Origin of the sequence: Nocardia sp. NPDC019395 (assembly GCF_040632335.1) — a bacterium.
Classification (GTDB): domain Bacteria; phylum Actinomycetota; class Actinomycetes; order Mycobacteriales; family Mycobacteriaceae; genus Nocardia.
This window is the reverse complement of the sequence record NZ_JBEYBT010000023.1, coordinates 1-57671: the sequence shown is the minus strand read 5'-3', so window position 1 is coordinate 57671 and position 57671 is coordinate 1. Positions and strand designations below refer to the sequence as shown.

Genomic DNA, 57671 nt, shown 5'->3' with positions numbered 1-57671 from the left:
GCCCAGCGCGCCCAGCAGCGGACCTGACGCCGACTCGACAACAGTCACCATTACCCCGGCCGCGCGGGCCGCCGCCGTGATCTCCAACCCGATCCACCCCGCTCCGATGACCAGCAGGCGGTGCGCGGTGCCGAACAGTTCGAGCAGCGCGTCGGACTCCTCGACAGTGCGCAGGGTGTACACCCCCGGCGCATCGGCCCCGGGAACGGGTAGCGGCCGGGAGGCGGCACCGGTGGCAAGGGCGAGCCTGTCGTAGGCCAGTGTCGATCCATCCGGCAGGCCGACCGTGCGGGCGCCCCGGTCCACGGCGGTGACCTCGGTACCGAGCAGCAACTCCACATTGTGGTCCCGGTACCAGGCAGCGTTGGCCACGGTGAACTCGTCGAGTGTTTTCTTCCCGGACAGGTACTCCTTGGACAGCGGCGGACGTTCGTAGGGGAGCCGGTCCTCCGCGCCGATCAGGGTGATGTGACCGTCGAAATCGTTGCCGCGCAACTCCTGTGCCAGTTTCGCACCGGCCAGTCCGGCCCCGACGATCACGAAATGCTGTGCAGATGTCATGGATGCCACTCCCTTGTCGTGAGTTGTTCCAGCGACGATCCGAACTCTGCCGCCAGCCTACTGATCGAGTTCCGGGCGATCGGGAACGAAAACACCGCCGCCGGGGTTGCTCGGTACAGCGCTCGTCTACGACCTAGGGAGAGGAACCACTCGTGACCCAACCGGCCGAGAAAAAAGACCTTGCCGAATTCTGGTTCGACCCGCTGTGCCCGTGGTGCTGGATCACCTCCCGCTGGATCCTCGAGGTCACGAAGGTGCGCGATATCGACGCCCGTTTCCACGTGATGAGCCTGGCGGTGCTCAACGAGGGACGTGATCTACCGGACGGATATCAGGAGCTGATGGCGAACGCCTGGGGTCCGGTGCGGGTCGCGATCGCGGCCGCGCAGAAGCACGGCGACGAGATCCTGCCGGCGCTGTACACCGCGATGGGCACCCGGTTCCACGACCGCCGGGCCGAGTACGAGCAGGACGGGGACACACGGGCGACCTTCACCGCGATCGTCGCCGACGCGCTCGCCGAAGTCGGGTTGCCGGCCGAACTGGCCGCCGCGGCGGATAACGGCGACTACGACGAGGCGCTGCGAGTCAGCCACCACGCCGGAATGGACAAGGTCGGACCCGACGTCGGTACGCCCACCATCCACGTCAACGGCATCGCGTTCTTCGGGCCGGTGCTGTCGCGGATCCCGCGCGGCGAGGAGGCGGGCAAACTGTGGGACGCCGTGGTGACGCTCGCCGCGTACCCGCATTTCTTCGAGCTCAAGCGCACCCGCGACGAGAACCCGCAGTTCGACTGACTGTCGCGGTCACGATTCCGGCCGGCCGGAATCGTGACCGCTGGATCAGAGCGGAGTTTTCGACAGGGTGACCGAATTCCCGCCGGGAGCTCCGGGAGGCGGCGGTGGCGGGGCGAACCGCGGTGGTCCGGGACTGGGCCGCCAGAACAGCCGGCCGTGACTGCTGCGGTCGCGTAGTGCCCACATCCGCCAGGTCAGGACGGGATGTGAGGCCACGGCGTTCACGATCCAGACGAAGAAGCCGCGTTCCTGAGCCGCCCGGTCGGCCATCTCGTCGAATCCCACGAGGGTGTTCAGATATTTGCCGGCCGCCAGCGTGCCCATCGCGGCGGGGGCGCCCTGCGGGCGGTGGCAGTAGCCGTGATTATCGGCCGTGTACTCCTGCGAGCGGATCAGGGAATTACCGAGGATGGGCAGGAACGGCACCAGGAACATGCCCAGCTGCCGCCAATACGATGCGTGCCCGGCCGCGATATGGCCGACCTCGTGACCGATGACGAAGGCCAGCGCGTCGGGCTCCCGGGCGGCGCCGCTGATCTCGAACATATCGCTGTAGACCACGACGTACCGCCGGAACCCGTGGCCGGAGGCGAAGGCGTTGATCTGGCCGTTGCCGAGCACGACATAGGCATCCGGCGCGGCGGCCATACCGAACCGGGCCGCCGCCTCCTGCACCATCCGGTACCCCTCGGGGAACTGGGTCGGCGACATTTTCACCCCGTTGACCCGCTGCCGCGAGAAGTTCATACCGCGGCCGAACCAGATCAGCAGCGGTGCCGCCACCAGGATCAGGACATACTCGTTGACCGCGCCGAGGATCAGCAGCAGAAAAGCGAGCAGATACGCCACCCCGGTCAACAGCACCACCACGACCAGCAGCGGGATCTCCCAGCTGTGCCGTGCGGGCATCCCGAACGGCGATAGCCCGCGCGGCTCGTGCGCCGGCCCCGGCGGCGGGGGATATCCGGCGGGGAAGGGGGCCGAGGCGGCCGGGCGGTCGGTGAGCCACGGGTAGGGCCCGGGCTCCGGCGGGTTCACGGGCCAGCTGGGACCGGATCCGGACGGGTGCTGAGGGTCGTGCGGCTGCATACCCCAGACTCTAAGCCCAGCTACGCATCGGCTCCGGCCGTCGCGGACCGCGGGAGGGCCTCGCCGGACGGTACCGGTCGGGTAGGCCGGCCGCTGTGCCGCCCGCCGTCACGGCCCGATATCCGGCCTGACACAATCGCGGCATGCGCGTATACCTGGGTGCCGATCACGCTGGTTTCGAATTGAAGAACGCTGTCAAAGACCACCTGGAGCAGGCCGGTCACGAGGTCGTCGACTGTGGCGCCCTCGTCTACGACGCTCTCGACGATTACCCCGCTTACTGCATCGAAGCGGCCCGTCGCACCGTCGCCGACCCGGGCAGCCTGGGTCTGGTCTTCGGCGGCAGCGGTAACGGTGAGCAGATCGCCGCCAACAAGGTGCCCGGCGCGCGGTGTGCGCTGGCCTGGAGCGTCGAAACCGCCCGTCTGGCACGCGAACACAACAATGCCCAGCTGATCGGTATCGGTGGCCGGATGCACTCCCGGCAGGAGGCACTCGAGATCGTGGATGCCTTCCTGGAGACCGCGTGGTCGCAGGAGGAGCGGCACCAGCGCCGGATCGATATCCTCGCCGCCTACGAGAAGTCCGGCGAACCCCCCGCGCTGCCGGCCGACTGAGACGCGAGACCCGGGTGCCGGAAGGTCATACCCTGCACCGTCTCGCGCGCCGGCACGATCGGCGACTGGCCGGTGCGGTGGTGCGGGTGTCGAGCCCGCAGGGAAAGTTCGCCGCGGGCGCGTCCCTGGTGGACGGCCGGACGATGGTGCGGTCACAGGCTTGGGGTAAACATCTGCTGCACGAGTACGAAGGCGAGGTGTTCGTCCATATCCACCTCGGGCTGTACGGGACGTTCACCGAATCCGCGCTGCCGATGCCGGAGCCGGTGGGGCAGGTGCGGATGCGGATGTCGGGGCCCGGGCGCGACGGGGCCGGGTTCGGCACCGATCTGCGCGGGCCCACCGCCTGCGAGATCCTGACCCCGCCGGAGGTGGCGGCGCTCGTCGCCCGGCTCGGACCCGATCCGCTGCGGTCCGACGCCGATCCGGACCGAGCATGGGCGCGGATCCGGCGCTCTCGGCGCAGTATCGGCTCCTTGCTGATGGATCAGCGGGTGATCGCCGGGGTCGGCAATGTCTACCGGGCGGAAGTGCTCTTCCGGCACGGTATTTCGCCGGCCCGGCCGGGCACCGGGATCACCTCGGACGAATGGTCGGCACTGTGGGCCGATCTGGTCGACCTGATGCGGGTGGGGGTCCGTCGCGGGAAAATGCACGTGGTGCGGCCCGAACACGATCACGGTGCGCCGTCCTACGCGCCGGACCGGCCCCGCACCTACGTCTACCGGCGGGCCGGTGAAGCATGCCGCCGCTGCGCGGCGCCGGTGCGCAGCAGCGTGCTGGAAGGCCGGAACCTGTTCTGGTGCGCCGACTGCCAGCCGGACTGAGCTCGCCCGCTCAGCCCGCCACGGCGGCGCTGATCTCGCCGCCGCCGGGTTCGGCGCCGACATACCTGCGGCCGCCCGCGGTTTTCGCCGAGTACATGGCCTGATCGGCGCGACGTAGCAGTTCGGCGAGCTCGCTACGGTCCTCCGGCGGCGAATAGGTGGTGCCGACACTGGCCGATACCGGTACCCGCCCGGCCGACGACCACACCGAATCGTTGAGTGCGAGCACGATATCGGCAGCGAGTTCCGCGACGTGGTTGTCCGCCATACCGGCCGCCAGGACGAATTCGTCCCCGCCGTACCGGCACACCACGGCCCCTGCCGGCGCCACTTCGCGTAACCGCTGCGCCAATTCGACCAGCACCTCGTCGCCCACCGCGTGGCCGTAGTTGTCGTTGATCTGCTTGAACCGGTCGAGATCCACCACCAGCAGGCCGATACCGCGCTCCGGGTGCTCGGCCATCATCCGGACCCGTTTACGCAGCAGGGTCCGATTGGCCAGCCCCGTCAGCGCGTCGTGGGTGGCTTCGTATTCCAGCCGCTGCTGGAGTGCGGCGAATTCGCGGACCCGCTGTGTCGCTTCGTCGGAGAAGTTCTTCTTCTGCTGTGCGAGGGCCAGCTCTTGTAGCGCCTGGGCGTAACTGTCGATGGCCTGGCTGGCCACCAGCGGCCATTGGGTCGCCACCAGGGATCCGCGTGGACCGGCCGGGAAACCCAGCAGGGTGCGGGTCACCAGGGCGAGCATCCGGACCTGGTGCAGCGGCTCGGCGCACAGGCGCGCGCCGAGCCGGCGGGCCGCACGGATCGGGAACGGATCGGAAACCGTGAGCTCGAGCAGCTGCTCGAGGATTTCGACGAGAACGGGTTCGATCTCCGCCGCCGTGATATCGGCATCGGGCTGGGAGCCGGCTGCGAGCGCCCATTCGCGGGCGGTCGAGTGAACGGGCGGCCGGTGCTCAGCAGCCATCGTGATCACCGGCGGAGGACATCGTCGCGCCGCGAGCGCTCGGCTCGGACGCCGGGCCGACCCGGCTCTGTCGTACTGCTGTGCGGATGGTCCACCTTGTCGGGTGCACGCCACCGCCCCCTTTCCAGATACCCCGTCCGGCAAGAAGATCGTAGCAAGATGGTGGGGCCCGGAGACCTGCGTTCTAGAACAAGTTCTCGAACCCCGGAACAACAGCAATCTCTGGCGTATCGCGAGGGAAACCGTCGGCGTTACACACTTTTTCGTAAATTCTTCGCGCCGGAGTCCGTGGCCGGGACCGGTCCCGCGGGCGGCCGGCTCACCGGGAACCGGGGCTGATTGGCGAAAGCAAAGCGCCATTGGGTACAGTCGCACATGCACACGACAACGTGGCGATGCCATCGGTGCCGTATGTATGCGGGTGTAGTTCAATGGTAGAACCTCAGCCTTCCAAGCTGATGGTGCGGGTTCGATTCCCGTCACCCGCTCCGACCGGAAAACACCCCCTGCCAGGGGGTAGTACGGGGTGTGGCGCAGCTTGGTAGCGCACCCGCTTTGGGAGCGGGTGGTCGCAGGTTCAAATCCTGTCACCCCGACAGTTCCCGCCGATACGGCCCACTCGGATGACGGATTCAGCTGCGTGAGCGGGACGGTTGTTTATCGTTGGGGGCCGGGCTCGGTGGCGCTATCTGCGGTCGGGCGCTGGGGAGTTCGGCACGGCGGCCGAAGGCCTGGTCGACGAGTTCCGATGCGGCCCGGGTGACGATCAGGCGGGCGATGGCCAGATCCGTTTCCAGTTTCGTGCGGTCCTTCGGATTCCGCTCGGACTGCTCATAGGACTGCCCGGCCAGCACATAGAAGATCTCGGCGGCGTAGCGGTCGGCTATCCGGTCGCAATCCGAACGCATCCGTTCGACCAGGTGGAACGTCGCGGCGGCGGGGAGGCCGGCATCGGTGAGCCGGGTGGCCAGATCGCTGCAACGCGGGTTGGTGACCCGGTAGACATCGATCGGGTCATCGCTGGCGGCCAGCGCCTGCTGGACGTATTCGGGCAGCTCGTGGACCGGTTCCTCCGGTTCGGGCGGAGGTGGGCCGGGGGGCGCCGATCGACCGGGTGTGCTGGTGGTCTGGTCGGTGACGCCCAGGACATCGGCCAGGCCGTCGCCACGGTCCCAGGCCGACAGCAGCTCCCGGATACCGTTGAGTTTCATGCCGCGACCCAGTAACCGGCTGATCGTCTGCAGGCGGTTCAGGTGATCCGATCCGTAGTAGCCGATCCGGCCACGGACGTCGGGCGAGGGCAGCAGCCCACGCTCATGGTAGACGCGGACGCTGCGCACGGTGGTTTCGGCGGCCCGCGCCAACTCGTCGATCGTGAACTCGGATTCGGCAGGCATACCTATAGGAAACCACATTCGGGACCGTAGATAAACGGTCCGTAACCAAACGAACCGATAACTGACGGCTTAAAGATTGTGAAATGCCTGTCAACGTCCCGTTACTTAACGGCACAAGGCCTTGCTTCTGAGCCCTCCGGTGTTCTACCGTCGTGATACAGCTGACATCAGCTGGTTTCCGGGGACTGTTGAGCAGCCCTGACGATCCGCCCGACCAACGGGACACGTACCGGTACCCCCGGCGTGCCCTCGGCAGTTCCGGAGACGGTGATGAGCACAATACAAATGCGGTCGATGAACGTGGTTCTGCCTGGGACTACGAACCATTCGCGGGTTACCGCGCCGCCCCTTTCCGCACCGGTCAAATCGGTGCAGCGCCCGCCCTGCGCGGAGGTTCCGGACAGCTGGGATCTGGATTCCGGTACCCCGGACGCCTGGCAGTCTGCAGTGCATACTTGCTATGGCTGTCCGTTGTTCGAACAGTGCAAGCGACTGGCGCAGACACTTATCGAGCGTGGCGATGCACCACGAGCCATGATCTGGGCGGGTGTCGCCTACGACAACTCGGGCAACGTCATCGAGAACCTCGACCGGCACCGGACCGCCCCGATCGATCACAAGCGCCCGATGCGCATTATCCGTAACGGTCCGCGCCCGACGGCGCACGGCACGGCGGTTTCCGGTGCGCCCAAACGGCATATCGTGCTCGGCCGCCCGCTTCGGCCGACGGGGACAGACGCTGTCTGACTATGCTGCGGGGGCAAATGCGGATCTAGCTCTGGTGGTGCGTAGATGACAATCCTGGCGTTGGAGATCGGCCCGACCCGGCTCGCCGGAATCGAGATCGCCGACGACGTCGGTTCCGACCGGGTTCGGCAGATCCCGGTACCCGAGCAGGATGCGTGGGGCGAACTGCGGGAACTGCTGCTCACAATTGCGGCGGGGCGGGATGTCGTCGCGGTCGGGATCGCCTCCAACGGGCCGATCGATATGGCCGCGGGGGTGGTCGCGCCGGCGCAGGTCCAGGAGTGGCAGTCCGGGTTCCCGCTGGTGGAATCGGTGCAGAAACTCTTTCCCGCGGCCACTGTGGCATTGGCGCTGGACGGTGTGTGTCTCTCGCTGGCGGAGCGGCATTTCGGCGCGACCCAGGACGTGATGGACTCGCTCGCGATCCACGTCGGGGAGACTGTGGTCGGCGGGGTCATGGTCGGCGGTTTCGTCGTCGTCGGGCGGACCGGTAATGCCGGTCAGATCGGGCATGTTCTGGTTCCCGGCTACGACGATCCGTGCGACTGCGGGGGGCGCGGCTGCCTGGAATCCGTGATCGGCGCCGCGGCGCTGACGAAATGGGCTCAGCGGCAAGGGTGGGGCGGAAATTCGATCGCCACGCTGGTCGCGGACGCGGAGTCCGGGGACCGTATCTCGGTCGCGGCGCTGGAACGGGCCGGCACCGCGCTGGGACGGGCCATCGCTTCGGTGGCGCCTTTGCTGGATATCGACCGGGTTGCCGTCGGCGGCCCGATCGCCGCCGCCGGTTCCGTGCTGTGGAAGCCGTTGCAGAACGCGATAGCGATGCATGCCAGGCTCCCGTTCCTGACGGGACTGCGTGCGATGCCCTCCGAACTGGAGGATCTGGGGCTGCTGGCCGGAGCCGGGGTTATCGCGCTGACCTCGCAGGGAGAGTGATCCACCGGTAGCGCGGGCCCCGGCCGGGTGGTCGCTCATCTGTTCGCGTGAGGCGCAGCCGACCGGGGGTCGCCGGGGTAAAGTTCGTCGGATGAATTGCCGAGGATTAGCGATCTCGGCCGTTACCGTTGTGGCGAACTGCTCCCGGGTGCGGCTTTCGGTGCGGGCAGGTGACCGAAAGGCCGAATCGGGCGCGCCGTCAATGGTTCCCGTCTTATTGCCGGATCGGGCATCTTCGAGTACTGCGCCGAGGTGGCCTTATATCACTCTCAACCCACTGTTGAACGTACCGCTGCGCAACGGTACATTATGTTCTGCGGCTGTTGTCTCGATCTCGACGGAGGCATGCACCGCGCAACAGTTGGACGCACGCGATGAGAGGGCGCAGTGATCCCCTGGGTGACGGTCGAAACTTTGGCGCCGGAAGGATTCTCGGTCGCGTCGGTCGGGGACACCGCACGTGAGTTCGCCGATTGGCGGCGCGTATTGCAGCGGCAGCTGGCTCGAACGCCGGCACTGTACGACGGTCTGAGTACTCGCGATATCACCGAGGCTCTCCGTGCCTCCATCGAGGGCTCGGTCGATGTGGATACGACCGTCGCGACACGTTCGGGGCCGCACCGGTTGATGGTGCGTCCGGTGTTCGGGCCCGGTGGCGAGGTGCACGCGGTGCGCTGGTGGGCCGGGCCGGAAAAGGGGCCGGTCCCGCCGTTACCCGCGGCGGTCGGTGTGAGCTGGGACCTGGATACCCAGACCCTGGCGCAGCCCAGTGGGATCACCGCGCTGTCGGGTATCGCGCCGGAGGAATACGTCCCGCGGATGTCGATCGCCGAATTCTTCCACCGGGTCTCGGCTTTCGACCGGCACGCGGAGGTGCTGGATCTGCTCTACCGCCCCGTTCCCGGCGACAAACTGCAATTCGAGGTCTCCGTGCTGCACAACGCCGGCCGCGCCACGCGGTGGCGGATCACGGTACGGGCGCGCGATGACGTGATCATGCGCGGTGCGTCGTGGCTCATCGAAGACATCACCTCGGAGGACGGCCCGGCCGTCTGGCCGACATTGGAGAGCGTCGGACTGCGGGAGGCGCACCGGCGAGCCGGTAACCATCTCGCGGTCGTACAGCTGGCGCACACCAGTATTTCCCACTGGCTCACCGACCCGGCGCCCTGGATCCGGTGGGACTATCTGTTCCGGCCGGTCGATGCCTTCCACCCCGACGACCGGGTCCGGCTGGTGGAAGTCGGTTCCCGGGTCCGGTCCGGAGAAAGTGCCGGGGTCACGGTGCGGGCGCTGAACTATGCCGGCGGTTACACGCCGACCTCGCTGCTGCTCTACCCCTATCCCGGATTCTCGAATCGGGAGCTGGCCATCGCCCAGCTGGTACGGGTGGCCGACGATATCCCCATGGTGGAACCGGAGCCGACCGACCTGGCGGCCCTGGGCACCCCGATCGGATACGACGATCAGCTTCGATACCGGCTGGCGGGTCGGTTGCGGCACAGCACGGTGTCCTGATCGGTGCGCCCCCGTAGTCGCCCCGCGGATCCCCGATTCCCCATATATGGGAAGGGATCTCCGGCCGGCTGCCGGACCGCTCTTTACCATTTCCAGAGTGAGGACCGGGGCACCAGGACGTGCGGATTCAGGCGAAGCGCTGCTTCGCCAGATGGCCGCGCGGCGCCGCCGGGACAATATTCTCGTGCTCGTCCTGGCCGTCCTCGCGGTTCTTGGTGGGGGACATGCGGTTTACAGCTTCTTCGCACCCGACCCCGAACCCCCGGGCGACGAGTCGATGGTCGCGATCACCGGGCACGAACGGCTGGCCGGTTCGTTCGCCGAGGATTTCGTGGTCGCTTATCTGAGCGCCGGATCCGGGCAACAGGACACACTGTCGCGCTATATCGATGGATCGAAGCAGATATCACTCCCGAAAACCGGACAGCAGGTCCGTGACCCGATCGTCGTCTACACGACCCGAACGCTCTCGGCCGGAAACGTCGAGGTCTGGTCGGTGACGGTGTCCGTCCGGAACGGACGAAGCCAGGCCGATACCGCGCGTCAGTACTACCGAGTGCCGGTCTCGGTGTCGGAGGGAAGCCTGCGCGCCCTGGCCCTGCCCGCCGCGGTGGAGCCACCGGGCGTGGGTGCCGATCTGGAGCAGGCATATTCGGCACCGTGCGGGCAGGAGACGGCGTTCACCCAGGTCGCCACCGGATTCCTCACCGCCTACCTCACCGGATCGGGCGATGTCGCGCGCTATGTGAGCGTCGATTCCGGAATCGCGGCGCTGCGCCCGGCGCCGTTCACCGAACTGAGCACGGTGGAGGTCACCGCCGAGGACTCCGCGTGCGGCACTGCGGGAAACAATGCGCGCGTACTTGTCACCGTGACCCCCAAAGGACCGGCGGGGGCCACTCCGCCGCTGGCCTATCCGCTGACCATGGTCCGTGGCGAGGGGCAGTGGCAGGTGCGTGCGATCGAGACACTGCCGGCCCTGAAGGAACCACTCACTGCCGTCGTGCCCCAAGGAGAGCAAACCGGCCCGGCGCCCGGCGCCACGACCGGCCCGACCACGACCGTGCAGATACCGCCGGCCACCCAGAACTGACGTGAGGCGACCATCATGAGCAATCTCAGCAATATCCTCTACGGCGTTCTCGTCTTCGTCCGCTGGGCGGGCCTGATCCTGATCACCATCGTGTCGATGGGGGTATTGATCGCGGAGGCGGCGAAATCCAAACTGTCCCCGGCGAAGATTCTCGGCGTCGCGGGATCGGCGATCCTGGCGGCCGTGCTGTTCTGGATGCTGCCGACACTGGTGAACTACGCCCGTAGCGACGCGAACACGATCGTGCCGGATCACCCCGTCGGAGGCGGTTATCAGTGACCCAGGTGATCAAGGTCTTCACCCCGGTCAAACGTGTACCCACCATGATCGGCAAGGCCCAGAACGGCCAGAAGCTGCCGTTCGGGCCTTACACTTTACCCCAGGTGGCCGGGGTCGCGATCGGTTTGATTCTCACCGGAGTCGGCTCCATGACCTTGCCGATGAATCCGGCGATCACCTTCCTGGCCGGATTGGCATTGACCGTCATGCTCGGATTCGGGCTCGGCTTGATCCCTTACACGGGTGTGCGGCTGTTCTCCCGGGTGGTGTGGTTCGCGCGATTGATCTTCTATCCCAAACCGGTACTCGCCTCGGGCATTCCGGTCACTCCGGAATCGGCCCGGATCACCATGTTCGTCGAGGAGACGATCGTGGCGATACTGCCGCACGAGCCACCGGCCGGGAACGCCCGGGATGAGCGGGGGGCCAAGCGCGGCCGTCAGCCCCTGGAAACGCTGAGTGCCAGCCGTTTCATGCGGCGAGTGCAGGTCGTGGAATCCGGATCGCCGGCCGGCGGATCGCCGGATTCGGGGCTCATGATCAACGGTAACGGCGAGCGGCCGGCAAGCGGAGAGGGAGGCTGATGGGGTTCAACCGGGATCTGCAGCCCACGGCAGCCATTCGCGGACATCTCCAGTTCACCCATACCGGGTTGGTCACCGCGACCTACTTCATCACTCCGCTCGGCTACGGATTGCGCAAGTCCGGCGATAAGCAGGACGTCAAACTCGCGCACCACTCCCTGATCAACAACCTGCCCAACGGTTCGCTGCTGTTGGGAATCCAGGCCCGGCAGAACACGATCGATGTGCTGGGCAAAATGGTCGAGGGCGTGGACCTCGACGAATGCGCGGACTATGCCGACGAAGTGTTCGCCTCGTATGAGCGGGTGCGCGCCATCTCCCCGCAGACCCGTATCTTCCTTCTCTCGATTCCGGTGGGCACCGCCAACACCAGCGGGATCTCAGCTCTGTCCAGGATGTGGCGCGGCAGTACGACGACGATCGACGCGACGGCTGTCTCGCGGGCGGAACTGGACGGCTACGAGGAAGAGGCCAACACGATCCTGTCCCGCATCGGCGGGGATTTCGATCCGGTCCCGGTGCCGGCGGCGATGTTCCAGTGGCTGTGGGAGCACTATCTGGCTCGCGGCGGCGTCGGCGAACCGGTCGCGCCCACGCGGGCCGGTGCCTTGGACGATGCGACCGCCGCGGTGTTCAAATCCGCCGCTCTCGACGAAGGGGCACGCGCCGATTCCCAGCGGCGGCTGCGGCCCTCGTTCGTTCCGGTGATCAAGGTCGTTCAGCCGGACAGCGGTTATCGGCCCTCCTACCAGTCGATGCTCACGCCGCGTTCGTTCCCCTACGGGGGCATGATGTTTCCCGGTGGCAGCGAGTTCCTGACGGTGATCGACGGTCTCGGCGACGTCACCGTCGACTGGGGGATGCGGATCTCCAGCAAACCCGCCGACCAGGTACTCAAGGCCAACGAGGTGAATCTGCGCCGGCTCGGCGAACAGATGGACCAGCGTGATCAGGAGATCTCGTTCGCGCAGAACACCCTCATGTCCAAAGCGCAGATGCTGGGCGAGTACAACCAGCATTTCGAGGTCAACGGCGGGGAATCGGAGGTTTCGTTCACCACGGTGATCGCGGTCGGCGGATCCTCACGGGACGACACCATGGACGCGGTGAACACGCTGCGCCGCCGGTACAAGCGGTTCCAGGTGGAGCTGGCCGCCCCGGTCGGAGCGCAGGTGGATCTGTGGTCGCTGCTGGTGCCCGGTAGCCCGTCGCGGCGGGCGTTCGACGATTTCGCCCATATCGTGCCCTCCGATATGTGGGCCGGATTCGTACCGTTCACCACCAGCCAGATCGGTGACGACAGCGGTCCGGTGATCGGTATCAATCTGCTGTCCGGACATTTCGAGCCGATCCACTTCGGCATCATGGAAGCCGCGCTGCACGATCTGTCGGCATCGTTCGCGGTCACCGGCGAACTGGGTTCGGGTAAGTCGTACTTCCTGAAACTCATGGCCGTACTGGTGCACGATATGGGCGGGCAGTTCCTCGCCATCGACCGCAGTCAGGTCGGCGAATGGGAGCATTTCGCCTCGGCCATCGACGACGCGGTGATCATCGACCTGGCCGAACCGAGGGTATCGCTGGATCCGCTGCGCCTGTTCGATCCCCGAGTCGCCGGGGAGCGTGCCCTGGACTCCGTCCTGCCGCTGCTGGATCTGTCCCCGACCTCGGGAACGGGCGCTGTCATCAGCAATCTGCTCTCGCCCCGGGGGATCGAGGAACACCGGATCACCAGTCTGCTGGACCTGTTCCGGGTCGTCTGCCGGTTGCGCGATCAACCCGGGGCGATGGAGGAATACGCCGATCTCGCCGCCCGGCTGGGCACGATCGTGGAGCGGGTACCGGTGCTCTTCGATCCGAACCTCGCGCCGATCCGGCTCGACGCCGCGGCGACCGTGGTGCGCAGTCACCGGCTGGCGCTGCCGACCGCCGAGGAACTCACCACCCCGCACCTGTACAACCGGCTGCCGCTGACCAAACGGCTCGGCACCGCCCTGTACGAACTCGTCGGGGTGACGGCGCGGGAAGCCTTCCTGTCCGATAACGGCCGTTTCGGGTTGCTGGTCGGCGACGAGGCGCACCATTTCACCCAGACCCAGGTGGGGTCGGCGGTGACCTCGGACTTCAGCCGGGACGGACGTAAACACCTGGCCGCGATCGGGTTGGCGTCGCACGATCCGGCGACCGACTTCCAGGGTGCCGCGCACAACCTGATCCCGAACCGATTCGTCTTCCGCCAGCGTGACGAGACGCTGGCGCGCAACAGCCTGGAATGGCTGGGCGTGGATCTGGAAGAGGCGCCGTTCCTGTTGCAGGCCCTGCGTGAGGAGACCTCGCCTCCGGTGGGGGCGGGACGGCAGGTACCCGTGGAACGGCGCGGTGAGATGTTCATGCGGGACGCGCTGAGCCGGATCGGGCGGGGCAAGGTGCTCGGTCCGGCCCGGGCGGATCGCGCCGAGGCCATCACCAGCACCCCGACGGTCACCTCGAAGGCCGACCGTATGGAGCCCGAAGTGGTGCGATGAGCAGCCCGTCGCCGGAGGATGCCGCTCGGTCCCGGTTACGAACGAAAATCGTGCTGGGTGTTATGGCGCTGGCGTGCTGCTGTGGCGGTCTGCTGGCCGCGCTCGTGCCCGCGGGCTCGGTGATCGCGCTGGGGAAGAAGGACTTCCAGGCCCAATGCGATATCGCGCTCGGCACCTCGCCCGGAGCGACGCCGACGTCTACGACCAGTCCGAGTCCTACTTCGCCCTCGACCTCGACCTCGGACGCGCCGATCGCCAACCCCTACGCGGCGCTGAAGATCGATCCGGATGACCCGGACTTCACCGAGCGCGACCGGAAGTGCGCCTCGGCGATGCGGCTGGCGCCGCGCCAGGACCAGCCGTTGAGCCGGCCGAATACCGGCGCCGCCGCCACATGCGCGGCCGATCTCGCGCTGCGGTATCCCGAAGCCGGTGGTACGGCGCAGATGGCGGATTACGTCCGGGATGTCGTATACAGCGCGTCCGCCTTCGCCGCGACCCGGCGCTGTGAACCGACCCGGGCGCCGGGGGCGGTCGCGGAGGAGAGCTGCGGTGATCCGACAAAACGTGCCCCGGCGGTGGTACTTCCGGAAACCGTGGCCGAACAGGCGTATTGCGGGAAACTGGTCGATCCGGCCGCGGCTTCGCCCGGTGATCTGGTGTTCTGGGAATACCGCGACGACGCCGCGACCCGGGCCGGGGTCGCGTTGAGCCCGGACGAACTGGTCACGGTGGACGGTGGGAAATTCGTGCGGCTGACCATTCCGGATGGTGCCGAGATTCAGATCAAACGGGTACTCGGGGAGGATTCGTGACCAGCGCGGAAACCGGGCCGTACTTCCCTCCGGACGCAGAGGTCGACGGCGAGGAGCCGGTCGACGGGGCGGCCGGGGCAGAGACGCCGGTCGGTATCGGAGTACCCAGGCGTTGGGGCGGCGGCCCGAACAACGGCGCGCCCCAGGGCATGCCGACTGCCCCCTCGAATCATGCGGCGCCGAACACCACAGCGACGCCCGTATCCAATACCGCGCCCGCGCCTACCGCCGCCGGTCCCACGCCGAGTTCCGCGGCGCCCGCCGGTCCCGCCGCTCCGCCGGCGCCTGGCGCACCCGTCGCCGCTAGTCCGGCCACGGCGCCGGCGACCGCGCCGGCCCAGCCCACCGGGCAACCGCCGCCCGCTCCGCCGCCCGCTGACCAGGGCGACGATCGCGAAGCAGATCCACTCGTGGATCCCGAGATGCTCGCGAAGATGGCGCCGATGGCCATGATGGCCGGTTCGGCGTTGTTGCCGATGATCGGTTCCGCGCTCTCCGGATTGATGAGCGGCGGTGCCGGATCGGGCGGTGGTGCCGCACCCGGCGAGGAGGTCGCCGGGGCAGGTATGACACCGGATGCCCAGCAGGCGATGAAGGCGCTGAAAAAGCTGGAATCGGTGTACGGCGAAGGGGAGCCCACCGAACCCGAAACGAAGAAGCTGCGTGAGGAAACCGACGGGTCGAAACCGGCCGGTTCGGGCGAGGGCGCGGCGATGATCAAGGCGAAACGGCTGTACCAGAATAATTCCGCCGGTGCGTTCAACAATCTCGACAAGCAGCTCGCGACCTACATCACGGGTGTCGCGGGATCGAACAAAATCGACAAAGGTGCGGTGCGCACACTGCTGAAGAGCGTGAACGAGGCCTTGGCCGAGCTGGGTCCGACCGCCTACACCAAAGAGGGTCAGCAGAAGGTCCGCAAGATCCTGACCGCCGCACTGAAGGCCGCCCACAAGATCGTGTCCGGTGGTTCCGCGAACAACGGTGATGCCGCTTCGGCGATCAACCAGCTGACGAACCAGTACCTCTACAACATTCTGGGCAAGGAACTTCCCGGCGGAGTGAAATTCGCGGCTTCGAAGGCGACGGCGACGGCGGAAGGCGGCTCGAAAAGAGCGCAATTCGCGCTGAAGACCGCCCTTGCCCAGATCGGTGACCCGTACGTATGGGGAGCCGAGGGCCCCGGCAGTTTCGACTGTTCCGGACTCACCCAATACGCGGCCCAGAAAGCGGGAGTGAATATCCCGCGTACCGCCGACGAGCAGTTCCGGAAGCTACCCCGGGTGAAGCCCGGCGATATCCAGCCCGGAGACCTCATCTTCCCGGAGAACAGCTACAAGAACGGTGAGATGGGGCATGTGATGATGTACATCGGCGACGGGAAATGTGTCCACGCGCCGAAGCCGGGCAAAGATGTCACCACCACGTCGCTGCCCGACAGTTACGCGGCCGGCCGGATCGCCTGAACGACTGCCGGGCTTCTATCGGGCAAGCCGGGACCCGTGCATCCGGCCACCACAGGTGAGGCAGGTCGCGGCGGGGCACGGTTCCGCCGCGCGAAATCCCTGTCCGGGATCAGTAATTCCAGGGATCGAGTCCGTCGGCGGGGTCGGGATGGGCCAGGTTGGCCACCCGGGTGGACCATCGGGTCAGGTCCACCCGGTTGGCCTCCGACCGGTCGTTGTAGTAGTTCTGCGCGGCGGTCCGCAAGTTGACCGCTGCTTCGGTGCCGATGGTCCAGCGGGTATCCCGGCCGACCGCGTTCCATTCGTCCGGTGTTATCGCGTCGCGCAGCGCGGTGTCGGAATCCCAATGCTGGCGTACCCGGTTGATGAAGCCGTGGTTCACCAGGGCGCCGGGCGGAGGCGCATTCGTGTGGCGGGCGAAGTTCTCCGCCGCGACCACGGCCTGGGCGCCGAAGGCCTCCCGTACCCCCTGCGAATCGGTCGGGCGGAGATGGTTCTCGACCGCTCGGGAGGCCGCGAGCGCCTTGCGCAACGGTCCCCACGCGTACGGGTTCGACATCATACTGGCCTGCATCGCCGACTGCGCCCGCAGTACCTGATGGACCCGATCGTCGGGAGTGCCCGCGGCACGCAGCAGTGCGGCGATCTGAGCGTCCGGTACTCGGCTGTCGCCGAGACCGTCGAGTGCGTTGGCCACTCCGAGCGCACCGGCCATACCCTCGTGTGTCTCGGCCCGCCGCCGTGCCTTGTGCAGCCAGTTGGCCCGGCCCAGTTCCCCCCACCTGTACAGCTCCCGCCGAGAGTCCGCGGTCGCGATATTGGCCATTTCGGACCGCTTCCTGCCGCGAGCCAGCGGATTCAGCGGATTCGGGGTGGCGGCCAGCATCCATCCCGTCACCGGCGAACTGTTCACGGTGTTCAGGGCGGCCAGCGCCGCTACCCCGCTGAGCGCGCCACCCGAGCCGCCTCCTCCGCCGGCGCCCCCGCCGCCCATGCCGAGGGCGGTGCCGCCACCGGATCCACCCGAACCGCCGCCGGCACCGTGCAGAGCCAGCGAGGCGCGGTTCGCGATCCAATCGTTGCCGCGAGACAGGCTGGAGTTCAGCCGTCCGACCTGTGAAATAGCCACGGCCTCGACCACACATACGATGACGAGCACCGACATCACCTGGCCGTTCGCCTGATCGAACAGGTTCTTCAAGAACAGCGTGTAGACGCCGAGGAATATCGTGAACACCGTCATTCGCACGGCGGCGATGAAACTGTCCACGATATTGCGGACCAGGAAGGTCTGGGTGGGTCCGTAGATGAAACCGCCGGCGGCGAAACCGAATATCGCCATAAAGCCGTGGTAGATGGCGTTCAGGGCGGCCTTGGTCACCTTCACGGACAAGTAGACCGCGAAGACCAGCAGCATGACGGCGCAGACGAGGAGGATCAAGCCCGTGCCGACCTGTCCCATGGTCGGCTCGCTCGCTTTGGCGTAGGCGGATCCGTTTCCGCAGTCCTTCATGCCGTCCCGGATATTGTCGGATTGGCCGGACAGCACGCCCGAGCTCCACGCCGACTCACAGGCGGGATAGTTGTCCACGACTTGCCCGAAATTCCATACCTGTACCGGTTTTCGGGCGAAATTATCGGCCAGGTTGTGCTGCATCTCGGTGACGAGCTGGTTCGGATTGGGGTTGCTGTCGCCGGTGAGACCGGCAGCCACCGACAGCCCTACATCACGCCCCTGGGTGAGGATTCCGCCGGAGGACAGCACATCCTCCAAAGGTTCGGCGAGGAATACCGGGCCCAGAACCGCCACACCGACCATCGTCACGACCTGGATGGTGGCCTTACCCGGCAGGCCACGAACGATGAAGATCGCGACGAAGAAGGCACCGCCGGTGGCCGAGGTCACCAGGATGATCGGGTTGGTGAGCTGCCGGGCCAGCGCGTCGGCCACACCGGTGAGGGCGTTGGCGAACATATCGAGCCAGGTGAAACTGAAGGTGAAGTCGATGACCCAGATTCCGGAGGTCACGAACGATATATAGCCGACGAACATCAGGCCTATCAGCGTCCACAGTACGGTGTTTGCGGGGTTGATGATGCTGCCCCGGTCCGTGGAGAAGGTATAGCTCGAGAGTGGAACCCCGTGGGAATCACGGATGTTCATCCATCCGAGTCCATCGATCTGCGAGACACCGCTACTCACCTGGGCTGTGGCCACCGCCCCGATGATGGCGGGGAAGATCACGAACACGAAGGCGAGTACGAGAGTCCAGAACAGCCGCCGACGCCACGGCCGCTCAGCGAGCCAGGCCTTGAACTCGGCAAGGCGGACCTTGGATCGCAGTACGATCGTATCCGGATACCAGCGCAGCGGATCCCATTTCCGTCCGGATCTCGGACGGCTGGAGGCTTCCGGTGTCTGTGCGGGAGCTGGGGTGGATACGGTCACGACGCGGCGTCTCCGATACACCGCGCGATGAGATGCGAGGACCGATCGGGACGTAATGACCGTGTTCCGGCGGTGGATTCACGGCACCACAAACGCAGGCTCATCTTCTGGTTACCTCCTGCGTGATGATCCGTCCCCGGGTCGATCGGAGGACGGGGCTCCGTGCACGTGATTGAACAACTCGGAACATTGATAATGACGTGTTCGAGCTGGTCAGTGCTTCCCCGTATTGGGAATCCCGGACAATCGGTGGGGTCAGGAAGGGAGTATCGCGCATGGTCGGCTGCGGGTGCCCGGTCTCACGCCGCGGCCGGTCGGGGATCGGCGGGCGGTGTCTCCATGGGCTGTTCGACGATACAGCCGTGATCCCAGCTGTGCCCGTTCGGTGAGCTCATGGGAATCGGTGACTGGATCGGAGACCATTGGGACGATGCCGTCGTCGGTGTCGCCAGCGCGGCCGGCTTCGCCCTCTTGGGCCCGGCCGGGGCCGCTCTCGCGGGCGGGGTCACAGGTGGTCTGACGGCCCTGGCGCAGGGCGAGGATCCGCTCGAGGCCGCCGCCTTCGGGGCGGCCGGCGGGGTCCTGGGCGGGGCCCTCGGCGTTGTGGGCAAGGGTGGCTGGGCTGCGTTCGGAAAGTCGGCTATAGAAGGGGCCAAGGGGCTCAAGAATGGTGGGGTCCGAGGAGCGTACACGGGGGTGCGCTCGCTGCTCGGTGACTCGAACAAGCGGATGATCTACGCGATGGCCTCCTCGGGTTCCATGGCGTTCCCCAGTGCTACCGATTCCATGTTGCGTGAGCCGTGGTATCAGTGGCGCGGCTACCCCGAGGTTCCGTTGATGGATATCAGTGCCGAGGAGCTCTCCGATATTCCGGATGGTATGCCGCCGGTTAGGATGCCCGATCCGGAACAGTTGCCGTACGGGCTCGAATTCGGACCGGCTATGCAGCAGAACTATCGAACCCTTCCGCGGAGCTATCTGGCGATCCGGAAGAACTTCGGTGAGAAGCCCTCGAAGACCACACTGCCGAAAGAGCTGGAGGTCGCGGATATTTCGGGTGAGGAGTCATCGGGAATACCGAACTACATCGAGTGGGTGGGCGCAATGCGCGAGCAGTACAAGGAGCTGAGGGCTCTTTCCGGCGCCGTGTCCAAGGCTGCCGTCGAACGGACCGAGGAACTGTGCGAGTGCGGCCGGAAGGATGTCGATGCGTCGATCGAGGCGTTGACGACGTTCGCCGAGGCACACCCCAGGCACCTGGAGCGGATCTCGTCCAATATAGACGATTACGAGAAGAAGCTGACTCAGTACGGTGGCTCCCCGATATTCCTGGTCGACCGGAAACAAGTCGGCGCCGGATTGAATGAAGATGCGTATGCGATGGTCCTGATCGGGGCAGCGAGTACCAGCCTCCAGGGAATTCTGGCCGGCTACAACGCCGAATTCGAGGCACTCGCCGACAAGACCGATGACCAAAAACCTGATGAGAAACATGGATCGGGCTCGAAGGGCGACGACGAGAAGAAATCCACCGATGAGGAGAAGACGGGGGCCGGTGCGGACGGGGACACCGACACCACCGATCCCTCGTACAAGCCGAACGGTCAGGATACCGATACGGAGGCGGCCGGCGCTCCAGAGGTGAACAGTGAGGTCCCCGCCCCGGATCCGCTGGACCTGAGCGGAGAAAGTGATCCGGTGTCCGATTCCGATCAGGCGGCCGATTCGGCCGGCACCTCGGATATCGAGGCAGCCGACATCGGACAGACCGAGCCCGGAACGTCGGCTTCCGAGGCCGTGCCCGGTGTGGCGCAGACGGCATCGGTCGCGTCGCCCGCGGCGAGTGGTGTGGGCGGCGGCGGGTTGGAATCGATGATGCTGCCGCAGTTGATTCAGGCAATGATGGCCGCTGGCCGCAACGGCGCCCCTGGAGAAACGGACGGCGAGAAACAGACGAAGGGCGTGCCGCAGAACCGTGGGCCGGCCGCCGCGCCGGGTTCGCACTCGGCGCCTGCCCAGACACCGGCGGCGAACGCCCAGGCGCAGGCTCAAGCGGCGGGGCAGGCGCCCCCGGCGAAGTCCGTCTCGGCGCCGCCGAACGCGGGCCCACCGCCGGGGGGCCCCGCACCCGATTCGGCGGGAAATATCGTTTATACCTTCCCGGACGGCCAGACGCAGGAGGTATCGCGAGTGGCGGCACAGGTTTTGGATGCGGCCTTTGGGAACGCGGCGGGCACGGACGCGCGAGCGGCCTACCGGGGCACGCCGGCGGAATGGTCGGATACACGCCATATCGGGGACAGAAAGAGCCCGGGCCAGGCGATGACCGGCGACGTCGGGGTCTGGGACGGACGTACCGCGGTGCTGGTGAAGTTCGATGAACCGGAGTCCCCGCCCGCGATAATCGCCGACGGTGTGCTGCACCCGATTGCCGAGCTCGACGATATGCGCGATGCCGAAGGAGAATTCGGTGCCTTCGTAGGAATCTTCCGTCCACCCGGAATCGAGAAGGCGGAGCCGGGACAAGGCCCCGGACCGTCGGGACAACCCGCCGACGATGCCGCCCTCGGCGCGACCGTACCAGCCTAGGAGGCGACAATGTGGGGTGAGGGTGCCGTCGGCTTTATCGCTGACGTCGGTGTGAACCTGGCGGTCGCACGCGTCATGCCCGGAAAAGCGGGCATGCTCGTCGGCGGTGCGGCCGGTGGCGCGGCGCATGAGGTTGCCGACGACATTGTCGGCGGCCGTGGCCTCAGTGTGGATGGTGCCGGTGACATACTCAAGTCCGCCGTCGGGGGGGCTGTGGCCAACGGGGTGTTGGGTTATGGCGCGGGCCGCGTCGGGAAAGGGGTAGGCGCCGCAGCGAAACGCGCGGAGAAATCGATAACACCTGAATTGAACCGGCTGGATTTGGCTGCGAAGCGTGCGGCAGAAAGGGCGAACAAACTAAGAGGCGATCTCAGCAGCTACCAGTCCAAGCTCGATAACTGGGGGCGTTTTCAGAGAAAGGTGAAGATAGGAAACAAAAATTTAAGCAAAGATGAATTGAAAGATCTCATCAAGTCTACACGCGCTAGGATCAGTAAATCGGAGGCCTCAGCTCGGAGGTATTCCGACAAGCACAAGAACACTGCTGCCGATAAGCACCTGGATCAGCTGAAAAAATGGGAAGAACGGCTGAAGAGTGGTCAGGGCAAGTTCGCGTCGTCGAGCAATGCAGCCGCTCCAGGGGTGGCAAACAGGTGGCTCCGCGCACTCGGTTCGGCGGGTGTGGTCCAGATTGCGGGGGGCGATGAGCCCGGTGGCGGCAAGGGTGGGCAGGGGCAGGATGTGCCCGAGATCACTTTTGTATGGGTCGGTGAGGGGGCCGCCGGATCGCAATATGGCGAAAAGCCGTTCGTCGAGGACGAGAAATACACTACGGAAGGAGGAAGCGGGTTTCTTCTTCAACCCTCAAAAGGCTTGAGTCCGCAGGTCGAGAAGTGGTATGGCCACCCCACGGATTCGGTGGCGAAAGCAATTGCGGATGGCCACAAATTATTTGGCGATCCGAAATTAAAGTCCAAGATCGAGGACGATAAACTGAAGATGAAGGACGTGGCGATTCCGAGGCTCAGTGCGGCCGGGTCCGGGATCGGAAAAGGGGGCGCCGCCAGCGAATACGGGAAGCTGGTCGGAAAGTTGAACGATAAGGCGGACCTGGTCGACGCCGCGCAGGTGAACGTGGTAAACGTTCTACCGAAGGTCGAAGATATCACCAAAGAGGGTCGGGAAAATTACGCCGAACTGATCCGTGGCATGAACGTGAACGTATCGCAAATGCATGCTCCCACCACCAACGAGGAAATGCTGAGGATGCTGATGCAGGCGATGGTGGAGTCTGCCGAAGAGATCGAGGGCGCCAACAAACTGCACCAGGCGCAGGCCGAGCGGGTCGAAAAGCAGAAGGAAACCCTGGAAGACGACCGCGCGCGGGACGACGACCTGAAGAACAGTGTGGACCGGTCCGTGAATAATGCACAGGATCCCTCGTATACGCCCGATCCGGTGAAGTCCGGTATCACCGATCCGTCCCTGCTTCCGGATACCACTCCCGGTGATATCAATACCCCGGGAACCTCTGCCGAGGATCTGCAGAATTCGGTGGGCAAGCAGGACGACGAGATGAACGAGGCCCTGGAGAACGCCACCAACCCGGCAACCGATTCCGCGATGGACCCCGCAACCAACCCATCCCTCGCCTCGCCGGCCTCGACAGGCTCTCTGGGTTCCATGGGATCTATGGGTTCCCCGGGCGGAGTCGGCGACCTCATGGGTCAGATGCAGACGATGCAGACGATGGAGATGATGCGCCGGATGGCCGAAGCGCGTAACGGTGCCGACCCCGATCTGGCCAGCCGGGCGAAGGATATCGACCCCGCGCGCTACGACCGGGCCGCCGCGCCGACCATGCCGCAGCAGCAGCCGGGATCGACTCCGTGGTCGAATCAGCCGGCGTCGACCGGCGCCCCGGCACAGGCGCAAAACGCTCACCATCCGGCCGGCCCGCCCAACGGCGCCAACTCGACGCAGGCCGGCGGGGGTGCGCCGGCGCGGGTCGCCGGAGACGACGGCCTGGTGCCCTATCAGCTCCCGGACGGCCGGTCGCAGCGGGTGCCGCTCGCGGCGGCGCAGGGGCTGGATAAGGGGTTCGCCAACAAGACCGGCACCGACGCCCAGGCGGCCTATCAGGGGACTGCGGCCGCGTGGACCGATCCAAAAGATATCGGCCTAGCCGTCGACCCGTTCGGCGTGGCGACCGGCGATGTCGCGACCTGGCGGAAGTCGTCGAAGGATAAGCCGGACACCGAATCCAGCGGTGACCCGGAATTCCGGACGGCGATCGTGGTGCGGTTCGGGGATCCGGAAACCGGCACTCTGGAGGTTCTGGTGAATGGCGAATTGCAGCCGTTCTCGCCGGATATGACGGATGACGCGGGAGCTTTCGGTGATTTCGCGGGCTTCAAACATCCGAAGGGTATGGAGGCGGCCGGCGACAAGGGACAGGACACCGGCGTTCCGGCCGATCAGGGTACCGATGCTCCGGCCATGGCGCCGGCGTAGGAAAGTGGACGGTCGAGAGGAGTGAGGCATGCCGCTGAATGTCGATCTCGGTGAACTGGTGTCCGTTGCCGGGCAGTCCGCGGACCTGGCGCGTGCCACCGGTGCGGCGATGCCGCGGGAATGGGTGCTGCCCGCCGGGGCGGATCCGATTTCCGCTCAGGCCGTTCCGCAGTTGAACTCCCAGGCGGCGGCCCTGTTCAACGCGACCGTCGGGGTGTTGAACAAGATCCAGAACGACGCACACCGGATCGGCAAGGCTGCCGTCGAATACTCGGCCGCCGACGATGAAGGTAGTCGCCAGGTGAATGGGGCCGCCGGGGAACTGGTGGACAATCCGGTACCCGCCATGGAGCAGGTGGGATTCCGGCGGGTGCCGCCGGGGCTGCGCGATATGCCCGTCACGACCGGTGATCCGCTGACCTTCGCGCGGCAATTGCGGGCCGGGCCGGGCCCGGAGCCCGCGCACCGGTTCGCCGATTCGGTTCGGTTGTTCAACAACAGCTCCCGGGTCCAGGCCTCCGGTGATATGGACCGGGCCGGTTCCATCCTCCAGAATTGGAGCCCGGTGGGTTCGGAGGTCGCCCAGCGGTTCGCGACCTACCGCGGCTGGATGGACCATTTGGGGGACGCGATGGAGAAGCTGGCGCAGGGCGCCGAATCCTATGGCAATGCCTTCGCCCGGGTGAAGGCGAAACACCCCACCCCGGAAGAGATCCTGGCCTCCCGGAAGAAGATGCTGGCGGCGGCACGGTCGAAGAACCAAGCGGCTCTCGCGGCCGCGACCGCGGAGTACAACGAGTTGAACGCGCGGTCGGGGGAGGCCGCCGGCTCCTATGCCACCGAAACCGGGACCGGTGTCGCGGATTCGGCGCAGGGCTCGGGCGCGGCCGCGGAGGCCGGAACCGGGGCTTCCGGCGGATCCGGCGGTTCCGGCAGCGAGATGCTCTCCCAGATGTTGCCCATGCTGATGCAGATGATGCAGCTCGGCAATGACGGATTGTCCCAGACCGAGGAAGTCTCGGACGAGTATTACGACGACTACTACGACGACTACGGTCTCGGTGGTGGGGTTCCGTCCTACGGCAGTCCGACCGGCGGTTCACCGTCGATACCCAGCGGCGGGATGCCGAGCGACTCGTCGGTGCAGACTCTGTCGGCGACGACGGCCATGCCGCTGGCTGCCTCCGCCGCCGGTAGCAATGCCGGTGCTCCGCCGCGGATACCCGCGGCCGAAACCGCCTCGGGTGGTACATCGGCGGGGGCCGGCCGCACTGCCGGATCGCCGATGATGCCGTATATGCCCATGTCACCAGGGATGGGCGGAGCCGGCGGCGGAGGAGGCGCCGGCGACCGCAACAGGGTGGTCGCCTGGCATCCCGACCGGCTGATGTACGTCGACGACACCCCGCATACCGAACCTGTCATCGGGGAACGGCCCACTATCGCGCCGACGGTTACCCAACCGACCCCGGCGCCGACCAACCAGGCCCCCAGCCGCTCCGGAGGTAACGCATGACCATCCACCCAGATGTCCAGGCCGCGCTGGACGCGGCCCGCGAATTACGGCATCGCATCGCCGATATGCGCGAGCGTATCGACGATGTCCGTGCGCGCCGCCCGTCGCCCAGTGGCACGGTGATTCCGGAGGTCGACGCGATGGGGCGGCTCACCAGCCTGTATCTGGCGCCGGGGACCGCGGACCGTTTCACCAGCGACGAACTGGTCGCGGAGATCATGGCCGCCATCCGGGAGAGCACCCAGGACGCCGCCCGGCAGTACCAGGTGATCATGGAGACCGTGATCACCGATGACGAGGAGGACGCCGCGGACGGCGCGGCGGAGAGTCGTGAACCGGAGGCGGTGCGATGACCGGCCCGGACCCCGGCGGCGCGGATCCGGGAGACGATTCGGTCTCCGCCGCCGACGCCATCGGCTGGCTGCACGAGGAAGGGCTGGCGCGGCTGGCCTCGCTGGGCGCGGGTTCGCCCAACCCGGCCGTCGCCTTCGCCATCGATGTGGCCACCGGGATCGTCACCAAATATCCGGCCGCCAACGGCGGTATCGGCGCCGATTCCAGCACCGTCGCCGCGGACGATCTGCCGGCGCCGGCGGGTGGACCCAATCGATTGGTGGTCGTGGGAGTCACCAACGTCGATCAGGTGCTGGTGGTCGATCTCGCCGGATCACTGGTGATCGGTATCAACGGTGAGCGCCCCGAACTGGCCGCCCGGTCCTGGGTGAGTCAGCTGTTGCTGAACCCGGATATCACCGTTACGACCAATAGTGCGGATGTCGCGCTCGGCAGCAGTTCGCGTTGCCGCAAGAGTTTCATACCCGGCGGCGGCGGTTCCGTTGTCAGCGTCGACGACGGAAATCCGCCGGTGACAACGGTATCGATGAACTCCGATGTGGAGAGTTCCGACTACTTGGATCTGCTCGGTGACGGTGGCGGCGAGATGTACCTGGGCGCGCGGGTCTGGCCGCTGCGGCTGGTGATGACCATCGGCGACGCACCGTGGTCGGCCTTATCGGACACTTTGGCCGCGTCTGCCCAGTGAGCTCAGGAGACAGAGAATGAACGACGACTACGACTACGACGATCTCGCGGACGATGTGGACAGCCCGGTATCCACGAAATCCGTCGGCCCACCCCAGGTGTATGAGGTGTTCAATCCCGACCATACGGTCGGTGTGGCGTGCGATCGCGACGGGGAGATAGTCGGGCTGCACATCACCGACGATGCCCGGGACAACGGCGATACCTGGCTGAGCGCGGAGATACTCAAACTCGCCGGGCTCGCGCATACGAAATCGCGGCTCGGGCTGCGTCGTGAGATGGAGGCCAACGGCGCCCGCGCCTACACCATCGACTCGTTCGGTCTGCCGACCGAGGCCGGGTATCAGACGATGGAGGACGAGGCGTTCGGACTGCGTCCCGCGTAACTGTGCCCGGTGACGGGATCAACGGACAGACAGGAAAAGAACCATGGTGCATATCGTTTCCCTCGACGAGGTGGATTCGATCGTCGGGAGCATCGCCCCGGCCACCTCGCTGCTGACCGGGGATGTCAGTACGGTTGCCGAGTCACTGACGATGGACTCGAAAGCCGGTTCGTCACTGGACGCGGTGAGCCGGACCATGTGCAGTCACCTGGATTGGATCCAGGACACCGTCGCCGCGAAGGTCACGGAAGTCACCGACCAGACCGAGACCACCGTGCATGCCGCCGATTACGGTACTGCGGTGTACCACAACACCGATGTCGACGGCGGCGGAGTCGTGCGGTCGGCCTCGGTCTGATCGGTCGTTGTGGCACCGGAACAAGCGAGCCCGTACTGGGACCGGATCGTCGGTGACGACTGGCCCCAGATACCGCCCTCGGCGTGGCACGGGTTGGAGACCGCTGCCCGCGAAGGTGCCGAAGCGCTGAATCTCGCCGATATAGAACAGGCGCGCCGCGCGTTCGACGAGGTGGTCATCCAGTCGGAGGGGCTGGCGCAGATCCGGCGTGCGTTGGTTGCCCTGGAGCAGAATCCGCGGGCTTTCGCGGCGGCCCTGAAGGCCGCGGCCGATACCTTCGGCACCTTCGGTGACGTGGTGCGTCGGACCCGTAATCAGATACTGGATGTGGTGGAGAACGCCACCGACCGGATCGGGCAGGCCACCAGCGGCGATAACAACGACGACGGTGAGGAGGGCGATGAGGCCGAGGCGGAAGCGGACCGGCAGGCCGCTGACGCGATCGTCGCCGAGGCACGCGGGGACGTGGTCGATATCGTCGCCGCCGCGCTGTCCGCACTCGGTCCGCAAGGGCTGCCCAGGCTGGACGATATAGCCCGGGAACTGGGGCAGCCGGGGCCGTGGCGGCAAGGTGCGCGGGCACCGCACGCGCCGCCCCGGAAGCCGGGTGGGCAGGGGAGGCCCGTCGCTCACGACAGGCGCCGGCAGCGCGGCCGCGGTTTCGAGGCCGGTCCGTGGGTTCCGGGATTCGAAAGGCCTGTGCTGCCCGATAAGGGGCTCGGGCAGAAACTGATCGACCTGATCGGCGATCTGTTGCGACCCGGACCGGACCCGCTGGGTCCGAACCTCCCGCCGGGAGTCGCGGTCGATGTGCCGGTCGGTGCCGGGGATATGCCTGCCGCGCCGGGCGTGCCCGCGGAGGCGGGGCCGGGACCCGGGCCGGGAGACCGGGGAAACGGCGCCCCCGGGCTCGGGGCGCCGGGTCAGCCCGGGCCTCCGGACGCGGGCCGCGCCGAGCCCGGGCCCGCCGGGGGAGTCGACGGTCATGGTGGGGGTCCCGAGGATCGTGGTAGTGGGGGACCCGGCGATCGTGGTGGGGACAACAGCGGAGGCCCCGCTAGTGATAGGGCGGATTCGGTCGACAGGCCGGGCGACGCATCGCGCGCGGAGCATGCCGGCCGACCCGACGGGGAATCGCAACCGGACCGCGAGCTGCGTGACGCGGGCACACACCAGGGCTCGGACGGGCTCGACACATGGAATACGTTGCGCGGGAACGGCACACGTGAGGACCAGGCCTCCGAGGCCGGGGCAGCGGCCCCAGCCCCGCCGCCGGTGTTCCCGGCTGCGCCGCCGCCAGCTCCCGGCCCGGCCGCCGCCCCGGGCCCCGGCAGTGCGGGCGCCGGATCTCCGGCCGCCGGTGCACCGGCAGCCGCGGCGACCTCCACCCAGTCCATGTCCTCGGCCGCGCCGGCCGCTCGTGGTGTGGTGGGGCCGGTCGACGCGTTCCGGGCGCCGGGGGCTACCGGCAAGGTGCTGACGCCCGGTTCCGGGCCGGGCGTGAGTGCGGTGCCCGGTGTAAAGGTGCCGGTGCCGCTGCCGGACGGTGATATCGCACCGGAAAAGCGCGCTGGTGGAAACGAACTCGTACAGGACGCCGTCGGCGCGGCCATGGTCTCGGCGTCCGCCCCCGCCTTCGTGGTCGGCGAACGCGTCGACGGTGACCTGGTGCTGGCCCGCACCCTGCTGGGCGGTATCCGAGCGGCCGCCGACTCATGGGTTGTCGGTGTCGATTGGGCGGTCGCGGTATTGCGCCATCAGAGCGGGGTGAGCGCATTCGTCACGTCCAATGAAGGCCGCGGCTGGCTGCCCGCCCGGCTGTATCTGCCGAGCGAGGTCTCGCTGCCCTGGTTATGGGCCGTGGCCGAGGATTCCGGTTGGGAAGGTATCGCCGACCCCGCCCGGATACTGGTGGAGTTCGCGATCGCCTGGGGCGCGAAATCGGGTGCGAAACTTTCGGCGCTGGCGTCGTCGCAGCCGGTCGATCCACTGTTGGGACGCCAGTTGGGTTCGGTCTCACTCGCGGGGTCGGTGCCGGCGTCGGGCACCATGGATCTGCGGGCGCCGTCGCCGGGCACGCTGGATCGCCTGGGCCTGACAGCGGCGCCCCGGCTGCTCGATCGGGCGGCCAAGGTCGCGGACGACGCGATCGCGCTGCGGTGCCTGGAGTTGGCCGTGGACGCCCACACCCGAATTCATCGCGCCGAACTTCCGGCGGTCGACGCGATGGGCGCCCCCGAGATCAGGCTCCGGATCCTGCGAGCGGTGCGCGACGGACGGGATTTCGCGGACAGCTGGTGGGAAGAGATCCAGGATGCCGACGATCTGATCGCCGCGACCGCGCTCGGGCATCGCGCCGAGACGAGCCGTATCGGACTCGGTGAACTGCGCACCGATGCCGCCGATCTCGATCCGGGCTCGGAGCTGTCGGTATTGCGCGCGCTCACCTTCCAGCGGCGCTGCAACGAGTTGGTTCTGCTGTTGTCCGAGGAGAAGTCGCGGCAGACACTGCGTGACGCGGTGTACGCGCACGCTCAGATCCTCGCGCATCCACTGTTCGCGGCGCGGCGGGCCGAATCAGCACCCGCACCCGCGCCGCGCGCGACGATCTCGGCGGGCCCCGGCCGATGATCGTGCCCGCGCCCGAATGCCCTGTTCTCCCCAATGCTGGGAAGAATCGACAATTGTGGAGAGTTGCCGGCGGGAAGGATTGATGGAGCATGCCCGAATGGTTGGATATCGACCCTCAGGTACTGCGCCAGCTTGCTCTGCAACACGACCAGGTCGCGGCGGAAACCCGGGAATGGGCGAAACCTCCGTCGGAATGGCTCGCGCTCTTCGAACCCACCTACGGGAAGATCGCTTTCCCGGTCAAAGAAGCCCTCGAACGCTATTACGACGCCCGGCAGCGCGCCGGTGAGGCGCTGGCCAGGGAACACGAGCAGACCGCCTACTCACTGCGCAAATCCGCGGACGATTACGAGCGGACCGACGACGAAGGCGCGGCGCTCCTCCGCCCGCCCGTGGAGGATTCGACCGTAGGCGGCGGAACCTCCGGTAGCGGTCCGGCCGTGGGAAGCCCGATCGGCACGAGCCCGAACGGTGCGAGCCGGGGCGATATGCCGGATGCTTTCGGCGGTCCCCGGGAAAGCGGTGCCACGTCTCTGCCCGCCGCATCCGCGACGCCGCCGCCGGGTACGGCGACACCCGCGGGGCCGGCGGGTCCCACCGCCGCCGACGGTGCGGCTGCGCCGGGACAGGGCGGTGCGACGGCGCCCCCCAGCGGTGCCACCGCCACACCCGGCACCCCTGTGCCACCCACCGAGCAGTCCGCCGGTTCGGGCACTCCGACGGCCAATGCCGGACCGGGTAGCGGCCCGGCCACGGCCGGTGACGCGGTGCACCCGGGCGGCCCGGTCGGCGGCGCGCCGGTCGGTTCCGGTAGCGACGACCGCGGCAGCGGTACGACACCCGCGGGCACGCCGACCCCGGTTCCGGTAACCCCGCTGACGCCGTTCAACTCGGCCGTGGACTCGGCGAAGGACAGGGAAGCCGAACCCAACTACATCGTGGGCGACGCGGTGAACGAGGACCTCGTCATCGCCAAGACGCTGCTCGGCGCCGTACTGGCCGCCACCGATTCCGCGGTCGGGATGACCTGGTCGGTCGCGGTGATGCGCGGTCCCGCCGGCGCGGGTATCTTCATCAACTCGAACGAGGGCCGCGGCTGGCTGCCCGCCGGACTGTATCTGCCGCGGCAGGTGTCCACGCCGTGGCTGTGGGACGAGTTGCTCGCCGAAGACGGTGATGCCGCGTCCCCTTGGGAAGGTGTGTCCGATCCGGCGCGGGTACTCGCCGAATTCGGGATGGCCTGGGGCGCGAAGGCCAATGCGGTGCTCTCCGCCCTCGTTTCGTCGGGGCCGATCGACCCCGGTCTGCAGGGCCGGTTCGGTGACGTCGCGATGCAGGGAATGGTGGGACCGAGCGACGACGTCGACCTGCGGGTGCTCACACCGGATACGGTCGACCGTCTGGGCCTTACCGGATCCGTGCCGGCGCTCGAATCGGTATCGTCCGTTCCGGACGCCCGGGTGCGGGCCCGCTGCATCGAACTCGCCGTCGACGCTCATACCCAACTCGGCCGATCCCTTCCGGGATACAACGACACCGTGGGTGCGCGCAGTATCCGCGACCGGATCCTGGCCAAGGTCGAGGCGGGTGAGGAGGTCCCGGGTTCCTGGTGGGAGGAACTCCGCGACGCCGACGATCTGCTGGCCGCGGCGATGATCTCCCAACGGGTCGATGTGGGCCGGGTGGATATCGGTGCCATTCGGGTGGACGACGAAGTGAACGCGCTGCGTGCCATGGTGTGGGAGCGGCGCTGCAACGAACTGGTCGCGCTACTGGAGCAGGAGCCGGATCGGCAGGTCCTGCGCGACGCCGTCTACGCGCACAGTCAAGTGTCGGAACACCCGTCGTTCGTGGCGGCGCCGGCGCCCGTGTCCACCGGGGTCGACGAGCGGGTGGACCGTCCGGCCGGTGGTACCACCGGAGTCTCTGCTCCGAGCACCGAAGAGGCGGGCGAGAGTGTGGATCAGGGGCGGCCGGGTGTTGCCGGTCCGCCCTCCGGTGCGGTGGTCGCTCCGGATATCGGTGCGGGACCCCCGTCCGGTGCGGTCGCCCCGTCGATCACACCGCCGCCGGAGTTCCGGAACAACTCCTGAGCGATCCCGGCCGCATCCCTCCTGTCCGAATCGGTGAGAGGGATGCGGCGCGCACATATTCCGGACGCGACCAGTGGGCACGACCGATAGCCGAGACCGGACCGGACGGGAACCGGTACGGGACAGTTGACGGCGCCGGGCCGGTGCCGCTGTGGGCGAATGGTCGGCGAGCGATTCCGTTCTGTCGGAACGGAATTCGTGCCTTCGGTCGCAGTCCGGTGCGGTCAGACCTGTTGGTTCGGAGTTGTGGGACCGTAAGGAATTTCGGTCTGCGGTCCACTGGGCGCAGGGTTCTGCGGCGCTCCACCCTGAGGGGGCGCCGCGCCCGAGGGGGCCGGTGCGGTGGGATCAGTGGCGGTGGGCGCGGGCCCGGGAGCCGGCTGACTCGGCGGCGCCTCGTCGTCGTCCTCTTCGTCCTCGTCGTCTTTCTTGCCGAGAAGTTCGGGAAGCTGGCCGAGCATGGGCATCAGCGCCATGGGCAGCATGGCGAGCATCGGCAGCATCGAGCCGAGGCCGCCGCCGGCCGCTGCCTGCTGGGCAGCACCCGCGCCCCCGGCGGCCCCGCCCCCGGCGGCCCCTCCACCCGAGGAACCGCTGCCCGAGCCACCCCCGGCGGCACCGGAATTCACATCCTGGGCCGTCTTGACCAGGTCGTGCACCTTTGTGACCGCGGCCTCGAGATGATCCATGAGCTTGGCCTCTTGGGGCGCTTTCAGTTTCTTCGTACCGACCGAGTCCAACGCGACCTGCAGTTCGTTGCGGATGTGCTGGATCTTGTACAGGGTCTGGGCCTGCTCGGCGGCGATCATCTGTGCGGTGCCGTCCACTTGCGCGTCCATATCGACCATGGAGTCCTGCCGGGCACCGGCGGAGGCTACCTGTTGTTTGTACAGATCCACGCCTTTACCCGACCCTTCGACGGCCGCGGCCTGGACCTTGTCGGGGGTTTTCCCGTTATTGGGTGGGGGAGGCGGGTCCGAACGCCCGAATCCCAGCACGTCCACCGATTTCTGCATCGCATCCGCAGCCTGCACCACGCAGAGCTTGAACGGCGCCGAGGCGCCGGGGGGCGGGTCCAGTTGCACCACGTAGAGCGCCTTGGTCGGGCCTTGTTTGCCGTTGACCTGCATTCCCGCGGACGGGCCGGCCGCCGATCCGAGGTTCCCCGATCCGCTGCCCGGTGCGCCGGTCGTGGTGTTCGACTGCCCGTTGGTTCCCTTGGTCCCGGTGCCGGCCGGGGCGGCGGTCGGTTTGGGCGTGCCTGCTTGTGGGGCAGCGCTTTTGGGGGTTGGGGATGATTGCCCGCTGGTTCCCTTGGTCGTCGGGGCGGGCCGGCCGGCCAGTGTGGCCGGCCGAGTCTCGGCGGCGCCCGGTGTGCGCTGGGCCGGGTGCTGATCGGCGGGTCGCTGTTCGGGGGAGGGCCGATCGGAGGGGCGCTGTTCAGTGGAGCGCTGATCGGAGGGCCGCTGCCCGGCGTCCGGCGCCGTGCCTTGGGCGGGCTGATCCGTATACGCTGCCGCTGTTTCCATCCGCTACCGTCGCCTCCCGTGCTGTCACCTTAATTGTGTTGTCTTCCTGAGGATGGGAATACGACGCGCGTCGTTCATTTGCATGTTGTCGCATAGTCGAACAGATGACAGGGGCGTAATTGCCGAGAAATTGCCCGGGGTGTAGGGGCAGAGAGGTAAGTCGGTGCGATGAGCGACGGTGAGCTGATCGCATGCCGGCACTGACCGACGATGTGCACGGTGTGTTGCGTGAGCTGCTCGGGCTGTACGGGGCCGGACAGCCGTCCGAACGTGCTTCGGCCGCGCTCGCGCAGGCCACGGCCGCGGATCTGAGCCGGCTCTCCGGCGGAGGTGCACGCGGTTACGGCGATTCGTTGAGCCTGCAGCGGACAGTGCTCGACACCCAGAACGGCCGGGACGGGGTCGTCGGTAAGACGGTCGCCGAATCGGGAACCGGAACGCTCACCGGACGCGGTGTACTGAACAGTCAGATATCCGATCTGCAGGCGCGGATACAGGCGATCACGACCATCGGTGACACCCGGTTCAGCGGGCCGGCGCTCCTCGATTCCGCCCAGCAGACCATCACCAACGCGACCAGGCAGGTGAACGCCGATATCGACGCGGCACGCAGACAGGCGGCCCAGATCATGCCGCCGGTGGCGCTCGCCGAGCGCACTCGAAAAGCCTCGTCGGCGCCCCGGAAACGGCGGCGCCGGCGGCGGCCACGCATGGTGTCCGGACAACAGGTCACCTCCCAGCCCACCACCCGCCGCGGCACCCGCCGCAACTGGGACAAGAGCAAGGGGGGCAGGGCCGCACAGGCCGCGGACGGCGCGCTGGGCCTGCCCTACATCTGGGGCGGTGGCGGTGCCGGCGGCCCGAGCGGGGGTGGTTTCGACTGCTCCGGCCTGACCCAGTACGCCATCGCCCAGGCCACCGGCGGGGAGGTGGTGCTACCCCGCACCACCTACGAGCAGATCTACGCGGGGGAACGGATCGATCCGCGCGATGTGCGGGCGGGTGATCTGGTGTTCCCGGCAGGTTCGTTCAGTTCGCGCGGGCCCGAACACGTCCAACTCGCCGCCGGCAACGGTATGGTGATCGAGGCGCCCTACTCGGGAGCGACGGTTACCTATTCCGAGATGCCGCCCAGCGCCGTGGTGATCCGGGTCGTCTGAGCGGAATACGCCTTTGGCAATCGAGATCCCCCACGATGTGGCGCTGTTCCTGAATTTCCTCGGTGTCCCTTACCCGGATATCAACGAAGACCAGGTGCGGGAACTCGCAACGCACGTACGCACTTTCGCCGATGACGTCGCCGGAACCCATCAGTCGGCAACCGGTGCCATCACCGATATGGGCTCTGTCTACCAGGGACAGTCGTATCGCGCCCTGGTGGCGTCCTGGGCGCGATTGAGCTCGTCACATATGGAGCGGCTCGACGAACTGTGCAAAGGGGTGGCCAAGGCCCTGGAGATCGCCGCGGAGGTCATCACAGCGGTGAAAATCGCTGTGCTGACCGAATTGGCGCTTCTCGCGGCGGCCTATACCGCGTCCATGGCCGCCGTGGTGGCGACTTCCGGGGCCTCCGCGGCAGTGGGGCAATCCATCGCGTTGGCGGCGAAAAAGCTGGTCAGTGCGATGGAGCAGATGCTCGTGGGATATATCTTGGCCGAAGTGCTCGGCCGGGCCATCGAACCGCTGGAAGAGGCGGTGTCGGATATGATCAAGGGCGTCGTCTACAACGCCACCGCTGATCTGCTGGGGGTGGACGGTGGGAGCGACGAGATACTCATCGATCCCGACGAGGTCCGCAGGTACGCGCAGGTTCTCGACGATCACGCCGACGACATCATGAAGCACGCCGAGAAGTTCGCGAACGGGGTCTCGGCGCTCGATTTCACTACCCCGGTCGGGATGCCGGGGGCGCCCGAATCGCTCGCGCAACCCGCTTCCGGGCCTGCCGGCACTACGGGACAGCCGGGGGCCGACGGGCGAACGGATACCGGTGATCCCGCCGCGCCGGGGAAGGCTCTGGTGTCTGCGCCGGAACAGGCTGCGGCCCCGAGGAACTGGATACCCGGGCCCGCGGGGGAGACGGCATCCCGGGATTCCGATCCATCGACCGGCTCCACCGGCGAAGCCGCCCCTCCGGCGGTGAAAGAAGGGACCGGTGCGGGGGCGCCCTCGATGGATCGGCCCGGTGCGGTGAACCCGGGAGGCGGATCACCTGGCACCGCCGGATCGGATCCGGCCGATCCCCGAACGGCCGGGGCCCGCGGTGAGAGCTCGGCGGCGGGAACGCCCGCTGTGCGCGCCGAGACGGTGACGCCCGGTGCGGGCGCCGAGTCGGGGCCGCCGGCGGTGCGGGCGGACGAATCCCCGGGGCGGACTCCGGAGACCTCCGGTGCCGCCGGTCCTGTCGATGGACGGGACGAAGACGCGGGCAGATCCATGGGCGCTGCCACACCTGTTACGGCCGGGGAAGGTTCGGGCGCGACGACTGCTCCGGCGATGGGCCAGGGGAGTGCTTCCGGCGATAACGCCGGGATGCAGCAGAATCCGTGGAACCGGCCGTCTGCTGGTCCGAATGGGGCAGGGGACACGGCACCCGGGCGACCGTCCGGCCGGAAGTCGCGCGCGGAGGAGAGCACCGGGCGCCCGGTATCTGGGCGGCGCCGGAAGTCCGCCAGGCCGAATCCGTGGGCGGCGCGGCCCGCGGCCACCGAACCGGCCCGTACACCCTGGGCCCGGCCGTCCCGCCCCGGGGTGCCCGCGGTTTCCGGGGTCACGGCGGAGGGGGATACCGCGCCGCCGGTCGGTTCGAGCGCGCGTGATCGGGATGCGGTACCCGCTGCCGAAGCGCCGGAACGGGAAAAGCCGGAGGGGAGTGCGACCGATCGGCAGCCGGGCGAGAACGTTTCGGCTGTCGCGGCGCCGGCGCGCACGGACGAGGGTCCGCCGCCGCGGGTTTGAGTGGATGAGATGCGGCGGCCGGTGGCTCGCTGTTCCACCGGCCGCCGCGGTTGAGGTCATCAGGGATGAGGGAACTGGTGACCCGCGGCCAACTATAACTCTGTTTAACGTGCCGCTCAATAACGGCACTATTTCCAAGAGGGGGAATTTCCGCTGGTAATAGCGGATCGGTTGCCGGGGTTGCGACCTATGCGCGGAGTGTCGAGGTCGGCCGGAAGTGAGATGTGTTGCGGTGCGGCCACCGGCAACCCCTCGTCCGCGTGTGGGTCGGCGGAATACCTCATCGACGCGTTCGAGCGCAGCCCGGTTCTTCCCAGGGCCGGGAAAGGTCGAGTACCTGCGGTCGGTCCGGGTGGCCTACCCTGCCAGCAGACGAGGGTCGGCGAAAGGGAAGTCCGAGGTGTCAGCGGCCGAAGACGCGTTCTACACGGGCGTGCAGAGTTTGGGATTGGTCGCCGGAGGGGTGCGCAACGAGGAACATGCTCGCGCCGCATTCACGGCGGCGACGGATATCGATCCGGATATGTGCGACGCGTGGCTGGGCCGGGCGATGGCGGGGGAGGTCACCGCCGAGGTCATCTACGGCGCCTACCGCTCCTCGCACAACCTGTACCGCGATCAGCAGCGCGCCGGCCTGATGGATCGCGCCCTCTGGTGTCAGGTCGAGATCGGTGTCTTCGGCCTCCGGGTCGCGATGGCGGATCGGGATCAGATCGCCATCGCGCAGGCGTGTGCGTACGCCGACGGCGGGGAATGGCAGGAGGCCGTGGCCATCCTGGACGAGGTCCGCGGCGACGATGTCGCCGATTTTGCGCGGATCTCGCTGTTCTACCGCACCGGCCGCTGGCCCGATATCCTCACCGCTCGCTCGGCGAAGCCGGTGCTCGAGGACGGCCTGCTGGATATCGCCGCGGAGCTGATGGCCGCCAGCGCGCTTGCGCATCTCGGCCGGTTCGGTGAAGCGCTGCCGCGGGCCCAGCGGATCGTGGAGGACAGTCAATCCGGCAATCTTTCCTATATCTGGGCCGATGCGCACTACCTGCTCGGGATGATCCTGCGGCACAACGGCGAACACGAGGCCGCCGAGAGAATCCTCAAGGGCCTGCAAGGGTCGGGTCTGTGGCCCAAACGGCAGGACTGGCAGCAAGCGGTACGCGATAAGAACTTCCGGCTCGAGGTCACCACCCCTGCGGTGGTCGCCTCGCGGATGGATATCTGGGATCCCAAATCCGGAGACGACCCCGCCGAAGTCGCGGCCAGCGCGGCCAAAGCGGAGCGGGACGAATTACTGGATGAAGCATCGAAACTGCTGCAGTCCCAGATCGGTATGGATTCGGTCAAAGAGCAGGTGGATCGGCTCAAATCAGGTGTTCTGATGGACCAGGTGCGGGCCAAGCGCGGGCTCGCGGTCGATTCGCGGTCCAATCACCTGATCTTCTCCGGCCCGCCCGGTACGGGTAAGACGACCATCGCCCGGGTGATCGCCAAGATCTTCGCCGGGCTCGGTGTGGTCGAGAACGCCGAGGTGATCGAGGCCTCGCGTAACGATATGGTCGGCACACACCTGGGTCATACCGCGCCGAAGACGAACGCGCTCATCGATTCCGCGCTCGGGGGTGTGCTCTTCATCGACGAGGCCTACACCCTCATCCAGGAGGGGCTCTCCGGCGGTGACGCCTTCGGTAAGGAGGCTGTGGACACGCTGCTTGCCCGGATGGAGAACGACCGGGACAAGCTCGTCGTGATCATCGCGGGGTACGAGGCGGAGATCGATCGGTTCCTGCAGTCCAACGAGGGCCTGTCCTCACGGTTCACCAAACGGGTTCGTTTCCCGAGTTATGACGCGGACGAACTCGTACAGATCGCTGACCATATCGCGGGGAAGAAGGATTCGATCCTGTCCGATCAGGCGCGCGAGGTTCTGCGTGACCGGTGCACGATGATGTCGGAGCAGAACAAGAACGGGCGCCGGCTCATCGACCTGGCCGGTAACGGCCGCTTCGTGCGCAACGTGGTGGAGGCCGCCGAGGCCGAGCGTGACTTCCGGTTCACCAGGGACAACGTGGATATCGCCGCGCTCACCGATGAGGAGCTGATGACCGTCGACGCCTTCGATATCACCGCCGCGCTGCAGGGGTTGGCGCCCGCCGGAAAGTAGCGCCCACGATCCCACCGACCGGCTATTCCCAAATCTGGGAATTAGCCGGTGCCCGGGTGCGCGTTAAGTTGGGCCCGAGGTCGGCGGAAGGAACGTATACCGGTGGCACGCTTCCGGGTGGTGACCAAACACCAGGTTTCGGGTTGGCGGTTTCTGCTACACCGGATCGAACACGCCCTGGTCCGTCGCGACGCCTCGATGATCGACGACCCTTCGCGCGGACGCTCCACGGCGCTGGCGATCGGGGTGGCACTGGCGTGTATCGGTATCGCGGGCGCGGCCGTGCTGGCTTTCTTCAAGCCCGCCAAACCCGTCGCCAATTCCCCGATCATCGCGGAAAAGGACACCGGCGCTCTGTATGTGAAGCTCGGGGAACGGTTGCATCCGGCGCTCAATCTCACGTCCGCGCGGTTGATCGTCGGTCAGGCGGCGAACCCGGTGGAAGTGTCGAAGAGCGAACTCGCGAAGTATCCGCGCGGCCCGTGGGTCGGGATACCGGGCGCGCCCGGACAGATCAGCGATGAGGCGGAGAAGGATTCGGAGTGGACTGTCTGCGATACCGCCAGAACGGGCGCGGCCGCACCGGTCGATCAGAAGACCGGTCTGCCGACGCTGTCCCGTTCGGCAGTTCTCACCACGGCCATCGCCGGCCCACTGACAGTCGATGATGACGCTGTACACGAACTGAGCGGACGGCAGGCGCGTCTCCTGCGTGGGGAGGACGCGACCTGGCTGGTGTACTCGGATCCACAGCAGGGCGTGGTGCGAGCCGAGATCAATCTGGCGGATTCCCCGGTGATGCTGGCACTGGGCATCGATGGCGCGGCTCAGGTGGCCGCGGCGTCACCGGGTCTGCTGGGCGCGATCCCGGAGGTCGCGCCGATCCGCGCTCCCGAGGTTCCGGACGCCGGTGCTCCGGTGAACCTGAAACCGTCGTTGGATGCCGTGGTCGGCTCTATCGTCACCATGGCGACGCCGAATCAACCTGCCACTTATTACCTGGTCTCCAACGCGGGGCTGGTACGTGTCAGCGCGGTACTGGCCTCGATCGTGCGTAATGCCAACTCGCACGGTGCGGTCGCCACCAGCACGGTCAGTCCCGATGTGGTCGCGGCGAACCTGCGGACCGGCGACTGGCCGGGGACGGCGACCTATCCGGCCGAACCGGTCGAGATCCTGGACCCGGTCCGCGATCTGATCACCTGCTACAACTGGTCGCGCACGGGTACCGATCCCGACGCGCACACGCGATTGCTGTTCGGCCGCCAACTTCCGCTGAGCAAGCAGGAGCAGGGCCGCACGGTCCAGTTGGTCACCGCGCCGTACTCCGGTGGCACCACCGCCGACTACGCGTACCTGCCCCGGACCTCCGGTAAGTTCGTGCAGGTCACGGGATCCGAGCCCGGTTCGCCACTGCGCGAATCACTGTTCTGGATCTCTGACAGCGGGGTCAGATACGGAGTCGGCGCGGCTGCGACGGGAGGCGCGGCAAAGGATCCGACGCTGACCGCGCTGGGCATGCAGGAACCGGTGACCGCCCCGTGGAGCATCGTCTCCCTGTTCGCGGTCGGGCCGACCCTGTCGGTCGCCGACGCGATGATCCAGCACGACGGGATACCGCCGAATATGACGGGTGTGCAGATGACGGGCAACAAATGACAGCGACCCGGCGATTCGTCCGGCCGGCCCGGATGGTGCGGGGCCCGAAGGCGCCCGCCGTTACGGAACTGCGGTTGCAACCACCGACCGAGCTGCCGCGGCCGGTGCCCATGTCCAAGCTCAAGATGATCATGCCGGTGATCATGATCGCGGCCATGGTCGGGATGATGGCCATGATGTTCGGCAGCGGCGGCCGGACCATGTCGCCGATGATGCTGATGTTCCCGATGATGATGGTCGTGTCGATGTTCGGCATGCTCGGCGGCCAGCTCGGCGGTGGCGGCGGCACCAACAGCACCGCCGCCGGACTGAACGAGGAACGCAAGGATTACCTGCGTTCGATCACCGAGAATCGGAAGACCGTCCACGAGGCCGAGACCGAACTGTACGAATACCTCGCCTATACCCATCCAGGGCCCGCCGGGCTGAGCCGGCTGGTCGGCGGGAAGCGCATGTGGGAGGTACAGGTCGCGAACCCGCAATTCCTGCGGGTCAGGATGGGACGCGGACGTATCGCCAATCAGGTCCGGGTCATCGTTCCGGAGGCGGCGCCGACATCCGACCTGGATCCGGTCGGCGTCGTGGAACTGACCCGGTTCGCCAAGGCCTATTCGACGGTCGGCGGTATGCCGGTGGCGATCAATCTGCTGTCCGCGCCGCTGGTCGGCCTGGGCGGTGACCAGGCGGCCGTCGCCGGTCTGGCCCGGGCCATGATCGCGGAGATCGCGGTACTGCACGGCCCCGATCAGGTGGCGATCGCCGCTGTGCTCGACGATCCGGATTCACCGCAGTGGTCGTGGCTGAAATGGTTGCCGCACACCCAGCATCCCGCCGAGACCGATGCCATCGGGTCGAGCCGTATGGTGTACCGGACCGTGGCGGAGCTGCGGACCAAGGTGCTGGCGGGTCTCAACCGCGGCCCCTTCTCGGCGAACAACGAACCGGCGCTGGATAAATCGCATTTCGTACTGATCGTGGAATCCGGTGGTGTGAACACCGACCGGGATATCTCCGGTATCGACGGCTGCACCTGGCTCAGGCTGGGAGATTCCGAGCAATCACTGCCTCGTTCACTGAAATTCGAGGTCGGGCCGGACCGAACCCTGGAGGAGAAGACACCGCGCGGCACCCGGTTGGTCGGTTCGGCGGACGCCATGTCCGTACCGCAGGCCACCGCGGTTGCCCGCAGCCTTTCGCCGTATCGACTGTCCACGGTGGTCGAGGCGGTCGCCGCCGAACAGGCCAGTGGGAGCACCTCCTGGGAGGATATGGTCGGAATCGCCGACCCGGGCAACGTCCGGGTGGACCGGCAGTGGCCGGCGCGCCGCGATGCCGATCGCAACCGGCTGAACATCCCGTTCGGCCACGACCCGACCGGCCAGGTGGTGCACCTGGACATCAAGGAATCCGCCGAAGAGGGTATGGGCCCGCACGGTATGTGTATCGGTGCGACCGGATCCGGTAAATCGGAATTCCTGCGCACCCTGGTGCTTTCCGCCGTCGCCGAACATTCCCCCGATGTGCTGAACCTGTTGCTGGTGGACTTCAAGGGTGGTGCGACCTTCCTCGGATTCGACCGCCTCTCCCATGTGACCGCGGTGGTCACCAATATGGAGGAGGAAGCCGATCTCGTCACCCGTATGGAAGACGTGATCAACGGTGAGATGTCGCGCCGGCAGCGGATTCTGCGTGACGCCGGGAACTTCGCCAGTGTGGCCGACTACGAGCGGGCCCGGGAGCAGGGGGCCCAGCTGGAACCGCTGCCCACCCTGCTGATCATCCTCGACGAGTTCGCCGAACTGCTGGAACAGCATCCGAGCTTCTCCAAATTGTTCGTGGCGATCGGCCGGCTGGGCCGGTCGCTGCGGATCCACCTGCTGCTGTCCTCGCAGAAGGTCCCGGCGAACCGGATGGGTGAGCTGGAGGCCCACCTGTCCTACCGGATCGCCCTGCGCACCAACCAGACCAGCGATTCCCGCGACGCCATCGGTACCGCGGACGCCTATCACCTGCCGAAAAAGCCCGGATCCGGCTACCTGCGGGTCGGCGCGGGCGACCTCCAGCGCTTCCAGGCCGCCTATGTCGGTGCGCCGTATACCGCACCGGCGCAGGCAACAGCTTCCAGTGCTCAGCGGGCCCGGCGTCCGGGTGGCGGCTACAAACCGCCGCAGCCGTTCACCGCCGCGTATATCGCCGATGTCCGGCCGGTTATCGCGGCGCCGGCCCCGGTACAGGCCCCCGAACCCGAGGACAACGACAGCGAACCGGTGACGGTGATGGAAACCGTGCTGCAGCAGTTCGCGCGGCACGGTCGTCCGGCGCACAAGATGTGGCTGCCGCCGCTCGGGGTGCCGCCCACCCTGGACCGGCTGGTTTCGGTGGTGGAGCCCGGCGCGCTCGAGCTGCCCTGGGCCATCGTGGACAAACCGCGTCAGCAGCGCCAGGATGTCTGGGCGGTGGACCTGTCCGGCGCCGGCGGGCACGCCGCGGTGGTTGGCGGCCCGCAATCGGGCAAATCCACGGCGCTGCAGACCTTGATCTTGTCCGCCGCACTGACACATACACCCGAACAGGTGCAGTTCTACTGCTTCGATTTCTCCGGCGGCCTCTCCGCGCTGCGCGGGCTGCCGCATGTCGGCGCTGTCGCCGCGGGCCGTGATGTGGACCGGATCCGGCGGACTTTCGCGCTGCTCCGTAACTTGATCGCGTCCAGGCAGTCGCTCTTCGATCATCTGGGTATCGATTCGATGCGCGAGTTCCGTCGCCGCCGGGGCACGGCCGAGGGCTCCGCGGAACTGTCGGCCTACGGCGACGAGCACGGTGACGTTTTCGTCGTGGTGGACGGCTGGGATATCGGGTTCGCCATCAACGGCCCCTACTACGACGAGTACATGCCGATCATGGAGACCATCGCCCTGCAGGGTCTCAACTACGGTGTGCACCTGGTGATCAGCAGCTCCCGGTGGGCCGCGATCCGGCCCGCGGTCAAGGACCTGATCCAGACACGCCTCGAGCTGCGGCTCGGTGACCTCACCGATACGGTGTTCAATGCGCACCGCGCCGTGGTGGCGTCGGTGCCGCCGAATCGGCCCGGGCGGGGTATCTCGAACGAAGCACTCCATATGCTCACGGCGCTACCGCGCACCGACGGTAACGGTGACGCGGAAACGGCGGCCGCCGGGCTGAATGCGGCGATAGCCCAGGTGAGCCAGACCTTCTCGGGCAGGCGCGCGCCCGAGGTCCGGCTGCTGCCGAGCCAGGTCACGATGTCCGAGATCCTGGCCCACGTCCCGCGGCCCACGAACCTGGCCGAACGACTGAAGGTTCCGTTCGGCGTGCGTGAGTCCGATCTCGCACCGGCCGTTCTCGACTTCGGCGTCTCCACCCACTTCGTGGTCCTCGGCTCGACCGGATGCGGGAAGTCGACAGTGCTGGCGGCGTTACTGGAATCCATCCGGACGCGCTTCACCAAGGATGAGGCCCGAGTCCTGCTGATCGATTACCGTCGCCAGCATTTGGACGCGCTGCCCGAGGAGCAGTCGATCGGATATCTGACCAGCGCCCGGGATGTGGTGGAGAATCTGCCGTTCATCACGGAGAAACTGCGTGCCCGCCGCGCACCGGACGGGGTGACGTCTCAGCAACTCAAGGAGCGGTCCTGGTGGAGCGGGCCGGAGATCTTCGTGGTGGTGGACGATTACCATATGGTCGCCCAGCGTGGGCAGATGAACCCGCTGGATCCGCTGAAGGATCTCATCGTGGACGGCCGCGATACCGGCTTCCATCTGATCGCCGCCCGCAATATCGCACAGGCGGACTCGGCCATGTTCGACAGCGTTCTCGGGCAGGTGAAGAACCTGAACTCCTCGGGTTTGATCATGGACGGGACCAAGATGGACGGAATACTGATCGGCGATGTGAAACCCACCAAACAACCTGTTGGCCGGGGAGTTCTGGTGGAGCCGTTGACCTCGACCAGGGATCTGGTGCAGTCGGCCTGGATCCCCGAGTGATCGTGCGGACGGCCGGTCAGTGGGACTCCCCAAGACTGGGAATGGCTTAGCGTTCTTGATGTACTTCTCTGTCGCGAAAACCGCCCCCGGGCGAGGTCGCTTATCGATCGGAGTTATCGATGGACTCTTTCGAAGTCACGCCTGACCTGCTTCCGGCGATCAGCGCCGGAATGAGCGCCAAGGATTCCAGCCTGCAGGCACGGTGGCACACCGTCGCGCCGTACATGGTGCCGGCGCCCACCGGAGCCCACGCACCGGGCATGATCATGACGGGCGCATTCGCCATTGCCGAATTGGCATTTTCCACCCTCGTCGATGACGGCATCATCAAGAGCAACCTCGGTGGAGCTCATATCGAACCGGCAGCGGTGATCTTCGAGGGAACCGATACGGTCGGTTCCGTAGTAGTGAAAGCGGCGGACACTGTGGCCGCCTCTGCGTTCGGTAGCTGATCGGTATACATATCGGAGCAGGGGTTCTATGCCGTTCTTCGAGTACTTAGCTCTGGAGCCGCTCGTCAACCGAGCAATGCTCGACAGCGGACCCGGCGCGGTTCCGCTGGAAAATGCCGCTCGGGCCTACTCGGCGGCCGACGAGGCACTCCAGTCGGCGGCGACCGGTACCGACGGCCATCTGAAGTCGATGAAAGATGTGTGGCCCGGTGGATTGAGCTCCCAGCGCGCACAATCGGCCTTCGCCAAGCACAACCACTGGGTGCGTGACCAGGCAGCGAATTCAGGGTCGTTCGGCCGGCTGGCCGAACGAGGAGTCGGCCTGCACAATGAGGCCCTCGGATCCATGCCGTCGCGGGCGGAGATAGAAGCCGCTATCGCGGCGCTGGAAGCATCGGCCGCCGCGATGACGGCATCCAGTACGGTCGCTGCCAGCGGGGTTCCCGGTGTCGCCGCGGCCGGGGCTGTGGCTTTCGCCGGGGCGACTGCCTGGCACGCCGCGGCGGAGATGGAATACCACCGGCTCAGGCTTCAGGCAGGCCTGACGATGATGCGCTACGAAGCGGGAGCGCTCGGTCTGGCGGGCGATCTGCTGGCGGCGGCGGGCGCGCTCACGCCGGCGCCGCCGATCGTTGCGGGGGGCCCGGGTTCGCCGCCGCCGCCTTCGTACGACGCGGTGGGTCCGCTGCAGAACTTGATCGCCAATGGTCCCGATAGTCCGCACTATCCCGGGAACAGTGCTTCGAACGCGCCGAGCAACGGCGGCGGATCCGAATCCGGCGGCAATTCGAATCCCGGTGGAGAGGGGCCGGACTCCGGCCCTGGAGGTGAAGGGCCGGGCCCGGACCCGGGGCCGACCGGACCGGAGCAACCGCTGGCCGACCCGCAACAGCCACTGGCTTCTCAGCAGGGATTCGATGCGGGGCCCGGAGGCTACGGTCCCGAATCCTCGAATTCGAGTCCACTGCTGGGTGTTTCATCCGAATCATCGACCCTGGCCGCTCTCAACGGTGGTGCCGTCGGGCTGGCCGGCTTCGGCATGATGCGCGGCGGTATCGGTTCGATGCCCGGTGCAGCGACCGGATTCCGGTTGCCGGGCGGCTGGAATCCCGCGGCGGGTACCGCCTTCGGCGCTTCCAATCCCACCGTGGCCCCGACCGCGACGGCCCGCGGTGCGGCGCGGCGCGTTTCGGCGCCGGCCGCGCAGATGCGGCGTCGCCGCCGGGACGAGGAAACGCGAGAGGGGAAGGTTTTCACCCCGGGCGAGCAATTCGAGGTTCCGGAACTCGAGCGTCCGCCGGTGATCGGTGTTATCGAATATCAGGATGACGATCTCGATAACGACCTGCTCGTGGACTCCTCACTCGTGGGAGTACTGGATCGGCTCGACGATGCAGACGAGCCGGAGAATGGATACAGCACCCGGTAAGTAGGCCGGGGTTCATCAGGACTACCGAAAGGAAAACACCATGGCTGGTGGTTTGGAAGCTGCAAATATGCCCGGATTGACTCAGGCAGATGGCGACCAGATGGTCGCGATCTCCAAGCAGATGTCGGGACCGCTGCAGACCCTGGAGAAGGACCTCAAGGCGCTGGGCGGTGCACAGGGGGTCTTGGAGACGGCGTTCAGAGGTAATGCCGGTAATGCGGTCTACAACGCTTTCGGTAACGTCCTGACGACCGGTTCCAATCTCGCACGATTCATGGAACAGATCATGGATCAGATCATTTCGGGTAGTTCGGCATTCGACTCGGAGGATCAGGCGGCGATGCAGGCGGTGAAGGGCCAGCTCGGAGAAGCCGGCGACGGTAATTACGCAAATCCGGGTGCCCAGGAATCTACCTGGAACAATGGCGATACCGCTCTCGAATCGACGGCGGGACCGTCGAAGGCAAAGGTGGATTGGGCGTGACCACGCGTTCCTGACCGAGCGTGAAAATTCACCGATAATTCATTTTCGAAAGGTTTTGTGCAATGAGCCAGCAAATTTTTACCAACAAGGGTGAAATCGAATCCGGGCTGTCCCAGGTGAAATCCGTTATAGGCAGTATGGAGGACAACCTGGTGCATTTGAGGTCCCTGCAGCAGAAGATGCTGGATGAGTTCAAAGGTACCGCGTCCGAGCGCTACAACGATGTGGCGAATCAGCTGGGTTCGCGGGTCGACGCCTACGCGGCGAGCCTCAATGATCTCGACAAGGCGACCAACCATGCTGCCACGTTGATCGGCGACGCGGACACGCGGGTCGCCGGTATGTTCGCGAACCTTATGTGAGTCGAGGGGAGGTTTGACAGGCCATATGCCGGTGGATATCGCGGCGGAGGTGGGGTCCGGCGATCCGGTATCGGTGGATCTGAATGTCGATGCCGCCCTTGTCCTGAAGGACATGGTCGGCATCGACAACTACCCCTTGGTCCTGGCGGTCACGCCGAACATCTACCGGATCTCCGACCGCGATCGGGTCTGGGCCGCGGTGAAGGAACAACTCACCGCGGACGGGATCATCTCCGGGGGCGAGGTGGATCCGGTGGTGGCCGGATGGTTGCGGTGCCTGGAGCGCCCGGATACCGAGCTGGCCATCCGGGTGCTCGACAACGGCCGTGGAGGGCACACCTCGACCATGCTGCGCGCATCGCTGGTGCGCAGCGGGGAACGGCATGTGCTCGCCGTGCGCTGTGACGACGAGATCGTTATCCAGTCGGTTTTCCACCAGGGCCGGCAGCTCGATACGCTCACCGCGGTACTCGAATCGGTTCTCGGTGACTATCCGGTACTGGATTTCGAATCGTTCACTCTGGCCGACGTCGATCCGGGTGAGCCGCCGCAGGACCTGGACGGAGTACGGGCCGGGCTCCGCGAACTGGGTGCCTCGCCGCGCACCGCGAATGTGCTCACCCGAGCTCTGAACGAAATCGTCCGCCAAGCCGAGGTCCTCATGATCGAACATCGGGACGGCGGACCGGGGAAACCTGATTTCAGGATCTGTATGAACGTGTTGGACACGTTCTCGGGCCGGTTTGTGATCACACCTACCGTTACGTTGGACGGCCGGACCCGGTCGACATTCCGGCCGGGTGACCACACTGCCGTGCGGAGTGGTATCAACGCTCTGGCGGAGTTGCTGCCCGGCCGCAGCTGGTTCGATACCGCACGCACTGGTTGACGTTCCAGGGCTGGATGAGAGGACGGTGAGATGAACCGGGCATCGACAACCAACGGCGACGCCTCAGCGGCCCTCGCCAAAGGCGGCTACGACGCCTACTTCGCACAGCTCGGCGAGCCTCCCGGAGACAACGAGGCGGCCTCTGCCCCTCCGAGTTCAGGGGGTGACCGGGCCGGTGCGGCGGTGCCCGCGGATACCGGCTCACCGGCAGTACCGGAACAGCCTGCCGATCGAACCGGTTCGGCTGTGGCGCCGGATCCGGCGCCACCCGCCACCACGGGCCCCTCCTCGATCAGCGTTGCGCCGGAGCCCGCCTCCGCGCCCGGCCCGCAACCTCTTGCCGAACCGCCGATCCCCACGCCGCCCCCCGGCGCCACCGCCGAGGAAGACATGGCCGAACTGCGGCAGCGCGCTGTTACCGCACATCAGCAGGCAGCTGAGCAAGAGCGTCAGGCCATAGCTCGCCGGCAGCAACAGCAGAATCCGCAGGGGCCCGCGATGGGTACACCTGCACCGCAGGCGCAGGCGGATCCGGCGACGTCCGCACCAGAAGGCTGGGCGGCGCCGCAGGAATATACGGAAAGCCGGTCGGTGGGTTCGGAGGAAGTGGGTACGGCTCCCACGTACACCGCGACCCCGGGGTACGCAGGGCAGCCGCCCGCGCACCCGGGCTATGCATCCAGTCCACCGGCCGCGGCCGCCGCGGACACCTCACGGGTCCCCGACCGGATTCAACGTCCGGCCTACGAAACAACCAACCGGGTCGAGGTATTGCCGCCCGCGCTCGCCTCGGCGGAATTGCTCGCCGAGATCGCCGCCGTGCGACAGGCGCATCTGCGCTCGTCCAAAGGTATGCGGGGGGCGCTCAACAAGGTCGGGTTCAATCTGGGTCTGTCGCCGGCCGAACAACGTGCCGAGAGCAGGCGTAACCAGATCCGCCGCCAGCTCACCGCGCCGTATCAGATCGCCGTGGTGAGCGTGAAGGGTGGCGTCGGCCGGACCACCGTCGCGGCCGGCCTCGGCTCGACGTTCGCGAAACTGCGGCCCGACCGCGTGGTCGCCATCGACGCCAACCCGGATTTCGGGGATCTCGCCAGCCGCACGAGCCGGCACCAGTTCGGCCTCACCCTGCGTGACCTCGCCCAGGCCGGGGGGCGGCTGGAGTCCTTCTCGTCGGTCCATTCCTATACAGCGGTCAATACCGCCGATCTCGCGGTGGTGGCCTCGCCGTGGAGTACCGACGCGTCCGAGGCACTGACCGGGAGCGAATACCAGACCGGTGTGGAGACGCTGCGACGCCACTACAACCTGCTGCTGGTGGACTGCGGGACCGGAGTATTGGACTCATCGACCAACCAGGTCCTGCGCACCAGTGACGCGGTGGTCGTCGTCACTCCCGCGACGGTCGGCGGGGTGACCGGTGCGGTCGCGACGCTGAACTGGCTCAGCTCGCACGGGTTCGATCGCCTGATCGCGACGTCGGTGGTCGCGATCGTGCGCCAGCATCCGGCCAAGCCCACCGTGGATATCGAGGCGATCGAGAAGCTGTTCGTCTCGGCGCAGCGGCCGACCATTCGGGTACCGTACGATCCGCATCTCGCCGAAGGTGGCGAGATCGATTTGCGGATGCTGGAGAAAGAAACTGTGCTCGCCTTCGAGGACCTGGCGGCCGAACTGGCCGACGACTTTCCGGGCTATGTCGCCGAACAGTCCGGCGGCAACTACGGAGGTATGCGGTGACCGCTGTGCAGACGGCGGCACCGTCTCCGGCGGGTGGTGCGGCGCCGGCCGAGGTCGCGCGCGCCCGGATCGCGGTCATGGTCGCCACCTACCAGGTGGATGTCGTGGTGCCGACCAAGTTCACCGTCGAGACCTTCATCGACGACTTGGTGTCCGTGCTGGCGAACGCGATCGGCGACGAGGAAGTGGATTTCAGTCCGCCGCACGGTCAGTGGAGCCTCGCGCGTCCGGGTGAGCCGCCGATTCCGCGCTGGCGCAGCCTGGGCGATCACGACATCGTCGACGGAACCGTGCTGATGCTGGCGCCGGTCGAATCGGCCGAGGTCTTCACTCCGGTCGTGGAGGACATCACCGACGCGCTGGCGCTTATCAACGAGCGTGAATTCGCCGAATTCGACGCCGATACCGCCGCCGTCGTGGGACTGGGCGTTTTCGGAGTGGGTGCGGTGGGGATCGCCGCGATGCTCTCCTGGGCGTGGACTCAGTCGGGTTCGCTGCTGTGGTGCGGGTTGCCCGCGTTGCTGCTGGGTGTGCTGTGCTGGGCGGTCGCTGTCGCATTGCGGGGCCGGGGAGCCGCGCGCCGGCTCACCCTGGGCGCGGCGCTGGCCGCGATTCCGTTGCTCTTCGCCGGAAGCGCCATGCTGGTGCCGCCGGCCTACGGCGAGCCGGGACCGTTCGCGCCCGCCAATATCGCGGCGGGCGCGGTGGTCTGCGCTGTCGCCGCGATGGCGATGATGCGGTTGACGGGTTCGGGCATCGCCACGTTGATGAGTATCGCGGTGCTGGGGGTAACCGTCACCGCCGTTGTCCTGCCGCTGGCCTACTTCGATCTGGTGACACGCCAGGTCGCCGGAGGTGCGGTGTTCGCCGGGCTGATCCTGCTCACCGTGGCTCCCCGGATCTCGGTGGTGATCGCCCGGATCCGGCCGCCGGACCTGCCCGATCCCGGTAACGAGGTGAACCCGGCCACTCTGACCGATATCTTCGACGCCGAAACCCACCGGGATATGGAACAGGAAGCCGAGATCGCGGCGGCCGCCGAGGAAACCCGGCACCGGCACGAGGCCGGGATCGAAAGCCGGGCGCGACTGGCTGTCACCAGCCTCCGCGGGCTCGTGGTGGCCATCTCCGCGCTCCTGTCGGTGTCGACGGTGATCTGTGCGGCGGTGAGCCCGAGCGGTGTCCGGGAGATCGTTATGGGCACCGCGGTGGCCGGAATCCTGGCCATGCGCTCGCGCTGGTATCCGGACCGGGTCCAGGCGATCGCGCTGGTCACCGGTGCGGTGATCACCGTGCTCGGAGTCGCGGCGGTGGAGGTCGCCGCGTATGGGAGCTCCTTCGCGCGGCTCGCCGTCGTTGTCGTGGTCGCCGTGATCGCGTGCGCGGCGGTGGCCGCGGCACTGACCCTGCCGGGCAAACGCCTGACGCCGGTGACCCGCCGGATCACCGATCTGATCGAGTACGCACTCATTCTTGTCGTTCCGGTGCTCGCGTTCTGGATCATGGGCGTCTACACCGCCATGCGAGGAATCTGATGCGCCTGGGCCGGGCTGTGGCCGTAACGCTTGCCGCGCTCGTGCTGGGCCCCGGTGCCGGGCCGGCGGCGGCGTTGGTACCGCCGGAGGTGGTGGTCGGGGTGGTGCCACCGGATGGTCCACCGGCTCCGGAGCAGCCGACGAGACAGGACAGCGGCTGTCTGTCAACGGGTCTGCTGAAGGACTCCGACGTATCGCGTACGCCCCCGTCGGAGCTGGCGTTGAATCTGTCAGATGCCCGGACGCTCAGCCGTGGCGCCGGTGTCACCGTCGCTGTGGTCGATACCGGTGTGTCGCCACATCCGCGCCTGCCGAATCTGTCCGCCGGCGGGGACTATGTAGCCGCGGGCGGCGACGGGCTCCAGGACTGTGACGCACACGGCACCCTCGTGGCCGGAATTATTTCCGGCACGGCCGATCCCGGGGACGGTTTCGCTGGGGTGGCACCGGACGCGCGAATCCTCTCCATTCGTTACCGGTCGGCGGCATTCAGCCTCGAACGAGGCGGCGACCAACGGGAGCGGCAGGCGCTCGAGGTGCGAACCCTGGCGCGCGCCATCACCCACGCCGCCAATATGGGCGCCGGGATCATCGCGGTGCCGTTGCCGATATGCCTGCCGGTGGATTCGGGCGTGGACCTCGGGGTGGTGGCCGAAGCGGTCGGCTATGCCGTGCATACACGGGGTTCGCTGATAGTCGCCGGAACCGGTAACACCGACAGTTCGGGTTGTGCCCAGAACCCCGACTCGGATCCGGGCCGCCCCGCCGACCCGCGGAACTGGGAGTATGTGAAAACCGCCTCGGTACCCGGGGTTTTCGCCCAGTCGGTGCTGTCGGTCGGATTCACCACCGCCTACGGCGGGGTCACCGATCAGTCGCTGCTGGGCCCCTGGGTGACGGTCGCGGCGCCGGGCACCAGCATCGAATCACTCGGCCCGGGGACAACCGGTTTGATCAACGGTGTCGGCGAACCGGGCAAATTGGCCCCGGTCGGTGGCGCGTCCTTCGCCGCGGCCTATACGGCCGGTGTGGCCGCTCTGCTGCGTTCCCGGTATCCGAACGAAACACCTACGGAGATCACGGCGCGGCTCACCGCGAGCGCGCATGCCCCGGCCCGCGGTGTCGACAATATTGTGGGCGCGGGTCTGATCGATCCGCTCGAGGCGCTGAGCTACCGGACTCCGCCCCAACACCCGGAGGGCCTGTTCCAGGTCGCCGGACTCGAGCTGCCGGAACCACCTCGGGGGCGGGATGCCAAACCAGGGATAACCGCCGCCGTGGTGATCGTCGCCGCGGTGCTGATCGGCGCGGGCGTGACCTACGGCGTGAACGCCCGGCGGAGGCAACGGTGACAGTAACGGCGGAGCGGGCGGTACACGCACCGGACCGCCGGGTCGCCGGGGTGGAACGCGGCCCGTTCGCGGTGACAGCGATCGGAGGCAGTGTCGTGATGGCCGGAGTATCCGAGTATCTACCGCTGTGGGGCACGGCCCTGATCGCCGCCGGACTGCTACTGGCGGTGGTGGTCCGGATCGGCGGCCGTACGCCGGTCCGATGGTTCCTCGACTGGTTCGAGTTCCGGACCGGACGATCCGCTCGCGCCGCACTGCTCGCCGAACAGTTGCCGGTCGACGATATCGACGTTCCGGCCGGGATCTGCGGTATCGCGCAGGACGGCGATGTGCTGGTCGCCATGATCCAGCTCGCCCCGAATCTCGATCTGCCCACCGTGATCGCCGAACAGACCATCTACACCGAGGACACCGTCTCGGTCGAGAGCCTGCTGCCGATGCTGGACCATTACGGCATCGGCATCGATATCGATATCGTCACCACGGGCCAGCGGGTCCGGTCGGCGGGCAGCTACAGCATGCTCTACGACCAGCTGATCGGGTCCCACCCGGTCGTCGGGAACAGGATGACCTGGCTGGTGCTGCGGCTCGACCAGGAACGCAATCTGAAGGTACTGGCCAGACGTGGCCCCTGTGCGGTGGTCGGGCCCAGAACGCTGGCCACCGCGGCACACCGGATCGCCGGGCGCCTTCGTGAGCGGGGTATGGCCGCGCATCCGCTGCCCGCCGCGGCGCTGCTGGAGGCCACCCGCCTGCTGCACGCCGGCGCCGAAATCGGCGATCTGACCGAGCGGTGGGATCGTCTGAAAACCTCGGTACCCGGCCGATTCGTCACCAGTTTCGGTATCGACTGGTCACAGCTCGACGGTTCGGGACTGGACGACTGCTGGACCTGGAACAGCGGGCGTACCACCCTCGTGGTGAGCCTGTCCGGTGCCGACGGCCCGCGCGCGCTGGTCCGTTATATCGGTCCGGCGATGACGGAAGCGCTGCCGGACTATCTGCGCCGGTTGCCCGGCCGCCAGTCCCTGGCACTTCGCGCCACGCTGCCCACCGGGGTTTCGCTGCGGGAATTGAACCGTGACGAACGGAAGGTGGACGAAGCGCCCGCCGAATCGCACGCCGATCTGGCCGTCGCGATCGGCCCCAACGGCCAGATCCTGGGCGCGATCAGCGGGCAGACCCGGCACCAGCTCGCCCTGCCGCTCTACGACCCGGCTCCCTACAATCCACGCCGGCGGACCGTCGACGTGCACGCGATGTTGCCGGTCGCCCAGCAACTGGTCCTGCGTGCCACCGTCGTCGGCGCGGATGTCGAGGTGCATACCAGCCGTCCACAGCGCTGGCAGCATCTGGTCAGCGCCGTCGGGGACGCCAGATCGCTGCGGCTGGCCGGAGCCGACGAGCCGGAGCCCGGGGCACGCGCCAGCATCACGGTTTTCGACCAGCTGCCGCCGCGGGCGTCGTCGGCGCCGACCACGGTCTCCATCAGCGATCCGGGCAGTCCGCGTCGCGGCTCGGTGGATCTGGCGATCGAGCAGGTCGGCGACGCACAGATCGATGTGCGGATTCCGATGCGTACGGTCCGGGTAGATCTGGTCGAACCGCGTGGGGAAACGCGGTATCTCGATCACAACGAACGACCGCCGGCAGTGTCCCCACCGCCGGTCGGCTCCGAACGCACCGTCCCCGTGACGAGACCACGTGGATATCCCACTCGTTGACTAGGGCAGAGCAGGTAATCTCGATGACCGTGGTAGCGGATCCCGAACCGGACAGTGGAAGATTCGACAGCCCGGACAGCGCGCAGGAGCAGACACCGAGGCAGGCCGCCGCGGCGATATTCTCCAGCCGGCTTTCGGAACTCATCGCCGAATCGGTGGTGTCCACCGAGGACGGTTCGACCCGTGGGCTGACGTTGTATTCGCTGGCCCAGCATCTGGAGCTCGCCTATCCCGATGTTCCGGTATCGCAGTCGGGTCTGTACCGGCTGATCCACGGTGACGCCATTCCGCGGCTGGATCTGATCATCGCTCTGGCGCGGGTATTCGATGTGCCGCCGGAGTATTTCGTGACCGCTGAGAAAACGCGCTGATCTCATCGGCGGACCGGCTCCCGGGCCGGTCCGCGGCCCTGGACCGAGCTCCCACTAGTGGGAATGATGACACTTTCGGCGCCCGGGCAACCGATACCATTTCGCCTATGCCCGAAGCCGATTCCGGAGACGTATTTCTCCGCAATCGAGGTGCGATTCTCGATGCCATACTGGCGGATCCGGCGTTCGGGCTCAGCGGGAACTCTCCCGATGAGACCCTCGAGCCCGAGCCGAGCCCCGGCCTGGTCGGCTCGGACGTCGCGTTCGACGAATCGCTACTCGCCCCGGCGCCCTCACATCGCGACCCATCAGCGGAGTCGGCCGTACCGGAACCCGCGGGTGTGGGCTCGTTCGCGGCCGGACCGGACTCCGGGCCCGCGGTTTCGCGCCCGCGCCGTTCCACCGCCGGCCCTTCGGCGAGTGAGCGGATCAACGCTCTGCTCAGTGGGCAGATGCCCGACACCCAAACGGGCTCGCTCGCCACAGAGAACGCCGAACGTGTCGCGGACCGGCTGAATTCGACGGCCCCGCCCGAAGCCGAGCCGCAACGGGCTACCGAGGCCGAACCGAGCCGCGCCGAGCGTCAGTCGCCCCAGGAGATCGCCCGCGAGGTGGCCGATCAACTGCGCAAACCGCGCGTGGCGCTGGCCGTCGCGGCGGTGGTCGCCCTGGTGATCGTGGTCCTGCTGGTGTTGACCGGCGGTAAAGAGGAATCGGAAACCCAGCCGCTGGCGGTCACCCCGGCGCCGACTCAGGAGGCGCCGCAGACCGAACCGTCCGGTAGCGGCACCATCCAGCCGGAATCGGCGGAGGCGAAATGTCCGACCGGCGGCACGGACGGTATGGACGCGTTCTCCGGGGAACCGGACAAAGCGTGGTCCTGCCCGCGTGCTTTCAAGATCGACGGTCAGGTCCTGCGCATCGACCTGGGTAAGGAATACGAGATCGATTCGATCGGGGTCGTACCGGGCTGGGACCACGTGGACACCGACGGCACCGATCAATGGACCCAGAACCGGACGGTGAGCCGGCTCTCGTACGAGTTCAACGACGATGAGAAGACCACATACACCCAGGAGACGCTCGATCAGCGATCGCTGGTGGTGACCGAGATGAAAAAGCCGATCAAGGCTTCGGAAATCGTGCTGACCGTACTGAAATCCAGTGGCGACACCTCCAGTAACACCGTGGCGATCTCGGCCATCGTGATCACCGGGCAGTGAGGCCCCGATGAGGTGCGAGGTGGGCGGATGACGGTGCGATGCCAGTACTGCGGGCATGCGGCCGGCCCGGGAGTCGGCGCGTGCGCTAATTGCGGTGCGCCGCTTCCGGATACCCCCGCACCGGTATCCCACAGCGGGGCCACCGAACCGGGCCGGCAGCCGGGTGGACACAGCGGGCTGGGTGCGCATATGGCCGAGTTGAGCGGCCGCGCCGGTGCGCTGGGCGCGCTGCCGGGAACACACGCGCAACCCGGGCATGATGCTCCGGCTCTTTCGTCGCCCGGCGGCCAGGGTGCTGCCGATCATCACCCGCACCACAACCGGACCCGTGGTCTCCTCGGATTCCTGCGATCTCGTCTGGTCGATGAGGCGGAAACCGTTGTCCACAAACATCATCCGAAATGGCAGTGGCGGGCGGCCGGGGGGCTCGCGGTCGCGGTGCTGCTGGTGCTGGCCTTCCTCATGGTCAAATCCTGTGCGCTGACCGCGCCGCAGCTCATGGGTCCGGCCGGGCTCGCCGGTCCCGCCGGACCGGCCGCGGCCACCGACGCGGTGTCGGCATTGCCCGGTCCGTTGCAGGCCGCCTCATGCCGGCCCCATGCCGAGACCGAGGGTGTGCAGAGTTGTGTGCTCGATGCGGCCAGTCCGCTGCTGATGGGCGAGATCACCGGCGGTCGCTCGCTGACGTTCCAGGTGCAGACAGCCGAGCCCGGTGCGCTGGCCCAGGCTGTCGCGCAATGGCGTTCGGCGGGTAGCAATGTGGTTGCCGATGGGGATGTGTTCGCCGCGATAAGCGCCTCGTCCGCGGTCAGGTATGCCGATACGAAATCGGGTCTGCGCATCGATACCGGTGCGTTTTCCGACAGCGCCGGTGCGCGTACCTTTCTGATGCGGTCCGGGTTGTTGCAGCCCTAGTGCGAACTTTCCGGAGTTCGTTCCTCTCGCGAACACGCAGGCCCGGTGCTTTCTTCCCGGCGGCCGGGCCCGGGTGATTGGCTACACACATTTAACGTACCGCTATACAACGGCACATTAAACGCGTAGAGTGCCTGTTGAGAGAGCTCGAAACCGAAGCGGAAAGGCGCGGATTACGGTGACGACATTGCAGGACACAGTTTCGCCGATGCGATTCCGGATTGATCCGGACGAACTGGGGCCGGCGCGTTTCCGTACCGCGCTGTACCGCACCGCGGATGCTCCGCCGGGGGAGTGGCGCTTCACGCTCTATGCCGCGGGCGAGGGTGTATCGCTGAGCCGGGTGCTGCCGGTGTTGCACAGCCTCGGCGTGGAGGTCGTGGACGAGCGGCCTTATCAGATCGACTCCGATAACGAACAATCCGACTGGATATACGATTTCCGGTTACGGGTGGTGTCGGCGGTATTACGTACTCAGCTGGACCCGGAGCTGGAGTCAGATCTCGATCAGCCCGAAAGTCCCGGTGCCCAGGGGATCGCGCAGCGATTCACGGCCGCGTTCGAGGCCATGTGGTTCGGGCATGCCGAGGTCGATACGCTCAACGAGTTGATTCTGCGGGCCGGCCTGCATTGGCGGCAGGTCGTGGTGCTGCGCGCATACGCGAAATATCTGAAGCAGGCCGGATTCTCCTACGGCGCGGGGGGTATCACCCGAGTGCTGCTGGCCAGCCCGGATATGGCACGCGGTTTCGTGCGCCTGTTCGAGGCGTATTTCGATCCCGACGGCGATACCGAATCGGCCGCGGGTATCGCAGAATGGCTGGAAGCCGAAATCGACGCCGTGGTCAGCTTGGACACCGACCGGGTGCTGCGCGCGGTACTCGATGTGGTCACCGCGACGCTGCGCACCAACTATTTCCGTCGTGATGCCGAAGGCGAACCGCCGGCCCACCTCTCGCTGAAATTCGACCCGCAGAAGATAGCCGAACTTCCGCAGCCGCGGCCGAAGTACGAGATCTTCGTGTATTCGCCGCGGGTGGAGGGTGTGCATCTGCGGTTCGGTGCGGTGGCGCGGGG

45 protein-coding genes and 2 tRNA genes (1 of these 47 running past the window's edge) are annotated in these 57671 nt (G+C 66.9%); 41 read left to right on the top strand and 6 right to left on the bottom strand.

Features of this window, described 5'->3' with window-relative positions:
* On the bottom strand, nt 1-561 hold the 5' portion of the coding sequence (locus ABZ827_RS28795) for an FAD/NAD(P)-binding oxidoreductase (protein ID WP_357243301.1). Its footprint begins 660 nt before the window's first position; the window shows 561 of its 1221 coding nt (coding positions 1-561); the start codon lies at nt 559-561; the stop codon falls past the left edge of the window.
* Between the two features lie 152 nt (nt 562-713).
* Between ABZ827_RS28795 and ABZ827_RS28790 the strand changes: the two genes are divergently transcribed.
* Nucleotides 714-1361 carry a disulfide bond formation protein DsbA gene (locus ABZ827_RS28790; protein ID WP_357243298.1) on the top strand — a complete coding sequence of 216 codons (648 nt, stop codon included), beginning with the start codon at nt 714-716 and terminating at the stop codon, nt 1359-1361.
* 45 nt (nt 1362-1406) lie between these two features.
* Here the strand turns inward: ABZ827_RS28790 and ABZ827_RS28785 are convergent, their stop codons facing one another.
* Nucleotides 1407-2270 (bottom strand): M48 family metallopeptidase, encoded by an 864-nt coding sequence (locus ABZ827_RS28785; protein WP_357243328.1) that lies wholly within the window; start codon nt 2268-2270, stop codon nt 1407-1409.
* A gap of 323 nt (nt 2271-2593) precedes the next feature.
* Here ABZ827_RS28785 and ABZ827_RS28780 point away from each other — a divergent pair, with 323 nt between their 5' ends.
* Both ABZ827_RS28780 and ABZ827_RS28775 read left to right on the top strand, forming a co-directional pair.
* Nucleotides 2594-3067, top strand: a complete 474-nt coding sequence (locus ABZ827_RS28780) for a ribose-5-phosphate isomerase (RefSeq protein ID WP_357243295.1) — start codon at nt 2594-2596, stop codon at nt 3065-3067.
* A 14-nt stretch (nt 3068-3081) separates the two neighbouring features.
* Complete coding sequence (locus tag ABZ827_RS28775) at nt 3082-3894, top strand: DNA-formamidopyrimidine glycosylase family protein (RefSeq protein WP_357243292.1); 813 nt, start codon at nt 3082-3084, stop codon at nt 3892-3894.
* Between the two features lie 10 nt (nt 3895-3904).
* On the opposite strand, the gene ABZ827_RS28770 is transcribed toward ABZ827_RS28775, so the two are convergent.
* Nucleotides 3905-4861, bottom strand: coding sequence for a diguanylate cyclase (locus ABZ827_RS28770; protein WP_357243289.1), 957 nt, complete (start codon nt 4859-4861; stop codon nt 3905-3907).
* A gap of 417 nt (nt 4862-5278) precedes the next feature.
* Here ABZ827_RS28770 and ABZ827_RS28765 point away from each other — a divergent pair.
* Both ABZ827_RS28765 and ABZ827_RS28760 read left to right on the top strand, forming a co-directional pair.
* A tRNA-Gly gene (locus tag ABZ827_RS28765) sits at nt 5279-5349 on the top strand.
* 34 nt (nt 5350-5383) lie between these two features.
* Nucleotides 5384-5457 (top strand) — tRNA-Pro (locus ABZ827_RS28760).
* A 36-nt stretch (nt 5458-5493) separates the two neighbouring features.
* Here ABZ827_RS28760 and ABZ827_RS28755 read toward each other — a convergent pair.
* Nucleotides 5494-6258, bottom strand: coding sequence for a MerR family transcriptional regulator (locus ABZ827_RS28755; protein WP_357243286.1), 765 nt, complete (start codon nt 6256-6258; stop codon nt 5494-5496).
* A 270-nt stretch (nt 6259-6528) separates the two neighbouring features.
* Between ABZ827_RS28755 and ABZ827_RS28750 the strand changes: the two genes are divergently transcribed.
* From ABZ827_RS28750 to ABZ827_RS28710, 9 genes are all read left to right on the top strand, one after another.
* Entirely contained in the window at nt 6529-7005 is a 477-nt protein-coding gene (locus ABZ827_RS28750) for a hypothetical protein (RefSeq protein ID WP_357243283.1), read from the top strand.
* Nucleotides 7006-7050: 45 nt separating this feature from the next.
* Nucleotides 7051-7944, top strand: coding sequence for an ROK family protein (locus ABZ827_RS28745; protein WP_357243280.1), 894 nt, complete (start codon nt 7051-7053; stop codon nt 7942-7944).
* Between the two features lie 399 nt (nt 7945-8343).
* The gene (locus tag ABZ827_RS28740) at nt 8344-9462 is read left to right on the top strand and encodes a GAF domain-containing protein (RefSeq protein WP_357243277.1); all 1119 of its coding nucleotides are present in this window, start codon (nt 8344-8346) and stop codon (nt 9460-9462) included.
* A 97-nt stretch (nt 9463-9559) separates the two neighbouring features.
* The gene (locus ABZ827_RS28735; protein WP_357243274.1) at nt 9560-10555 is read left to right on the top strand and encodes a conjugal transfer protein; all 996 of its coding nucleotides are present in this window, start codon (nt 9560-9562) and stop codon (nt 10553-10555) included.
* A 15-nt stretch (nt 10556-10570) separates the two neighbouring features.
* A complete protein-coding gene (locus ABZ827_RS28730) occupies nt 10571-10834 on the top strand; it encodes a hypothetical protein (RefSeq protein ID WP_357243271.1) in 264 nt (87 codons plus the stop codon).
* Entirely contained in the window at nt 10831-11418 is a 588-nt protein-coding gene (locus tag ABZ827_RS28725) for a hypothetical protein (protein WP_357243268.1), read from the top strand. The genes ABZ827_RS28730 and ABZ827_RS28725 overlap by 4 nt, the downstream gene beginning before the upstream one ends.
* Nucleotides 11418-13943 carry an ATP-binding protein gene (locus ABZ827_RS28720; RefSeq protein ID WP_357243266.1) on the top strand — a complete coding sequence of 842 codons (2526 nt, stop codon included), beginning with the start codon at nt 11418-11420 and terminating at the stop codon, nt 13941-13943. Before ABZ827_RS28725 ends, ABZ827_RS28720 begins: the two co-directional genes overlap by 1 nt.
* Nucleotides 13940-14758 (top strand): hypothetical protein, encoded by an 819-nt coding sequence (locus ABZ827_RS28715; protein ID WP_357243263.1) that lies wholly within the window; start codon nt 13940-13942, stop codon nt 14756-14758. Before ABZ827_RS28720 ends, ABZ827_RS28715 begins: the two co-directional genes overlap by 4 nt.
* The gene (locus tag ABZ827_RS28710) at nt 14755-16224 is read left to right on the top strand and encodes an NlpC/P60 family protein (RefSeq protein ID WP_357243260.1); all 1470 of its coding nucleotides are present in this window, start codon (nt 14755-14757) and stop codon (nt 16222-16224) included. Before ABZ827_RS28715 ends, ABZ827_RS28710 begins: the two co-directional genes overlap by 4 nt.
* 109 nt (nt 16225-16333) lie before the next feature.
* Here the strand turns inward: ABZ827_RS28710 and ABZ827_RS28705 are convergent, their stop codons facing one another.
* Nucleotides 16334-18673: a hypothetical protein gene (locus ABZ827_RS28705; RefSeq protein WP_357243257.1), complete on the bottom strand. Its 2340-nt coding sequence runs from the start codon at nt 18671-18673 to the stop codon at nt 16334-16336.
* A 393-nt stretch (nt 18674-19066) separates the two neighbouring features.
* Between ABZ827_RS28705 and ABZ827_RS28700 the strand changes: the two genes are divergently transcribed.
* The 9 genes from ABZ827_RS28700 (at nt 19067) to ABZ827_RS28660 (ending at nt 31801) form a co-directional block, all read left to right on the top strand.
* A complete protein-coding gene (locus ABZ827_RS28700) occupies nt 19067-21262 on the top strand; it encodes a hypothetical protein (protein WP_357243254.1) in 2196 nt (731 codons plus the stop codon).
* Nucleotides 21263-21271: 9 nt separating this feature from the next.
* Nucleotides 21272-23776 (top strand): hypothetical protein, encoded by a 2505-nt coding sequence (locus tag ABZ827_RS28695; RefSeq protein WP_357243251.1) that lies wholly within the window; start codon nt 21272-21274, stop codon nt 23774-23776.
* A gap of 28 nt (nt 23777-23804) precedes the next feature.
* Entirely contained in the window at nt 23805-25292 is a 1488-nt protein-coding gene (locus tag ABZ827_RS28690) for a PPE domain-containing protein (RefSeq protein WP_357243248.1), read from the top strand.
* Complete coding sequence (locus ABZ827_RS28685; RefSeq protein WP_357243245.1) at nt 25289-25645, top strand: YbaB/EbfC family nucleoid-associated protein; 357 nt, start codon at nt 25289-25291, stop codon at nt 25643-25645. Before ABZ827_RS28690 ends, ABZ827_RS28685 begins: the two co-directional genes overlap by 4 nt.
* Nucleotides 25642-26334 (top strand): hypothetical protein, encoded by a 693-nt coding sequence (locus tag ABZ827_RS28680; RefSeq protein WP_357243243.1) that lies wholly within the window; start codon nt 25642-25644, stop codon nt 26332-26334. Before ABZ827_RS28685 ends, ABZ827_RS28680 begins: the two co-directional genes overlap by 4 nt.
* A gap of 16 nt (nt 26335-26350) precedes the next feature.
* The gene (locus tag ABZ827_RS28675; protein ID WP_357243240.1) at nt 26351-26719 is read left to right on the top strand and encodes a hypothetical protein; all 369 of its coding nucleotides are present in this window, start codon (nt 26351-26353) and stop codon (nt 26717-26719) included.
* 43 nt (nt 26720-26762) lie between these two features.
* Nucleotides 26763-27077, top strand: coding sequence for a hypothetical protein (locus tag ABZ827_RS28670; protein ID WP_357243238.1), 315 nt, complete (start codon nt 26763-26765; stop codon nt 27075-27077).
* 9 nt (nt 27078-27086) lie between these two features.
* Entirely contained in the window at nt 27087-29708 is a 2622-nt protein-coding gene (locus ABZ827_RS28665; RefSeq protein ID WP_357243235.1) for a hypothetical protein, read from the top strand.
* 89 nt (nt 29709-29797) lie between these two features.
* Nucleotides 29798-31801, top strand: coding sequence for a type VII secretion target (locus ABZ827_RS28660; protein ID WP_357243232.1), 2004 nt, complete (start codon nt 29798-29800; stop codon nt 31799-31801).
* 224 nt (nt 31802-32025) lie between these two features.
* On the opposite strand, the gene ABZ827_RS28655 is transcribed toward ABZ827_RS28660, so the two are convergent.
* Complete coding sequence (locus ABZ827_RS28655) at nt 32026-33330, bottom strand: hypothetical protein (RefSeq protein ID WP_357243229.1); 1305 nt, start codon at nt 33328-33330, stop codon at nt 32026-32028.
* A gap of 191 nt (nt 33331-33521) precedes the next feature.
* Here ABZ827_RS28655 and ABZ827_RS28650 point away from each other — a divergent pair, with 191 nt between their 5' ends.
* The 18 genes from ABZ827_RS28650 to ABZ827_RS28565 form a co-directional block, all read left to right on the top strand.
* Nucleotides 33522-34490 (top strand): C40 family peptidase, encoded by a 969-nt coding sequence (locus tag ABZ827_RS28650; protein ID WP_357243226.1) that lies wholly within the window; start codon nt 33522-33524, stop codon nt 34488-34490.
* Nucleotides 34491-34503: 13 nt separating this feature from the next.
* Nucleotides 34504-36288 carry a hypothetical protein gene (locus tag ABZ827_RS28645; protein ID WP_357243223.1) on the top strand — a complete coding sequence of 595 codons (1785 nt, stop codon included), beginning with the start codon at nt 34504-34506 and terminating at the stop codon, nt 36286-36288.
* Between the two features lie 400 nt (nt 36289-36688).
* Complete coding sequence (gene eccA, locus ABZ827_RS28640) at nt 36689-38446, top strand: type VII secretion AAA-ATPase EccA (RefSeq protein WP_357243220.1); 1758 nt, start codon at nt 36689-36691, stop codon at nt 38444-38446.
* 102 nt (nt 38447-38548) lie between these two features.
* Nucleotides 38549-40105, top strand: a complete 1557-nt coding sequence (gene eccB, locus ABZ827_RS28635; protein WP_357243217.1) for a type VII secretion protein EccB — start codon at nt 38549-38551, stop codon at nt 40103-40105.
* A complete protein-coding gene (gene eccCa / locus ABZ827_RS28630; RefSeq protein ID WP_357243214.1) occupies nt 40102-44118 on the top strand; it encodes a type VII secretion protein EccCa in 4017 nt (1338 codons plus the stop codon). The genes eccB and eccCa overlap by 4 nt, the downstream gene beginning before the upstream one ends.
* 119 nt (nt 44119-44237) lie before the next feature.
* The gene (locus ABZ827_RS28625; protein ID WP_357243211.1) at nt 44238-44570 is read left to right on the top strand and encodes a hypothetical protein; all 333 of its coding nucleotides are present in this window, start codon (nt 44238-44240) and stop codon (nt 44568-44570) included.
* A 28-nt stretch (nt 44571-44598) separates the two neighbouring features.
* Entirely contained in the window at nt 44599-45999 is a 1401-nt protein-coding gene (locus ABZ827_RS28620) for a PPE domain-containing protein (protein WP_357243208.1), read from the top strand.
* A 40-nt stretch (nt 46000-46039) separates the two neighbouring features.
* The gene (locus ABZ827_RS28615) at nt 46040-46483 is read left to right on the top strand and encodes a hypothetical protein (protein WP_357243205.1); all 444 of its coding nucleotides are present in this window, start codon (nt 46040-46042) and stop codon (nt 46481-46483) included.
* 62 nt (nt 46484-46545) lie between these two features.
* Nucleotides 46546-46845, top strand: coding sequence for a WXG100 family type VII secretion target (locus ABZ827_RS28610; protein WP_357243202.1), 300 nt, complete (start codon nt 46546-46548; stop codon nt 46843-46845).
* 25 nt (nt 46846-46870) lie between these two features.
* Complete coding sequence (locus ABZ827_RS28605) at nt 46871-47734, top strand: ESX secretion-associated protein EspG (RefSeq protein ID WP_357243199.1); 864 nt, start codon at nt 46871-46873, stop codon at nt 47732-47734.
* Nucleotides 47735-47764: 30 nt separating this feature from the next.
* Nucleotides 47765-49474 carry an AAA family ATPase gene (locus tag ABZ827_RS28600; protein WP_357243196.1) on the top strand — a complete coding sequence of 570 codons (1710 nt, stop codon included), beginning with the start codon at nt 47765-47767 and terminating at the stop codon, nt 49472-49474.
* Nucleotides 49471-51009: a type VII secretion integral membrane protein EccD gene (gene eccD / locus ABZ827_RS28595; RefSeq protein ID WP_357243193.1), complete on the top strand. Its 1539-nt coding sequence runs from the start codon at nt 49471-49473 to the stop codon at nt 51007-51009. The genes ABZ827_RS28600 and eccD overlap by 4 nt, the downstream gene beginning before the upstream one ends.
* Nucleotides 51009-52361, top strand: coding sequence for a type VII secretion-associated serine protease mycosin (mycP, locus tag ABZ827_RS28590; protein ID WP_357243190.1), 1353 nt, complete (start codon nt 51009-51011; stop codon nt 52359-52361). Before eccD ends, mycP begins: the two co-directional genes overlap by 1 nt.
* A complete protein-coding gene (eccE, locus tag ABZ827_RS28585; RefSeq protein ID WP_357243187.1) occupies nt 52358-54085 on the top strand; it encodes a type VII secretion protein EccE in 1728 nt (575 codons plus the stop codon). Before mycP ends, eccE begins: the two co-directional genes overlap by 4 nt.
* A gap of 23 nt (nt 54086-54108) precedes the next feature.
* Nucleotides 54109-54456, top strand: a complete 348-nt coding sequence (locus ABZ827_RS28580) for a helix-turn-helix transcriptional regulator (RefSeq protein ID WP_357243184.1) — start codon at nt 54109-54111, stop codon at nt 54454-54456.
* A 107-nt stretch (nt 54457-54563) separates the two neighbouring features.
* Nucleotides 54564-55679: a hypothetical protein gene (locus ABZ827_RS28575; RefSeq protein ID WP_357243181.1), complete on the top strand. Its 1116-nt coding sequence runs from the start codon at nt 54564-54566 to the stop codon at nt 55677-55679.
* A gap of 27 nt (nt 55680-55706) precedes the next feature.
* Entirely contained in the window at nt 55707-56594 is an 888-nt protein-coding gene (locus tag ABZ827_RS28570) for a zinc ribbon domain-containing protein (protein ID WP_357243178.1), read from the top strand.
* A gap of 208 nt (nt 56595-56802) precedes the next feature.
* Nucleotides 56803-57671, top strand: an 869-nt coding sequence (locus tag ABZ827_RS28565) for an NAD-glutamate dehydrogenase domain-containing protein (RefSeq protein ID WP_357243175.1), incomplete at its 3' end; no start/stop codon positions are given.

Bases quoted from the DNA above. Each gene is read 5' to 3' on its own strand.
- ABZ827_RS28570 (WP_357243178.1), top strand. From the start codon at position 55,707: ATGACGGTGCGATGCCAGTACTGCGGGCATGCGGCCGGCCCGGGAGTC.
- ABZ827_RS28715 (WP_357243263.1), top strand. From the start codon at position 13,940: ATGAGCAGCCCGTCGCCGGAGGATGCCGCTCGGTCCCGGTTACGAACG.
- ABZ827_RS28670 (WP_357243238.1), top strand. From the start codon at position 26,763: ATGGTGCATATCGTTTCCCTCGACGAGGTGGATTCGATCGTCGGGAGC.
- ABZ827_RS28770 (WP_357243289.1), bottom strand. From the start codon at position 4,861: ATGGCTGCTGAGCACCGGCCGCCCGTTCACTCGACCGCCCGCGAATGG.
- ABZ827_RS28660 (WP_357243232.1), top strand. From the start codon at position 29,798: ATGCCCGAATGGTTGGATATCGACCCTCAGGTACTGCGCCAGCTTGCT.
- ABZ827_RS28655 (WP_357243229.1), bottom strand. From the start codon at position 33,330: ATGGAAACAGCGGCAGCGTATACGGATCAGCCCGCCCAAGGCACGGCG.
- ABZ827_RS28685 (WP_357243245.1), top strand. From the start codon at position 25,289: ATGACCATCCACCCAGATGTCCAGGCCGCGCTGGACGCGGCCCGCGAA.
- ABZ827_RS28625 (WP_357243211.1), top strand. From the start codon at position 44,238: ATGGACTCTTTCGAAGTCACGCCTGACCTGCTTCCGGCGATCAGCGCC.
- ABZ827_RS28605 (WP_357243199.1), top strand. From the start codon at position 46,871: ATGCCGGTGGATATCGCGGCGGAGGTGGGGTCCGGCGATCCGGTATCG.
- ABZ827_RS28720 (WP_357243266.1), top strand. From the start codon at position 11,418: ATGGGGTTCAACCGGGATCTGCAGCCCACGGCAGCCATTCGCGGACAT.
- ABZ827_RS28745 (WP_357243280.1), top strand. From the start codon at position 7,051: ATGACAATCCTGGCGTTGGAGATCGGCCCGACCCGGCTCGCCGGAATC.
- ABZ827_RS28675 (WP_357243240.1), top strand. From the start codon at position 26,351: ATGAACGACGACTACGACTACGACGATCTCGCGGACGATGTGGACAGC.
- eccCa (WP_357243214.1), top strand. From the start codon at position 40,102: ATGACAGCGACCCGGCGATTCGTCCGGCCGGCCCGGATGGTGCGGGGC.
- ABZ827_RS28750 (WP_357243283.1), top strand. From the start codon at position 6,529: ATGAGCACAATACAAATGCGGTCGATGAACGTGGTTCTGCCTGGGACT.
- ABZ827_RS28700 (WP_357243254.1), top strand. From the start codon at position 19,067: ATGGGAATCGGTGACTGGATCGGAGACCATTGGGACGATGCCGTCGTC.
- ABZ827_RS28780 (WP_357243295.1), top strand. From the start codon at position 2,594: ATGCGCGTATACCTGGGTGCCGATCACGCTGGTTTCGAATTGAAGAAC.
- ABZ827_RS28620 (WP_357243208.1), top strand. From the start codon at position 44,599: ATGCCGTTCTTCGAGTACTTAGCTCTGGAGCCGCTCGTCAACCGAGCA.
- ABZ827_RS28695 (WP_357243251.1), top strand. From the start codon at position 21,272: ATGTGGGGTGAGGGTGCCGTCGGCTTTATCGCTGACGTCGGTGTGAAC.
- ABZ827_RS28600 (WP_357243196.1), top strand. From the start codon at position 47,765: ATGAACCGGGCATCGACAACCAACGGCGACGCCTCAGCGGCCCTCGCC.
- ABZ827_RS28730 (WP_357243271.1), top strand. From the start codon at position 10,571: ATGAGCAATCTCAGCAATATCCTCTACGGCGTTCTCGTCTTCGTCCGC.
- ABZ827_RS28575 (WP_357243181.1), top strand. From the start codon at position 54,564: ATGCCCGAAGCCGATTCCGGAGACGTATTTCTCCGCAATCGAGGTGCG.
- mycP (WP_357243190.1), top strand. From the start codon at position 51,009: ATGCGCCTGGGCCGGGCTGTGGCCGTAACGCTTGCCGCGCTCGTGCTG.
- ABZ827_RS28755 (WP_357243286.1), bottom strand. From the start codon at position 6,258: ATGCCTGCCGAATCCGAGTTCACGATCGACGAGTTGGCGCGGGCCGCC.
- ABZ827_RS28690 (WP_357243248.1), top strand. From the start codon at position 23,805: ATGCCGCTGAATGTCGATCTCGGTGAACTGGTGTCCGTTGCCGGGCAG.
- ABZ827_RS28615 (WP_357243205.1), top strand. From the start codon at position 46,040: ATGGCTGGTGGTTTGGAAGCTGCAAATATGCCCGGATTGACTCAGGCA.
- ABZ827_RS28610 (WP_357243202.1), top strand. From the start codon at position 46,546: ATGAGCCAGCAAATTTTTACCAACAAGGGTGAAATCGAATCCGGGCTG.
- ABZ827_RS28680 (WP_357243243.1), top strand. From the start codon at position 25,642: ATGACCGGCCCGGACCCCGGCGGCGCGGATCCGGGAGACGATTCGGTC.
- ABZ827_RS28580 (WP_357243184.1), top strand. From the start codon at position 54,109: ATGACCGTGGTAGCGGATCCCGAACCGGACAGTGGAAGATTCGACAGC.
- ABZ827_RS28650 (WP_357243226.1), top strand. From the start codon at position 33,522: ATGCCGGCACTGACCGACGATGTGCACGGTGTGTTGCGTGAGCTGCTC.
- ABZ827_RS28785 (WP_357243328.1), bottom strand. From the start codon at position 2,270: ATGCCCGCACGGCACAGCTGGGAGATCCCGCTGCTGGTCGTGGTGGTG.